58 protein-coding genes, 3 tRNA genes and 1 riboswitch (1 of these 62 running past the window's edge) are annotated in these 56,674 nt (G+C 44.5%); of the genes, 36 read left to right on the forward strand and 25 right to left on the reverse strand.

Translation table 11 applies throughout. The annotated features are described in order from the left end of the window. The 7 genes from cysS to AOC20_RS04215 form a co-directional block, all read left to right on the forward strand. Nucleotides 1-712, forward strand: partial view of a cysteine--tRNA ligase gene (gene cysS / locus AOC20_RS04185; RefSeq protein WP_215361761.1) — the 3' portion only. Its footprint begins 710 nt before the window's first position; only the last 712 of its 1,422 coding nucleotides appear in the window; its start codon lies beyond the left edge, outside the window; it ends in the stop codon at nucleotides 710-712. Further along, entirely contained in the window at nucleotides 712-1,407 is a 696-nt protein-coding gene (locus AOC20_RS04190; protein ID WP_215361763.1) for a DNA-3-methyladenine glycosylase family protein, read from the forward strand. Before cysS ends, AOC20_RS04190 begins: the two co-directional genes overlap by 1 nt. Before the next feature lie 9 nt (nucleotides 1,408-1,416). Next, nucleotides 1,417-2,388, forward strand: coding sequence for an acetyl-CoA carboxylase carboxyltransferase subunit alpha (locus AOC20_RS04195; protein ID WP_215361765.1), 972 nt, complete (start codon nucleotides 1,417-1,419; stop codon nucleotides 2,386-2,388). Beyond that, nucleotides 2,354-3,688, forward strand: coding sequence for a tRNA lysidine(34) synthetase TilS (gene tilS / locus AOC20_RS04200; RefSeq protein WP_215361767.1), 1,335 nt, complete (start codon nucleotides 2,354-2,356; stop codon nucleotides 3,686-3,688). Before AOC20_RS04195 ends, tilS begins: the two co-directional genes overlap by 35 nt. A gap of 61 nt (nucleotides 3,689-3,749) precedes the next feature. Continuing rightward, on the forward strand, nucleotides 3,750-5,000 hold the full coding sequence (locus tag AOC20_RS04205) for an aspartate kinase (protein ID WP_215361769.1): 1,251 nt from the start codon (nucleotides 3,750-3,752) through the stop codon (nucleotides 4,998-5,000). A 72-nt stretch (nucleotides 5,001-5,072) separates the two neighbouring features. Further along, a tRNA-Ser gene (locus AOC20_RS04210) sits at nucleotides 5,073-5,167 on the forward strand. 240 nt (nucleotides 5,168-5,407) lie between these two features. Then, nucleotides 5,408-6,175: a metallophosphoesterase gene (locus tag AOC20_RS04215; protein ID WP_215361771.1), complete on the forward strand. Its 768-nt coding sequence runs from the start codon at nucleotides 5,408-5,410 to the stop codon at nucleotides 6,173-6,175. A 29-nt stretch (nucleotides 6,176-6,204) separates the two neighbouring features. On the opposite strand, the gene AOC20_RS04220 is transcribed toward AOC20_RS04215, so the two are convergent. From AOC20_RS04220 to AOC20_RS04230, 3 genes are all read right to left on the reverse strand, one after another. Then, nucleotides 6,205-7,512, reverse strand: a complete 1,308-nt coding sequence (locus AOC20_RS04220; RefSeq protein WP_215361773.1) for a type II toxin-antitoxin system HipA family toxin — start codon at nucleotides 7,510-7,512, stop codon at nucleotides 6,205-6,207. Continuing rightward, nucleotides 7,512-7,868: a helix-turn-helix domain-containing protein gene (locus AOC20_RS04225; RefSeq protein ID WP_251373155.1), complete on the reverse strand. Its 357-nt coding sequence runs from the start codon at nucleotides 7,866-7,868 to the stop codon at nucleotides 7,512-7,514. The genes AOC20_RS04220 and AOC20_RS04225 overlap by 1 nt, the downstream gene beginning before the upstream one ends. Before the next feature lie 401 nt (nucleotides 7,869-8,269). After that, nucleotides 8,270-8,452, reverse strand: coding sequence for a hypothetical protein (locus AOC20_RS04230; RefSeq protein WP_215361775.1), 183 nt, complete (start codon nucleotides 8,450-8,452; stop codon nucleotides 8,270-8,272). 298 nt (nucleotides 8,453-8,750) lie between these two features. Between AOC20_RS04230 and AOC20_RS04235 the strand changes: the two genes are divergently transcribed. Further along, the gene (locus tag AOC20_RS04235) at nucleotides 8,751-8,993 is read left to right on the forward strand and encodes a hypothetical protein (protein ID WP_215361777.1); all 243 of its coding nucleotides are present in this window, start codon (nucleotides 8,751-8,753) and stop codon (nucleotides 8,991-8,993) included. Beyond that, a complete protein-coding gene (locus AOC20_RS04240; RefSeq protein ID WP_215361779.1) occupies nucleotides 8,990-9,598 on the forward strand; it encodes an SRPBCC family protein in 609 nt (202 codons plus the stop codon). Before AOC20_RS04235 ends, AOC20_RS04240 begins: the two co-directional genes overlap by 4 nt. Nucleotide 9,599: 1 nt before the next feature. Here the strand turns inward: AOC20_RS04240 and asd are convergent, their stop codons facing one another. Continuing rightward, on the reverse strand, nucleotides 9,600-10,484 hold the full coding sequence (gene asd / locus AOC20_RS04245; protein WP_251373156.1) for an archaetidylserine decarboxylase: 885 nt from the start codon (nucleotides 10,482-10,484) through the stop codon (nucleotides 9,600-9,602). Nucleotides 10,485-10,544: 60 nt separating this feature from the next. On the opposite strand from asd, the gene AOC20_RS04250 reads away from it, so the two are divergent. Further along, complete coding sequence (locus AOC20_RS04250; protein WP_251373157.1) at nucleotides 10,545-12,227, forward strand: aminotransferase class III-fold pyridoxal phosphate-dependent enzyme; 1,683 nt, start codon at nucleotides 10,545-10,547, stop codon at nucleotides 12,225-12,227. Here the strand turns inward: AOC20_RS04250 and AOC20_RS04255 are convergent. Beyond that, nucleotides 12,213-12,857 carry a hypothetical protein gene (locus tag AOC20_RS04255; protein ID WP_215361783.1) on the reverse strand — a complete coding sequence of 215 codons (645 nt, stop codon included), beginning with the start codon at nucleotides 12,855-12,857 and terminating at the stop codon, nucleotides 12,213-12,215. The two genes, AOC20_RS04250 and AOC20_RS04255, sit on opposite strands and share 15 nt — an antisense overlap. Before the next feature lie 146 nt (nucleotides 12,858-13,003). Here AOC20_RS04255 and AOC20_RS04260 point away from each other — a divergent pair, with 146 nt between their 5' ends. The 13 genes from AOC20_RS04260 (at nucleotide 13,004) to AOC20_RS04320 (ending at nucleotide 27,473) form a co-directional block, all read left to right on the forward strand. Continuing rightward, a complete protein-coding gene (locus AOC20_RS04260; protein WP_215361785.1) occupies nucleotides 13,004-14,245 on the forward strand; it encodes a glycosyltransferase family 4 protein in 1,242 nt (413 codons plus the stop codon). Continuing rightward, nucleotides 14,242-15,543, forward strand: coding sequence for a lysophospholipid transporter LplT (gene lplT / locus AOC20_RS04265; protein ID WP_215361787.1), 1,302 nt, complete (start codon nucleotides 14,242-14,244; stop codon nucleotides 15,541-15,543). Before AOC20_RS04260 ends, lplT begins: the two co-directional genes overlap by 4 nt. Before the next feature lie 274 nt (nucleotides 15,544-15,817). Further along, complete coding sequence (gene fabI, locus AOC20_RS04270) at nucleotides 15,818-16,576, forward strand: enoyl-ACP reductase FabI (protein ID WP_215361789.1); 759 nt, start codon at nucleotides 15,818-15,820, stop codon at nucleotides 16,574-16,576. Nucleotides 16,577-16,578: 2 nt separating this feature from the next. Then, nucleotides 16,579-16,893, forward strand: a complete 315-nt coding sequence (locus AOC20_RS04275) for a hypothetical protein (protein WP_215361791.1) — start codon at nucleotides 16,579-16,581, stop codon at nucleotides 16,891-16,893. Nucleotides 16,894-16,899: 6 nt separating this feature from the next. Further along, nucleotides 16,900-17,562 (forward strand): CoA transferase subunit A, encoded by a 663-nt coding sequence (locus tag AOC20_RS04280; protein WP_215361793.1) that lies wholly within the window; start codon nucleotides 16,900-16,902, stop codon nucleotides 17,560-17,562. An 11-nt stretch (nucleotides 17,563-17,573) separates the two neighbouring features. Next, a complete protein-coding gene (locus AOC20_RS04285; RefSeq protein WP_215361796.1) occupies nucleotides 17,574-18,245 on the forward strand; it encodes a 3-oxoacid CoA-transferase subunit B in 672 nt (223 codons plus the stop codon). A gap of 4 nt (nucleotides 18,246-18,249) precedes the next feature. Then, nucleotides 18,250-18,804 carry a GNAT family N-acetyltransferase gene (locus AOC20_RS04290; protein ID WP_215361799.1) on the forward strand — a complete coding sequence of 185 codons (555 nt, stop codon included), beginning with the start codon at nucleotides 18,250-18,252 and terminating at the stop codon, nucleotides 18,802-18,804. A gap of 103 nt (nucleotides 18,805-18,907) precedes the next feature. Next, nucleotides 18,908-21,289: a DUF3141 domain-containing protein gene (locus AOC20_RS04295; RefSeq protein ID WP_215361802.1), complete on the forward strand. Its 2,382-nt coding sequence runs from the start codon at nucleotides 18,908-18,910 to the stop codon at nucleotides 21,287-21,289. 2 nt (nucleotides 21,290-21,291) lie between these two features. Further along, on the forward strand, nucleotides 21,292-22,704 hold the full coding sequence (locus AOC20_RS04300) for a bifunctional enoyl-CoA hydratase/phosphate acetyltransferase (protein WP_215361805.1): 1,413 nt from the start codon (nucleotides 21,292-21,294) through the stop codon (nucleotides 22,702-22,704). A 27-nt stretch (nucleotides 22,705-22,731) separates the two neighbouring features. Further along, a complete protein-coding gene (locus AOC20_RS04305; protein WP_215361808.1) occupies nucleotides 22,732-23,946 on the forward strand; it encodes an acetate/propionate family kinase in 1,215 nt (404 codons plus the stop codon). A gap of 220 nt (nucleotides 23,947-24,166) precedes the next feature. Next, nucleotides 24,167-24,646, forward strand: a complete 480-nt coding sequence (locus AOC20_RS04310; protein ID WP_215361810.1) for a SixA phosphatase family protein — start codon at nucleotides 24,167-24,169, stop codon at nucleotides 24,644-24,646. A 9-nt stretch (nucleotides 24,647-24,655) separates the two neighbouring features. Beyond that, entirely contained in the window at nucleotides 24,656-26,188 is a 1,533-nt protein-coding gene (locus AOC20_RS04315) for a CYTH and CHAD domain-containing protein (RefSeq protein WP_215361813.1), read from the forward strand. 232 nt (nucleotides 26,189-26,420) lie between these two features. After that, nucleotides 26,421-27,473, forward strand: a complete 1,053-nt coding sequence (locus tag AOC20_RS04320; RefSeq protein WP_215361815.1) for an alpha/beta fold hydrolase — start codon at nucleotides 26,421-26,423, stop codon at nucleotides 27,471-27,473. On the opposite strand, the gene AOC20_RS04325 is transcribed toward AOC20_RS04320, so the two are convergent. After that, nucleotides 27,470-27,646 (reverse strand): hypothetical protein, encoded by a 177-nt coding sequence (locus AOC20_RS04325; protein WP_215361817.1) that lies wholly within the window; start codon nucleotides 27,644-27,646, stop codon nucleotides 27,470-27,472. The genes AOC20_RS04320 and AOC20_RS04325 overlap by 4 nt on opposite strands. A gap of 457 nt (nucleotides 27,647-28,103) precedes the next feature. Between AOC20_RS04325 and AOC20_RS04330 the strand changes: the two genes are divergently transcribed. Next, complete coding sequence (locus AOC20_RS04330) at nucleotides 28,104-28,688, forward strand: SHOCT domain-containing protein (RefSeq protein WP_215361819.1); 585 nt, start codon at nucleotides 28,104-28,106, stop codon at nucleotides 28,686-28,688. Nucleotides 28,689-28,770: 82 nt separating this feature from the next. On the opposite strand, the gene AOC20_RS04335 is transcribed toward AOC20_RS04330, so the two are convergent. Continuing rightward, nucleotides 28,771-29,319, reverse strand: coding sequence for a hypothetical protein (locus AOC20_RS04335; RefSeq protein WP_215361821.1), 549 nt, complete (start codon nucleotides 29,317-29,319; stop codon nucleotides 28,771-28,773). 469 nt (nucleotides 29,320-29,788) lie between these two features. Here AOC20_RS04335 and AOC20_RS04340 point away from each other — a divergent pair, with 469 nt between their 5' ends. From AOC20_RS04340 to AOC20_RS04360, 5 genes are read left to right on the forward strand one after another with little or no spacing between them, the layout of a single operon-like run. Beyond that, nucleotides 29,789-30,088, forward strand: coding sequence for a hypothetical protein (locus AOC20_RS04340; protein ID WP_215361823.1), 300 nt, complete (start codon nucleotides 29,789-29,791; stop codon nucleotides 30,086-30,088). Nucleotides 30,089-30,147: 59 nt separating this feature from the next. Next, nucleotides 30,148-30,573, forward strand: a complete 426-nt coding sequence (locus AOC20_RS04345; RefSeq protein WP_251373158.1) for a Smr/MutS family protein — start codon at nucleotides 30,148-30,150, stop codon at nucleotides 30,571-30,573. Nucleotides 30,574-30,628: 55 nt separating this feature from the next. Further along, the gene (locus AOC20_RS04350; protein WP_215361827.1) at nucleotides 30,629-30,970 is read left to right on the forward strand and encodes an ElaB/YgaM/YqjD family protein; all 342 of its coding nucleotides are present in this window, start codon (nucleotides 30,629-30,631) and stop codon (nucleotides 30,968-30,970) included. Nucleotides 30,971-30,976: 6 nt separating this feature from the next. Continuing rightward, the gene (locus AOC20_RS04355) at nucleotides 30,977-31,345 is read left to right on the forward strand and encodes a phage holin family protein (protein ID WP_215361829.1); all 369 of its coding nucleotides are present in this window, start codon (nucleotides 30,977-30,979) and stop codon (nucleotides 31,343-31,345) included. Beyond that, entirely contained in the window at nucleotides 31,342-31,623 is a 282-nt protein-coding gene (locus tag AOC20_RS04360; protein WP_215361831.1) for a YqjK family protein, read from the forward strand. Before AOC20_RS04355 ends, AOC20_RS04360 begins: the two co-directional genes overlap by 4 nt. Here the strand turns inward: AOC20_RS04360 and AOC20_RS04365 are convergent. Further along, entirely contained in the window at nucleotides 31,620-32,138 is a 519-nt protein-coding gene (locus AOC20_RS04365; protein WP_215361833.1) for an adenine phosphoribosyltransferase, read from the reverse strand. The genes AOC20_RS04360 and AOC20_RS04365 overlap by 4 nt on opposite strands. Before the next feature lie 11 nt (nucleotides 32,139-32,149). On the opposite strand from AOC20_RS04365, the gene AOC20_RS04370 reads away from it, so the two are divergent. Both AOC20_RS04370 and AOC20_RS04375 read left to right on the forward strand, forming a co-directional pair. Beyond that, a complete protein-coding gene (locus tag AOC20_RS04370; RefSeq protein ID WP_215361835.1) occupies nucleotides 32,150-32,707 on the forward strand; it encodes a phosphorylase family protein in 558 nt (185 codons plus the stop codon). A 16-nt stretch (nucleotides 32,708-32,723) separates the two neighbouring features. Then, the gene (locus AOC20_RS04375; RefSeq protein ID WP_433915464.1) at nucleotides 32,724-34,394 is read left to right on the forward strand and encodes an AMP-binding protein; all 1,671 of its coding nucleotides are present in this window, start codon (nucleotides 32,724-32,726) and stop codon (nucleotides 34,392-34,394) included. 5 nt (nucleotides 34,395-34,399) lie between these two features. On the opposite strand, the gene AOC20_RS04380 is transcribed toward AOC20_RS04375, so the two are convergent. The 4 genes from AOC20_RS04380 to AOC20_RS04395 form a co-directional block, all read right to left on the reverse strand. Then, a complete protein-coding gene (locus AOC20_RS04380; protein ID WP_215361837.1) occupies nucleotides 34,400-36,139 on the reverse strand; it encodes an IlvD/Edd family dehydratase in 1,740 nt (579 codons plus the stop codon). A gap of 83 nt (nucleotides 36,140-36,222) precedes the next feature. Then, nucleotides 36,223-37,065, reverse strand: coding sequence for a transporter (locus AOC20_RS04385; RefSeq protein ID WP_251373159.1), 843 nt, complete (start codon nucleotides 37,063-37,065; stop codon nucleotides 36,223-36,225). Between the two features lie 39 nt (nucleotides 37,066-37,104). Then, complete coding sequence (locus AOC20_RS04390; protein WP_215361841.1) at nucleotides 37,105-37,632, reverse strand: hypothetical protein; 528 nt, start codon at nucleotides 37,630-37,632, stop codon at nucleotides 37,105-37,107. A 28-nt stretch (nucleotides 37,633-37,660) separates the two neighbouring features. Then, the gene (locus AOC20_RS04395; protein ID WP_215361843.1) at nucleotides 37,661-38,974 is read right to left on the reverse strand and encodes a peptidase U32 family protein; all 1,314 of its coding nucleotides are present in this window, start codon (nucleotides 38,972-38,974) and stop codon (nucleotides 37,661-37,663) included. 225 nt (nucleotides 38,975-39,199) lie between these two features. Between AOC20_RS04395 and AOC20_RS04400 the strand changes: the two genes are divergently transcribed. Continuing rightward, nucleotides 39,200-39,784 carry a hypothetical protein gene (locus tag AOC20_RS04400; protein WP_215361845.1) on the forward strand — a complete coding sequence of 195 codons (585 nt, stop codon included), beginning with the start codon at nucleotides 39,200-39,202 and terminating at the stop codon, nucleotides 39,782-39,784. Nucleotides 39,785-39,849: 65 nt separating this feature from the next. Here AOC20_RS04400 and AOC20_RS04405 read toward each other — a convergent pair. Further along, nucleotides 39,850-39,925 (reverse strand) — tRNA-Asn (locus AOC20_RS04405). A 21-nt stretch (nucleotides 39,926-39,946) separates the two neighbouring features. Here AOC20_RS04405 and thiD point away from each other — a divergent pair. Then, entirely contained in the window at nucleotides 39,947-40,831 is an 885-nt protein-coding gene (gene thiD, locus AOC20_RS04410; RefSeq protein WP_215361847.1) for a bifunctional hydroxymethylpyrimidine kinase/phosphomethylpyrimidine kinase, read from the forward strand. A gap of 13 nt (nucleotides 40,832-40,844) precedes the next feature. Here thiD and thiE read toward each other — a convergent pair whose 3' ends face one another. The 10 genes from thiE to AOC20_RS04455 all read right to left on the reverse strand — a co-directional run bounded on the left by thiE (nucleotide 40,845) and on the right by AOC20_RS04455 (nucleotide 49,927). Then, complete coding sequence (gene thiE, locus AOC20_RS04415; RefSeq protein ID WP_215361850.1) at nucleotides 40,845-41,768, reverse strand: thiamine phosphate synthase; 924 nt, start codon at nucleotides 41,766-41,768, stop codon at nucleotides 40,845-40,847. 27 nt (nucleotides 41,769-41,795) lie between these two features. Then, the gene (locus AOC20_RS04420; RefSeq protein ID WP_215361852.1) at nucleotides 41,796-42,614 is read right to left on the reverse strand and encodes a thiazole synthase; all 819 of its coding nucleotides are present in this window, start codon (nucleotides 42,612-42,614) and stop codon (nucleotides 41,796-41,798) included. 22 nt (nucleotides 42,615-42,636) lie between these two features. Further along, on the reverse strand, nucleotides 42,637-42,834 hold the full coding sequence (gene thiS / locus AOC20_RS04425; protein ID WP_215361854.1) for a sulfur carrier protein ThiS: 198 nt from the start codon (nucleotides 42,832-42,834) through the stop codon (nucleotides 42,637-42,639). Further along, nucleotides 42,825-43,973: an FAD-dependent oxidoreductase gene (locus AOC20_RS04430; RefSeq protein WP_215361856.1), complete on the reverse strand. Its 1,149-nt coding sequence runs from the start codon at nucleotides 43,971-43,973 to the stop codon at nucleotides 42,825-42,827. The genes thiS and AOC20_RS04430 overlap by 10 nt, the downstream gene beginning before the upstream one ends. Nucleotides 43,974-43,998: 25 nt before the next feature. Beyond that, a complete protein-coding gene (gene thiC, locus AOC20_RS04435) occupies nucleotides 43,999-45,939 on the reverse strand; it encodes a phosphomethylpyrimidine synthase ThiC (protein ID WP_251373160.1) in 1,941 nt (646 codons plus the stop codon). 37 nt (nucleotides 45,940-45,976) lie between these two features. Then, nucleotides 45,977-46,085, reverse strand: a riboswitch (TPP riboswitch). Nucleotides 46,086-46,160: 75 nt separating this feature from the next. After that, the gene (locus AOC20_RS04440; protein ID WP_215361858.1) at nucleotides 46,161-46,994 is read right to left on the reverse strand and encodes an NUDIX hydrolase; all 834 of its coding nucleotides are present in this window, start codon (nucleotides 46,992-46,994) and stop codon (nucleotides 46,161-46,163) included. 224 nt (nucleotides 46,995-47,218) lie between these two features. Then, a tRNA-Arg gene (locus AOC20_RS04445) sits at nucleotides 47,219-47,293 on the reverse strand. Between the two features lie 42 nt (nucleotides 47,294-47,335). Next, entirely contained in the window at nucleotides 47,336-47,458 is a 123-nt protein-coding gene (locus AOC20_RS09775) for a hypothetical protein (protein WP_285896907.1), read from the reverse strand. 10 nt (nucleotides 47,459-47,468) lie between these two features. Then, entirely contained in the window at nucleotides 47,469-48,701 is a 1,233-nt protein-coding gene (locus AOC20_RS04450; RefSeq protein WP_215361860.1) for an MFS transporter, read from the reverse strand. Between the two features lie 5 nt (nucleotides 48,702-48,706). Beyond that, nucleotides 48,707-49,927: a CaiB/BaiF CoA transferase family protein gene (locus tag AOC20_RS04455; protein WP_215361863.1), complete on the reverse strand. Its 1,221-nt coding sequence runs from the start codon at nucleotides 49,925-49,927 to the stop codon at nucleotides 48,707-48,709. Nucleotides 49,928-50,006: 79 nt separating this feature from the next. On the opposite strand from AOC20_RS04455, the gene AOC20_RS04460 reads away from it, so the two are divergent. Continuing rightward, entirely contained in the window at nucleotides 50,007-51,995 is a 1,989-nt protein-coding gene (locus tag AOC20_RS04460) for a DNA topoisomerase IV subunit B (protein ID WP_215361865.1), read from the forward strand. Between the two features lie 71 nt (nucleotides 51,996-52,066). Continuing rightward, entirely contained in the window at nucleotides 52,067-54,442 is a 2,376-nt protein-coding gene (gene parC / locus AOC20_RS04465; RefSeq protein ID WP_251373180.1) for a DNA topoisomerase IV subunit A, read from the forward strand. 18 nt (nucleotides 54,443-54,460) lie between these two features. On the opposite strand, the gene AOC20_RS04470 is transcribed toward parC, so the two are convergent. Then, a complete protein-coding gene (locus AOC20_RS04470) occupies nucleotides 54,461-55,420 on the reverse strand; it encodes an XdhC family protein (protein ID WP_215361867.1) in 960 nt (319 codons plus the stop codon). A 63-nt stretch (nucleotides 55,421-55,483) separates the two neighbouring features. Between AOC20_RS04470 and AOC20_RS04475 the strand changes: the two genes are divergently transcribed. After that, a complete protein-coding gene (locus AOC20_RS04475) occupies nucleotides 55,484-56,134 on the forward strand; it encodes a nucleotidyltransferase family protein (protein WP_215361868.1) in 651 nt (216 codons plus the stop codon). Nucleotides 56,135-56,149: 15 nt separating this feature from the next. Here AOC20_RS04475 and AOC20_RS04480 read toward each other — a convergent pair whose 3' ends face one another. Continuing rightward, complete coding sequence (locus tag AOC20_RS04480) at nucleotides 56,150-56,608, reverse strand: RidA family protein (RefSeq protein ID WP_215361870.1); 459 nt, start codon at nucleotides 56,606-56,608, stop codon at nucleotides 56,150-56,152. Nucleotides 56,609-56,674: the final 66 nt, after the last annotated feature.

Raw genomic sequence — 56,674 nt, forward strand, 5'->3', positions numbered from 1 at the left:
TCATGAAAATGAGATTGCCCAAAGCGAAGGTGCTTTATATGGCAAAGACCGAAAAGATGACGATGCGCCCTTTGTGAATTACTGGATGCATAACGGTCACATTCGGGTGAATGAAGAGAAGATGTCCAAGTCATTGGGTAATTTTTTCTTAATCCGCGACGTGCTCAAAAGCTTTGACCCTGAAGTAGTGCGTTTCTTCATGCTGAAAGCGCATTACCGTAGTCCGATTAACTACAGCGATGCTCAGCTCGAGGAGGCTCGTTCTGGTTTGGCGCGTTTGTACACCGCCTTAGCACAAGGACCTAAAGCTCAAACGAGTGCGCTCGATCCGAATAATCCCTGGGCTAAACGCTTTGCGGATGCCATGAATGATGACTTTAATACGCCAGAGGCAATTGCAGTCTTATTTGACTTAGCAAGTGAAGTCAATCGTGCACAAGGTGATGAAAAGCATTTACTCGCAAACACCATGAAGTCTCTTGGCGCTTCCTTAAATTTCTTGCAACGTGATCCTACTGAGTTTTTGCAATCAGGCTCGAAAGATCAAGATGGCTTAAGTCCTGTGCAAATTGAAGAACAAATCGCAGCACGCGTTGCAGCTAAACAAGCAAAAGATTTTGCTCAGGCTGACCTCATCAGAAAAACATTATTAGAGCAAGGCATCGTTCTTGAAGATAAACCCGGCGGCTTAACAGAATGGCGTAGGGCTTAATGACAGCAGCAAAAGAAATCAATTCAGAAAAAGCAGCAAAAGCAGATGCAGCATCAGAAGCTCTTGTAAAAGTAATTGCCCCTGACTATTGGGAGCAGGCTTGCAAAGAGCTGATGAAGCAAGATCGTATTCTGAACAAAATCATTCCTAAAATTGGCGCAGGATTTTTAGTGACACGTGGCGACTCTTTTAATACTTTGGCCAGATCCATTGTTGGGCAACAGATTTCGGTAGCGGCAGCGCAATCAGTTTGGAATAAAGTGCTTGTTGCCAGTAAAAAGAAGGTCACCCCTAAAAATATCCTGGCACTTTCCGTAGAAGAATTGCGCGCCGCGGGTTTATCTGGACGCAAGGTTGAATACATCCGCGATTTAGCAGACCACTTCGATTCTGGGCGCTTGCATGCCAATCAGTGGAAAGATATGGATGACGAGAGTGTTATTAAGGAATTAAGCGCTATTCGGGGCATTGGCCGCTGGACAGCTGAAATGTTCCTCATTTTCAATATGGTTCGCCCCAATATCCTGCCCCTGGACGACGTTGGTCTGATTAAGGCCATGTCCCTTAATTACTTCAGCGGAGAGCCTGTGAGCCGCCATGAAGCCCGTGAGGTGGCTGCAAATTGGGCCCCGTGGCGAACGGTTGCCACTTGGTATATGTGGAGAAGTTTGGACCCAATCCCAGTTGAATATTAAAATCAGACTATGAAAACGACTTTCCTGGATTTTGAGCAGCAAATCGCCGAATTAGAGTCAAAGATTGAAGAGCTGCGTTTTGTACAAGATGAGTCATCGGTAGATATCTCCGATGAGATCAAAACGCTTGCCGAGAAAAGTCAGCAGCTCACCAAAGATGTATACGCCAATCTCACTCCTTGGCAAGTTTCTCAAGTGGCACGTCATCCACAGCGTCCTTACACCCTAGATTATGTTGGCGCCTTATTTACTGACTTCCACGAGTTGCATGGCGACCGCACATTTGCTGATGATCAATCCATCATTGGTGGCTTAGCCCGTTTTGAAAACCAACCTTGTATGGTTATTGGTCATCAAAAGGGTCGTGACACTAAAGAGCGTGCTCTGCGTAACTTTGGTATGAGTCGCCCTGAGGGGTATCGCAAAGCCATGCGCTTGATGCGTCTTGCAGAAAAGTTTGGTATTCCGGTGTTTACTTTCGTCGATACGCCAGGTGCATTCCCTGGTATTGATGCAGAAGAGCGCAATCAGTCTGAAGCGATTGGTCGTAACCTCTATGTACAAGCGGAACTCGAAGTACCTATCATCGCTACGATTATTGGCGAGGGTGGTTCTGGTGGCGCTTTAGCGATTGCCATGGGTGATGTGGTCTTGATGTTGCAAAACTCCACTTACTCTGTGATCTCTCCTGAAGGTTGTGCTTCCATCCTATGGAAGACTGCTGATAAGGCTCCAGAGGCTGCTGAGCAGTTAGGTCTTACAGCACAACGCCTTAAGGCTCTAGGTCTGATCGACAAGATTGTGGCTGAGCCGATTGGTGGCGCCCATCGTGATTACGACAATATGATGAGCAATATGCGCAAAGCACTTGCTGAGTCTTTAAAAACCTTTGATGGCATGAAAGTGGATGCATTGCTGGAGCGTCGTCATGAGCGTTTGATGAGTTATGGCAAGTTCAAGGAAATCACAGCAAAGTCCTAAGTCAGGAAAACGAATTGCGGTTGCCTTGAGTGGTGGCCTCGATTCGGTTGTGTTGCTCGACACGGTTTGCAAAGCGCAAGCTCGGAGCAAAAACAAAACTCAAACTCAAACTGAAACTGAAATCTATGCATTTCATATTCATCATGGTTTGCAAAAACCTGCAGATGATTGGTTGATCTTCTGCGAGAAGCTTGCCAAGCAATACAGGGTCCATTTTGATTTCAGACTGCTTCATCTCAACGCAGATGAAGCCCAGGGCAATATCGAAGCGAGGGCGAGAGCAGGGCGTTACGAAGCACTCACAGATCTTTGTGAAGAATATGGTATCGAAGATCTGCTTTTGGCCCATCATCAAAACGATCAAGCAGAGACAGTGCTTTTGCAACTCCTGCGCGGATCAGGGGTGGCGGGGTTATCAGGTATGCCAACCAGTAGAAAAATCAGCTCAGGGGTTCGGGGTAATCAAGGCATCACGCTTTGGCGACCATTCTTGGATCAAAGCCGACAAGAGCTTGAAGCTTATGCAAAAGAACATAAGCTCAAGTGGATTGAGGACCCCAGCAATCAAGATCGCAAATACAGACGTAATGCGATTCGTAAAGACATCATTCCAAAATTAGAAAAGATTCAACCAGAAGCTTTGGCTAATATGGCGCGTAGTGCGGAACTCTTAGGTGAGGCACAAACATTGTTGAATCGTTTGGCACAACTGGATGGGATAAACATCCTCATTCAAGAACAAGTAAAAGTAATGCCATTACTTGCTTTAGCTAAGAATGACTTGCCAGCAGCTAACAACGTTTTGAGATACTGGTTGCAAACGCAGCAATTGGCGATGCCATCTCAAGAGCGCTTACAAGCTTGGTGGCGTGAGCTTGCTAAAGTCAAAGCAGATGCCAAACTCGAGTGGCTGCATGACGAGAGCAAGATCTATCTATGGCGCGGTATGCTTCAAGTCGGGACCACAGAAGAAGGGCGCTGGGTTTTAAAAACCTTGCCAGTCAACTCCAAGAAACTAGGTCTTTCAGCTGATTGGGTTAAAGAGGCCCAAGAGAATCAACTAATCACCCTCAGAGAACGCCTAGGCTCCGAGAAGATCCAGATTAAGCCTAAGACCCCGCGTAAAACGCTCAAAAACCTCTATCAGGAGGCTGATGTGCCGCCCTGGGAGCGTCAGGTACCCTTGCTCTATATCAACGATGAATTGATCGCTGTAGCTGCGATTGGGCTGAGTTATCCGCACCTCACATCCACGGGAAGGCGAGTACTCCCGGAATGGGTGCAAAACCCTGTAAAATAAGCCCTTTTTAGACCCTCAAGGAATCATTTCCTTGTTACAGATAGTTAAATAGACGGTTTTTATGGCTCTTATCGTTCATAAATATGGCGGCACCTCAATGGGCTCAACTGAGCGCATTGCCAATGTCGCCAAACGCGTAGCTAAATGGATGCGCGCTGGCCACCAAGTGGTGGTCGTGCCTTCGGCTATGTCTGGCGAGACCAATCGCCTGCTTGGCCTTGCAAAAGAGATTAATCCTGATGCAAATCCACGTGAACTCGACCAAATCGCCTCCACTGGTGAGCAAGTCAGTTCTGGATTATTAGCTTTGGCATTAATGCGTGAAGGTATTGATGCAGTGAGTTACGCTGGCTGGCAGGTCACAGTACACACTGACTCCTCATTTACTAAAGCACGCATTAAGAGTATCGAGAGCGACAAGATTTTGAAAGATCTCAATGCAGGTCGCGCAGTTGTGGTTACTGGATTTCAGGGTGTTGATCCTATGGGCAACATTACGACATTAGGTCGCGGCGGTTCTGATACATCAGCAGTTGCAATGGCAGCAGCCTTAAAAGCCGATGAGTGTTTGATCTATACCGACGTTGATGGCGTTTACACCACTGACCCACGTGTCTGTGAAGATGCACGACGCTTAGACAAGATTACTTTTGAAGAGATGCTAGAAATGGCAAGTTTAGGTTCAAAGGTATTGCAGATTCGTTCAGTTGAGTTTGCTGGTAAGTACAAAGTTAAAACCCGGGTGCTGTCTTCATTGACAGACCCATTGATGCCTTTAGACCAAGAGATGAAGTCGGGCACCTTGATTACATTTGAAGAGGACAGCACTATGGAAGCCGCAGTTATTTCCGGCATCGCCTTTGCGCGTGATGAAGCGAAGATTACCGTTCTTGGAGTACCTGATCGTCCAGGTATCGCCTATCAAATTCTGGGTCCGATTGCGGATGCCAATATTGATGTAGACATCATTATTCAGAACCAATCCGTTGAAGGTAAGACTGACTTCACATTCACAGTGCCACGTGCTGATTATCAAAAAGCATTGGACATTCTGAAGAACACCGTTCAAGCGCATATTGAAGCAAAAGAAATCTCTGGCGATCCAAAGGTGTCTAAAGTTTCAGTAGTGGGCGTTGGCATGCGTTCACACGTAGGTATCGCTAGCAAGATGTTCCGCACCTTGTCAGAAGAGGGCATCAATATCTTGATGATCTCCACTAGCGAAATCAAGATCTCAGTGGTGATTGATGAGAAATACATGGAATTGGCTGTACGCGCCTTGCATAAGGCATTTGAGCTGGATCAGAAGTAAGTCAAAAGCGCAATAAACCCCTCAGAAGCGGTTATCCGTTAAACTGTGGGGCGTTGTAATAGTAAGAAGTACGGAGACGTGGCCGAGCTGGTCGAAGGCACTCCCCTGCTAAGGGAGCATCGGGGCTAAAACTCTGATCGGAGGTTCGAATCCTCTCGTCTCCGCCAGCACTTTTGGCATTTTTTCCTCTTTTTACTATATGCAACATAGACTTAGCCCCTTAACCGGGGCTTTTTCTTTATTGCTCCCGCTTACCAGTACGCTTACCACCCAAATAATATGTGGTTGTAGATATGTGGCCAATACCATTTAAGCCAATAATCGCTTGTTGCATCTTGGCAGCATGGTTAATTAATTGAATACACTAGATTTCAATATAAAAGCCAAAATCGTGTCTTATCCAATTTATGAAACTTCATGTACTGAGTGATTTGCATCTAGAGTTTGCTGACTTTACCCCTGCATCAAATACGGCAGATGTGATTGTTCTGGCGGGTGATATCGGCCTTCGCGCGGAAGGTGTAACTTGGGCCAGGAAATCTTTTCCGGATCAAGAAATTATTTATGTGGCTGGCAACCATGAGTTCTATGGTTCTCAGCGTTCTCATGTCATTGAGGACATCCAAAATACATGCGCAGAAAACGACATTCATTTCCTTGATGACTATGGGATTGAGTTACATGATTCGCAGTTAAATACTCCCGTCCGCTTTTTGGGAGCTACGTTATGGACGGACTTTTTATTATTTGGCGAAGATCTTCAATCTAAATGCTTATCGTATGGCGAGCTTTACTTAAATGACTTCAGAAGAATCCGTGACGGAGGTAGAAATTTTTCCCCAAAAAAGTCTATCCAATTGCATGAAAAGTCACTGGCTTGGTTGCAAAAAGAGTTAGAGAGTCCCTTTAAAGGCAAGACGGTAGTGGTTACTCATCATCTACCCTCAATGAGCTCAGTAGCAGAGCGATATAAACCGGATCTACTATCCGCCTGTTTTTCATCCGAGTTAGCCCATCTCTTTGGAAAGATGTCTCTATGGATTCATGGGCATACACATGATTCCTGTGATTATGAAATGAATGGCACTAGGGTGGTTTGTAATCCTCGCGGTTATGTGCGATCTAACCATGCTGAGAACCCAGCATTTAATCCATCTTTGATAATTGAAATCTAGTTACCCACCATACGCTTCATAATGAGAGCTTAGTTTTTGGCTAGGGTCTTGATTAATTCAGGGCTGCAAATATCATCGATACGTCTAAAGGCTAGAGAGATTTCTTCGATTTGAACTGCAGCAATTCCAAGGCTTTCAAAGTGTGTTTTCCATTGCCTAGTTACTCGCCATACACGATCGATAATGTCGCATGCTTGCTGTGCGGATAGGCCAAAGCGCTCTTTGGCACCATAGGCATTATCTAGTGTGGCCAATTTACCTTGTGGTCCAACGCCTAGATGTTGATAACGCTCACTTGCAATGACTGCATGAGGCATCACGTCATAGAGTGGACTCAAGCTCCAGCCTTTAAGCGCGTGGCTCCATAAGAATGCATGATTGCGTAGATGATCATCATCGTTACTAACAAAAATATTAAAGATCATGCGTGCATATAGTTCTTCAATATCAGCTTTGACTACTTGAACTACGCAATATCTGCGGATGGCATCCGCAATATCCATATAGCTTTTTGTATTGGATTCTGATTCGTGACAGGCAACTAAGGTGAGGGCGCTAACGACATGATTACGAACTTCTATTGGCCGAGCAAAAGCAGTCCAAGAGCGATCAAAGCGTTTGACCATCAACACTTTTTTCTTGCCAACTTGTTCTAATTGAGTTTGCGCTACATTAAGACCGGCTAACTGCGCAAGTTTGAGTGTGGCGTATTCAATGCTTGGTACATCTAAAGCGCCATCTTTATTACCTGGGAACTTAGCCATCCATAAAATGTTTTCATCATCGCGCACGCTTGCCTTAGGACGCATGCCCCCAAGACCGCTACCCACAATCAAAATTTTGGATAGTGCTTCTGATACCGGCAAGCCCGCCTCAATCTTCTGTGCACCCTCGAGTACGTATGACAGATTGTGAATACTTTCATGAGCAGGGCGCTCCTCTTGATCTAAAGAAGACCGAATGTCTAAAGCCCCAACACGATCACTGCCTGCTTCGAGTAGATAGGTTGATTCTGGCAGGCTATTGGCTGGAACCTTAAGCCTAGCTTCAATCACTCTTCTTCCCCAAGAATCAGGAGCAGCATCCCGAATTCCACCAAAAGCCTCTAAGCCGTTAGGTGGAATGAGGCGTTTACCTTTGATCTCACTTTTACTCCTAAGACTAAGGGCGACTGGATCCACTTCTTGTGCGTTGCTCCTATCTAAGTAACGCAAGCCATAAGCAAATGATGAGGTAATGAGTCTTGAGCCTTCTTCATCTACTTGCAGTTGACCTGCTGGTACAAATTGCCCATCAAGATTGGCAAAGACAAAAAGATCCTTAGTGGTATTGGCCATCAGAAATCAAGCGCTTTCATTTCCGCTGCACTTAAATCACGCACGCGTTGTGGACGTGAGCGACGCTCTAAAGCAATGATCGCAGGATCATCTCCGCTTAAGAGTTGCAACAAGTTCATGCCTGGAGCGATTGCATCTAAGTAACGCAGGAGCGCACCAACGGCTACACCAGGATCACCCTTTTCAATGCGCTGTGCAGTGGCGCGAGATAGGCCGGCACGGATTGCTGCTTCACCTTGGCGAACACGACGCGCAAGACGCAAAGAAACAAGGCATTGCGCTATTTCAGCGGATTGGCCAAGTTGCTTTGATGCTAGGGTCAGTTCTTGATCTACGCGCATAGTTGCCTCATGCATTTTGTTAAGTATGAGGCTTTAATATACCTGTTTATACGCCATAGGTCAATAAATATGACTCATAAATGAGTCTTTAAGTGATTTAATTACTTATTTATAAGTCATTTAATGGTTTATAGTAGAAAATGTAGGCTTGTAATTCCGTTAAAGGGACATCTCTCGTCTCCGCCATCACTTTTGGCATTTTTTCCGCTTTTTACTATATGCAACAGTGACTTAGCCCCCCCTAACCGGGGCTTTTTCTTTAATACTCCCGCTTACCGGTACGCTTACCACTCAAATAATATTTGATTCCAGACATGTGGCTAATGCAGTGGAAGCTATGAATCTCTTATTTCACTAAAAGATCAATAGAGCTTGCTTGCTGCGCAGATGGGTAATAAGCGAAATGAAGTGAAGACTTAATTTTCTAGGTCTTCACTACCTTCATCAATCTTGTAATGAAACTCTGGTTTTTTAGTAGCCGCTGCCACCGCTTTGCTTTTATCTACATGCGCTGCATCAGTTAAGTAGCACCACCCAAAAAATGGGATTGGTTCTTGTGCCGCTTTTTCTCTGTCTTCAGTGGTAAATGTGGTCATCATTGCCCCCAAAATTAAGGAATGGTTACTTATGGGCTGTTAGAGCAAGCTGAGGAGACCGGAAAGGAGCAGAATTGCTCTTCATCTCCCATAAGTAGGCTTTCAGTGTGAGCTGATTAATGTGACATTTCTATCTCAGATTGAAATATTTTTTTAATAAATTTTAAGAGGTGAAATTGTAATATTTGGGCTTGATATCAAGACCTCAAATATGACAATGACATTTAAAAATTCATATAGCTGTCATATAAAAAGAAGAGCATCACAGTCAAGTTCAATGGCAAATTGAAGGAGATAGAAAATGCAAGATCAAAACCTCAATGACAAGGTTATTCATTTAAGAAGAATGGCTGCAGAGCATTTTCAAAAAGCAGCATGGAATCAATTATTGGCTTTAGATAATTATCAACAGAATAATCTCTTAGCTGCCGAACGTTTTGCCCAACTCTCTTTTGATGATCAGATGAATGGGGTGGAGTGCGCAGAACTGGCCGATGCTGAGTCACTGGTATTGCTAGATCTCAATATTGAGGGGGGATATTGAATATTGCCAATTCATTATCCTGGCTCGCTAGCTCTATTGTGAAGAAAACATTTCTTTTATGTTTGCTAATAGGCGCTCAATCTTGTTTTGCAGTCACAGAGCTACCCCCTTATGATTTACAGGTATTTATAGAAAAAGCGGGAGCAGCTTTTAAGGTACAAGCAAGCTACTTAGCGCCAGTTAGCCAGTGCGAGGCATATACCTTTTTGACAGATTATGAGGACGTAAAAACGACCCCGGGAATTGTTGAATCTAAGATACGCAGAAGAAATGGTAATAAGGTTACTGTTGAAAGGCTCATTGAGGAGCGGGTTTTATTATTCCCGATTCAACTGCGTTATGAATTAGAGTTTACGGAGCTACCTCAGCAGGGTCTAAATTTCATACAGATTAAAGGCGATAACAAAGCCTTTTCTGGTACATGGAGACTGCATAGCAATGAGAGGGGCGTGCTGGTGCGATATTCCAGCATCATGGAGCCAGATTCTGTCATTCCAAATGGGGTCATAGAATATTTCATGAGAAATAATATTCGGAAGGGTTTTGAAATGATGGCTGAGGGAATGGAGCGCAGCCGCGACACTCTGAGTTTGGCCTGTAAATAGCCTATCTTTCTAGCGAATATTCAAATAAAGCTTCACCCATACGAATGTGGTCGCCCAAATTGAAGCTTGGTAGCAGGCGATAATTTTTTGGAGCAAAAACAATAATAGTTGAGCCATGCTGAAACCAGCCTAATTCCTCTCCGCGAGTGACAGCAACATCGCAGTCAATCTCATTGGGGCCTTTGTACTGTAGATGAAAGAGGAGATTAATACAGTGCATTCGTATGCTCGCAACAAGAATGGCAGCTACAGGCACTAGAGTCAGAGTTTTATTTTCAGCGCTGTTATCTGGGTGGTCTATTTCACATTCAATTACGGCTCTTTCATTCTTGCAAAAGAGTCGTTCAACTCGCTTAAGTGCAATCGGGTTTACATTCCAAGTATCACCAGAGATATAAGTGATTTTTCTGATCCGCATTGCCGTTGGAGCATGAAATCGGTGGTACATGCTTGAAGTAAGTCGTAAGGTTACATATTCACATCCCTCATAACTCTTGGCTAAGCTCTTGTTGGGAATTAGGTCTTCTAGGTCGTAAGGAAAGCCCTTGGCTTGAAAAATTTCACCATTGCTCACTTTTCCAAATGCTCCAATCAAAGCATCACATGGACTTACTAGACTATTAAAGTTCTGATTAATTGGTCTTGCATTGGGCTTCAGTTCACGCGTAAAGCAGGCATGCATACTTTTAAAGTGCTGACTCTTCGCTTCTGATAAATCAAGTGCAGAAAAGAATTTCCAAACCTGGATAGAGATATAGGCAATCACAGGGTTTTCAATTTGACTAAACCAGCCAATAAAGCGAGTAAGCGTATTGCGGGGGATGCGATTAGTCAGAAGGAAATTGAGGTCTTCCTGGGACAGAATGCTTTGGATAGTTTTTTTCATTGACATAATTTTGTCAAACAAATGAAGTAAAAGTGTCAAGAAAGATCAATTGGAGTATTTATGAATAGTTGGATCGCACTAAGTATATTCGGAGCAGGGATTGGAGTGTGGATTGCTCGTAAGGTCTATACAAGATTACAGCTATCTAAGGCCAAGCATCCCTCTCTGGCTGGACACTCTCGCATGGCAAAGAGGGTAGCCCGTTTAATCCCTTTTTACTCCTTTAATCGAGAGGCCTTTTTTAAAGTCGATGGTGCGCCAGACAATGTCGCCTCCTTAAGAGAATCTGGTTTTATGCGCTTAGCGCATATCTATCAAGAGCGTTTTGCAAAATCGGTTGCCTTGACAAATCAGGCAGCTAAAAACATATCAGATCTGCAATTCACGGGTAGGTATCGAGTGCCCTTTCAATTTAGCCCTTTTGTTAGCGAGCATTTGAAATCTGGCAGCTTTATGCAGTCGTCATCTGGAGTTACCTTGACTGATCTAGACGGCAATGTCTTTTATGACTTAACCGGGTCATATGGCGTCAATGTTCTCGGATATGACTTTTATAAAAAGTCCATTGAAGATGGGGCCAAACGTGTTTCTGAGCTGGGGCCTGTCTTAGGGTTTTACAACCCAATTGTTGCTGACAATGTAAAACGTTTGACGGCCATTTCGGGATTAGATGAAATATCCTTTCATATGTCTGGTACAGAGGCCGTAATGCAGGCGGTGCGCTTGGCTCGTTACCATACAAAGCGTAGCCATGTGGTGCGGTTTAATGGCGCCTATCACGGTTGGTGGGAAGATGTTCAGCCTGGCATAGGTAATCCACTTCCTCCCCGGGAAACCTACACACTCAAGGAGATGGATCAAGATACCTTGCGTGTGCTTCGCAACCGGAAAAATATTGCTTGTGTATTAGTGAATCCATTGCAGGCTATGCATCCGAATAAGGGGGCGCCCGGTGACTCATCTCTCTTAGATAGCTCGCGTACTGCGCATTATGATCGTGCCGCCTATACCAAATGGCTCCACGAATTAAGAGAGGTTTGCACAAATAATGGAATTGTTCTCATTTTTGATGAGGTATTCGTCGGATTTCGTTTGGCACAGGGAGGCGCTCAAGAGTACTTTGGCGTACGGGCTGACATGGTGACTTACGGTAAAACCTTGGGCGGTGGATTGCCGATTGGGGTAGTGTGCGGACGTAGTGATTTAATGAAGCGGTTCAGGGAAGAAAAGCCAGCTGACATCTGCTTTGCAAGGGGGACTTTTAACTCGCACCCCTATGTCATGGGTGCGATGCAAGTATTTTTAGAGCAGCTTGAAACTTCAGCTATCAAAAAAATGTATGAAGATTTAGATGAAGTTTGGAATCGTCGCGCTAATCTCTTTAATGAAAAATTAATTTCATTAAATTTGCCAGTCAGGGTCGCGAATATGTCTAGTATTTGGACCATCTATTTCACTGAGCCTAGCCGCTATAACTGGATGTTTCAGTACTACTTGAAGGAACAAGGCCTAGCACTAAGCTGGATTGGAACGGGAAGATTCATTTTCAGTCTGAACTATAGTGATGCAGACATGCTGGCCGTCCTAGAGCGCTTTATTGCTGCAGCCCAGTCTATGAAGCAGGATGCTTGGTGGTGGAATGGAAACGGGCTAAGCAATAAAGCGATTAAACGTCAAATTTTCAAAGAGATGCTATTCGGAAGAAGAAACAACCGATATGCATCTGCTTTAGGAGTTGATTGAGCCTAGGTTTTCCTCGCTGAGTTCAAGGTGGTTCATCGGGTCGATGAGTTGACCGCGCAATAAATACAGGGGTGCAGTCGCATAAATTTTTGCATCATGGAATGGGTCAGTGATAATTTTTGTCATCCATGCCAAGGCAGCTTCAACGTCATGAATGAAAAAGAGATGGAAAGTGCGAAAAAGCACGCCACCAACGCCAAGCCAGAGCCATAGGAGGCCGGTTTGTCGAATAAAGCCCTCTGTATTTGTGAAAGTATTTAAGGCAACAAATTTTTGCAAGAATACGGGATTGAAATACACCAGTACTGGGATTGCCGCCCAAATAGATAAAAGAACAATTTTTCTATTGAGGTTGTAGCCTACTTTAATTTTCTCTTTGTACTCATGGGTGGCTTTATTAACCTCGTCATAACCTTTTGGCTCAAAAAAGAAATGACCGCTTTGACGAGTTGTCATGGCAACAAGCCAAGCAAGCAATGAAGCTGCAATAGGATCTGTAAACAATAAAAAGTAGGCAGTTAAGAAACTCAGGGCGCTAACAAGGTGTAGCGATTGATTGATGCGGCTATGGTGATAATAGCGATGATCATCCCAGCGCTGTTTTTTTAGGGTTTCAAAAAATTGAATCAATTTTGGTTCCTCTGAATATTGAAGTACTTTATTACAAAAATATTAATCTCACCCATATTTACAATTTATTTGTGACAAATTTAAGACATGTAAATAAATTCACAATGTCATAAAACTGTTATTTTCTTCGAGAATACTCGACAGCAATGACTTCACATGCCATGGAAAAAAATAGCAATTCAATGCTGAATGCTTCAGTTAAGGTTGCTATTGTTACGGAAACATATCCTCCAGAGGTTAATGGGGTGGCAAGCACAATCGCTCGATTTATTAAGGGTTTGTCTGAGATGGGGCATGACATCACACTCATCCGGCCTCGTCAGGGATTAAAAGATAAACCCAAGAATGAATCTCTTTTCAAAGAAATACTGACATTGGGAGTGCCTATACCGGGTTATAGCTCGCTTAGGATGGGCCTCCCTCAAAAAAATATGCTGTTAAAGCAATGGGCATCTGATAGACCTAGTCTTGTCCATATTGTTACCGAAGGCCCTCTCGGATGGTCAGCGCTGGAGGCGGCTAAAAAATTAAACATTCCTATTTGTTCAGATTTCCGAACAAATTTCGATGCTTATTCAACCCACTATGGAATGAGCTTCCTAAAAAATCCGATTCAAAGGTATCTTCGATATTTTCATAACCATAGCAACTTCACAATGGTGCCGACTCAGGAGCTCAAAAATCAATTGCTTAGCAATGGTTTTGAAAGGCTTAGAGTACTGGCTAGAGGAGTGGATACTGAATTATTTAATCCATCAAAGCGTTGTCAAGAATTGAGAAATCATTGGGGGGTTAAAGACCATGAAAATGTGGTCTTATGTGTCGGTAGGCTTGCTTCAGAGAAAAATTTAAATGTCACTGTAGAGGCCTTTAAAGCAATGTTACAAGTGAATCCAAATTTGAAAATGGTATGGGTTGGCGATGGACCTGAAAAAGGAGCCTTAAAGTTAAGCTGCCCTTATAGCATCTTTACTGGAGTGAAGAGGGGTGAGGCTCTTGCAAGTCACTATGCTAGCGGAGATATTTTTTTATTCTCTAGCCTGAGTGAAACATTTGGTAATGTAACGATTGAAGCGATGGCTAGTGGCTTAGCCGTTTTAGCGTATGACTACGCAGCAGCTCGGCAATTTATAGATCATCGTGCCAATGGATTTTTAGCCAATCCAAATGAGGTCAACTCATTTGTTGCAGCAGGCCTTGAGCTAATAAAAGACGATGTTAGTTTGGAAAATTTGAGAGTCCAGGCTAGGCAAACAACCTTAGAAATTTCATGGGAACAAGTTACTAAAAAATTAGAAAATAACTATCACGATTTAATAATCAATTCCCATTCAAAAGATAAGCTAGCTTCGTCGCCTGTTTTAAGAGAAATCTTTATTAAGCAATGAATCGTATTTTCTATACGATAGCTTTCTCACAATTTCTATCATCATTAGCAGATAACGCATTACTCATAGTATCCATTGCTCTTTTAGTTGCAATGCAAGAGCCGGATTGGGTATCTCCCTTACTCAAGATTTCTTTTGTATTGCCTTATGTTCTTTTTGCCCCATTTGTAGGTGCTTTTGCAGACTCCAGACCTAAAGGTCAGGTGATGTTGATTTCTAATGTGCTAAAAGCCAGCGGTTGCGGCCTGATGCTTTTTGGGATGCATCCATTATTAGGGTATGGCATCGTTGGTATAGGTGCCGCCTTATACGCACCTGCAAAATATGGAATTTTGACTGAGTTATTGCCATCAGATAAGTTGGTGGCTGCAAATGGTTGGATGGAAGGCCTCATTATTGGTTCTATTATTTTTGGGACCTTGTTAGGAGGATTTCTAATTAGTGATTTTCTGCATGATTTTTTTCAGCTGGTTAATCTAGACTTCATAAGAGATGATATTTCAAGCTCAGCAGCAATAGCTATCTTATTAATTTCAGTCATTTATACATCGGCTGCTTTACTAAATTTACCTCTTTTAAAGGTGGGATTTAGCTATCAAAAGTTGAACCTACATTGCGGTAATTTGGTGCGGGATTTTTCCACCTGTTTTGTGAGCTTGTGGCGAGATCGGCTAGGTAAGCTTTCCTTAACTGTGACCACGTTATTTTGGGGCGCTGGAGCAACTCTTCAATTCCTGATGTTGAAATGGGCGGAGTATGCCTTACATATGAATCTTTCTGAGAGCGCCGCTTTACAAGCCGTTTCTGCAATAGGAGTTGCAGCAGGGGCTGTTTATGCGGCATGCAAAGTTTCTTTGCAGAATTCAGCTAACGTATTGCCCTACGGTGCACTGATGGGCTTAGTCGTCTGTATCATGGGAATGTATAGCGATGACCTCTTACCGCCAATCGTTCTTTTGCACCTGTATTCAATTCAATTAACCTTGAACGATTTGCCGGCCTATTTTTTATTATTGCTATTAGGCTGGTTATCGGGTTATTTTGTAGTTCCAATGAATGCCTTGTTACAACATCGGGGGCATTCACTAATGGCAACCGGGCAATCTATCGCCGTTCAAGGTTTTAGTGAGAATTTATCGGTGTTATTTATGCTCTTCATCTACTCTATTCTCCTGTGGATAAACATCAGCCTACCGCTCATCATTATTGGTTTTGGCGGTACCGTCTTTCTGGCTATGGTGTTGATCACGTATCAGTATTTTGGGTCAAAAAATAGCACTCTAAATGCGATTTCCTAAAAAGCTAAGCCCCCCGTACTTTTAGAGACCTTGCTTTTAACTAGCATGTCGGGTTTTGCGTAACATATTCAGTATGGGGTAGGGCCATATTGCCATGGGGACATTAATCCTAAAACTAAATGGATATCTATAAACATAAATTGTCATGAAATGTTCATAAGATTGACATATATCAATTCAAATTCGTTTAGTTGACATACCGCATCAATTTCCTCAGCCTTTAAATTGTCATATTTAAGATTGAACATTAAGTATCTGCAATTTTTTAGGTGCAATGATGCTAAAAGGCAAAAAAGGGATTGTTTTTGGCGTAGCCAATGATAAGAGTATTGCGTATGCCGTTGCTAAAAAGCTCCGTGAGGACGGGGCATTGGTTGTTGCAACTTGCCTTAACCAAAAAGCCTACGAGCTAGTTTCTCCCAGTTTATTAAGTCTAGATATTCCCGTTCAACCTTGCAATGTTGAGGATCATGAGCAGCTAAAAGAATTTGTTAGAGATGCTGCCGAGCGTTTTGGAGATTTTGATTTTATTGTGCATTCCATTGCATGGGCGCCATTAGAGGATTTGCATGGCAAAGTAATTGATAGCTCAAGTTCAGGATTCTCCAGGGCAATGGCAATCTCATGCCATTCATTTGCCGTAATTGCCCATCTTTGTGTGCCGCACATGAGCTATGGCGGCAGTATGGTGACGATGAGTTACATTGGCGCTGAAGAGGCCGTTCCGCATTATGGATTAATGGGCCCCGTTAAGGCTGCTCTAGAATCCTTGGTCAGATATATGGCGCTCGAATTGGGCCCACAAAATATTCGCGTTCATGCAGTATCTCCTGGCCCGATCATGACGCGCGCAGCTTCTGGTATTGAGGAGTTTGACACATTGATGAAGCGAGCAATTGAGAGGGCTCCATTAGCTCGCCTAGTTACTACAGATGAGGTTGCCAATTTAACGGCCTTCTTATGTGATGACGGTTCAAGCGGTATGACAGGTCAAACCATTTACGTAGATGGCGGTTGCCATGCGGTGGCATAAGCATGCTTCCCCAAACTTCTCTAGAGGATGCCAGGCTTGATGATGATATTCATCAGTTAAATGTAGAGATAGTGAGACTTGCATTCTTTTTGAATATTGATATTAAAAACGAAGCAGTAGTTGAAAGGCTTCTAGAAAATAATTTGCCAAATGATCATGAGCATTTTTACAAATTAGCCACTCTTAAGGGGTTAATCTTGCTTAGAGGGCATATTCACCGATTAAGACAAGAGCATGGCGTTCCAGATGGTAAGAGCCCTTTGGAAGAGGAGATCTTTCAGAGGCTCAATTTAGGTCATTATGAAAATGAGTGTTAATTTGCTATGAAAAAAGCAATCGCAGTTGAAACAGCCGTTGAAATGATTCCTCATGGAGCCTCATTAATGATTGGCGGATTCATGGGAATAGGATCTCCACATCGCATGATTGATGCCTTAGTCGCAGCGGGCACTTCCGATTTAACTATCATCGCCAACGATACTGGTAAGCCAAACTACGGTATTGGAAAGCTCATCTCTAGTGGGCAAGTTAAGCATGTGATCGCTAGTCATATTGGCTTAAATCCAGAAACCCAAGCCAAGATGTTTAGTAAAGAGCTCACAGTAGATCTTGTGCCTCAAGGCAATTTGGCAGAGCGGATACGAGCGGCAGGATATGGTCTTGGTGGTGTATTGGTTCAAACAGGTATCGGAACCTTGGTTGAGGAGGGTAAGCGAGTCATTGAAATCAATGGCGAAAATTGGCTTTTAGAGCTTCCCATTGCTGCTGATTTTGCGCTTATACACGCTCATCAAGCAGACTATCTTGGCAATCTGGCGTATCAGCTAACGGCAACTAATTTCAATCCAGTAATGGCAATGGCTGCAAAAGTGGTGATATGCGAAACCAATGAGATTGTTCCGGTTGGAATGATTTCCCCTAATGACGTTATTACTCCAGGGGCAATTGTGACTGAGCTCATTTCTATGCCACATAGGCATCACTAAGAGACCTATTCATGAAAAGTACTCTTACTCCGAATGAAGTTATTGCACGGCGTGTTGCGCAAGAATTTACTGAGGGCATGCTTGTCAATCTTGGCATTGGATTACCAACGCAAGTTGCAAACTACCTTCCTAAAAACATGACTGTCTTTTTGCAATCAGAAAACGGTCTCATTGGCCTTGGTGCTAGGCCGCCAGAAGGCATGGAGGATGATGACTTAACCGATGCAGGCGGCACGCCAGTAATGGCAATACCAGGAGCAGCCAGAATAGACTCCGTGTTTTCTTTTGGGCTGATTCGTGGAGGGCATCTAGACATCACGGTGCTTGGTGGATTGCAGGTTGACGCGCAAGGACGCCTAGCCAATTGGATGATTCCAGGCAAGATGGCTCCTGGAATGGGCGGAGCAATGGATCTGGTATCTGGTGCAAAAAAAGTGATTATCGCCATGCAGCACACAGCTAAAGGCGTTCATAAAATTGTTGAGAAATGCAGTTTGCCCTTAACCTCTACTCGTCCGGTCAGTTTAATTGTGACTGAATTGGCAGTGATTGAGCCGACACCGGCCGGGTTAATTCTTAAGGAGTTGGCGCCGGGCGTAACGATAGATGATGTCATTGCAGCAACTGGGGCGCAATTAATTACTTCCGATGATATCCATGAGATGAATTTTCCGGAGATCTAAATAAATGGAATTAACCTCAAATAACGAAGCTCTAAATTCACGGTTTATAAAAAAATGGGCGCTCGCTCATGGTGGCGAGTACGACATCAGGCCAATTTCCACACATGATCGCAAAGCAGTTCTCGATCTATTTGAGCATTTATCTGCTCAAAGCCGATTTTTTAGATATGCACATGCTATGTCGACCTTGCCCGAGCTATTGCTCGACCAAATCATTCATGCAAGTACCCCAAATGACTTCGCGTTGGGGGCCTATATTAAAAATCCAGACTGGCCAAAAGAGCGCTTGGTTGGAATTTCACGATATGTGCGCGATACAAATAGCACTAGAGCAGAATTTTCTCTGTCTGTAAGTGATGATTATCACCATGAGGGTATCGGCTCACACCTAATGCAGGGGATTTTAGATTGCGCGAGATTAAATGGTTTATCAGAGATTTATGGATACGTTCTAAAAGAAAATCACGATATGTTGGTATTAATGCGCCATCTAGGCTATGAATTACATACCGATGAAGATGACATGAAGATGTACATCGCCATAAATCAAACAATTTAAGCAGCACCCACAGACAGTGTCACAAAAGCTACATGAATCTGACACTATTTAAATCTAAAGTGAATAATTCAATTCGAATTTTTCGAGTCAATGAGAGGTAGTTATGTTTGATTTTAGCCAATACAATCCCATCAATTCTTATAGAAATATTCTGCAAAAGAATATGCGTGCCGCCGAATTATCACGTCAAGGTCAAAAACAATCGCTGCACAAAATTTCAGAGTTGACATCAATTCATAGTCAAAAACTGCAACAGGTTGCCCTCTCAGAATCTAAAAAGATTGAAAAGTTGCTTGAGGAGACAAAAGAAAAGGTAAATTCGTTAATGACTTCAGAGCCACGCGCTCTTTGGGGGATGTGGCAGGAGTATTTAACTGACTCTACACAACGTAGTGCTTTGGTTTTTGAGACTTTGCGCAAGCGTGGGAATGTATACCTTGATCACGTAGAGTCAGGTATGCCGCCAGTCTTGGATTTTGCTTATGAGGTCATTATTGATGGCAAGGAATTAAGTTCGCCGGTAAATTACTTATTACTCAAAATAACGCCTCCAGCAGGGGTCGTCATTGATGAGAAGCGTGCACCAGTCATGATTATTGATCCTAGAGCAGGTCATGGCGCAGGTATCGGAGGATTTAAACCAGATAGCCAAGTAGGCGAGGCTTTTGCCGATGGCCATCAAGTTTATTTCGTTGCATTCAGACCAATGCCTGAGCCAACTCAAACGATTGCAGATGTCCGTGATGCAGAAATTATCTTCTTAAAACATATTATTGAGCAGCATCCGCATTCACCTAAGCCTATTGTGATTGGCAACTGTCAAGGCGGTTGGGCGGCAATGTTGATAGCAGCGGCCGTTCCTGAGTTGATGGGCCCAATTGTTCTAAATGGTTCACCGATGTCCTATTGGGCGGGTAAGGTTGGTGATAATCCCATGCGCTATACAGGAGGAATGCGTGGCGGAGCAATGTCTGCGTTAATGTTGGCTGATATTGGGAATGGTTTATTTGATGGCGCTAATTTAGTAGCCAATTTTGAATCTTTAAATCCTGCAAACAGTTTCTTTGGTAAGTATTACAAGCTGTATTCGAATGTGGATTCAGAGGCTCAGCGCTTCCTGGACTTTGAAAAATGGTGGGGCGGCTACTGTTTTATGACTGAAGCTGAAATGCGTTGGATTTTAGATAATCTATTTATCGGGAATAAATTAGCAACCGGCGATGCAGTTCTAGGTATGGAGCGCGTAGATCTTAAGGCAATAAAATCACCTATTATTGTGTTCGCTTCCCATGGCGATAACATCACGCCTCCACAGCAGGCTCTCAATTGGATTCCTGATCTGTACGCAAGTGTTGAAGAAGTTAAGGCGCGTGGTCAAAGAATCGTCTATATGCTTCATGACTCCATTGGTCACTTGGGCATTTTTGTTTCTAGTCAAATAGCCGGACGAGAGCACGTAGCAATTACCGACACTGTTCGTGCCATTGAAGCTTTATCACCCGGACTTTATGAGATGAAGTTAGATGATGAAGAGGATCGAGTGCATATTCGGTTTGAGCCCCGCGGAATGGGGGATATCCTTGCTTTGGGTGATGGCCGAGATGATGAGCAGTTATTTACTGAAGTAGCTCAAATGTCAAATATCAATACTGAGCTATACGATCGTTTTGTGCGCCCAGCAATTCAGAATATGGCCACCCCAGAAACTGCGGAGCTCATTCGCGAGTCTCATCCCCTGAGAACGCAACGCGTTATTTTCTCTGATAAGAACCCAATCATGCCCATGCTTGATAAGGCGGCAGAGTCCATTGTTCGAGAGCGAAAGCCTGCAAGTATAGATAATCCATTCATCATGGCTGAAAAGGTGGCTAGTGAACTCATCGAAACTCAATTAAATCTGTATCGCAATATGCGTGACTCAATGACAGAAACAAGCTTCTTTTCTATTTATTCCTCGCCAATGATTAAGGCCTTTATTAGCCCTAAAGATACCGGCATACCAAAACGCACCTCTGTGGATGTCCGCCAGATGCCTGAAGTGCACCATGCATTGGAGAATGTGGATAAAGGCGGCTTGGCCGAGGGGGTGGTTCGTATATTGCACCTATTGAATGATGCCCGTGGATATGTACGTAGAACACGTTTAGAGCGCGAATTGATTGCTTTGGGCCACTCTAAATTATTCCCTGATATGGATCACGAAGGTATTGTCAAAATAGTCCACCAACAAGCTCTGATCGTAGATTTTGAGCCAAAGTTAGCAATGTATACGCTCCCAGTTTTGCTCAATACACAAACTGCACAAAAAAAGGCGCTGAAATTGGTAATGGATATTGCTGGGCCACGAGACACAATGCATCCATTTGCATTAAAGATGTACGGACAAATTGAAGAGTTGCTTCACCATAAGACTGTGCCTACTAAATCAACCGTTGTAAATGATGAAGAAGCGGACTTTGTACAAGTAGATGCCAGGGCTGAATAATCATGAATGCACCGGTGAATGGATTAAAAAATCGTACATGGGATGAGCTTAAAGTAGGGGATACTGCCTCAATTGAGAAGCGAGTGACATCGCGCGACTTATTTTTATTTGCTCATGCTTCAGGCAACCTTAATCCGTTGAATATTCCTCATCTTGATGTAGAAAATGAGGGGAGTACCTCAGTAGTTGCTCCATCAATGTGGCTTGGTTCACTGATTTCTAGTGTCTTAGGCAATATTCTTCCGGGGCCCGGCACCCTTTACCGCTCTCAGGATTTTGAGTTTATGGGAAGAGCCCACGTGGGTGATCTCTTAAAAATTACGGTAACTTTGCTGGAAAAGAGCGATAGTCCCAGTGTGATATTTGGCACCACTGTGATGGGGAAAAATGGTGATTGCATTGCATCAGGTAAGGCTATTGTTGACGCGCCATTACAAAATATCTATTTAAATCCTGGCGAATTACCAGGCTTGTTAATGGATCAACATGATCATTTCGATAAATTGATTTCAGAGGCTAAAAAATTAGAGCCTATGCTGACTGCGGTAGTTTGTCCAGACGATTCAACTTCTTTATTGGGTGCTGTATTGGCCATGAAAGAGGGGTTAATAATCCCTATTTTGATTGGCGCGCGTAATCAAATTCAAAATGCTGCCGATGAAGCTCAGTTGGATATTAGCAATATAGAACTGATTGATATTGCCGATAATAAGTTAGCGGCCGCCAAAGCTGTTGAGTTGGTACATCAGCAAAAAGCATCAGCCATTATGAAAGGCAATTTGCATTCAGATGAATTGTTGACGCAGGTGGTGAAGAAAGATGGGGGTTTGCGAACCCTCAGGCGGATATCACACGTTTTTGTTTTAAACGTAGCCAGTCTAGAGCAGCCATTATTCATCACTGATGCGGCCATCAATATTGCTCCTGACCTTCCAACTAAAGTAGACATCATTCAAAATGCCATTGATCTGGCAAGGGCCTGCGGCATTAAATTACCGTATGTTGCTGTTCTTTCTGCGGTGGAGACTGTCAGCTTTAATATTCCCTCATCCATGGATGCCGCAATCTTGGCCAAAATGGCTGATCGTGGGCAGATTACTGGTGGCTTAGTTGATGGACCTCTGGCTATGGATAACGCCATAGATGTGGGTGCAGCGAAGACCAAGCATTTAATTTCGCCGGTAGCTGGGAAGGCGCAAATATTGGTCGTGCCTAACTTGGAGGCGGGCAATATGCTAGCTAAGCAACTGACATTTGTCTCTCATGCGCAGCCTGCTGGATTGGTGCTTGGTGCACAAGTACCCATTATGTTAACAAGTCGTGCTGACAATGAGCGTGCAAGACTAGCCTCTTGCGCTTTAGCTCAGCTGTACCATGCATTTCTTAAAAATGGATATTCGACTTTTACTCTTTAGCATTGCTAACCGATTAGTTTCTAAATTATGGACAATGAAAAGAATTTACGTGGTCAAGCAATACTTACTATCAATGCAGGTTCCTCATCTATTAAATTTTCGCTATTCTTACTACCCCAGCTAAACCAGATTTTGGTAGGCCAGATAGACGACATTGGTGGAGATGCTCGCTTTACAGTCAGGTGGCATTCAGACAATAATCAAGTTAGCCTCAATTGGTCTAAAGCTACCCCACCAAAAAATCATCGCGAGGCTTTATCCGAGTTGATTAATTGGTTACATCGCACTGCCAATGAAATTGAAATTATTGCAGTAGGCCATCGTGTTGTTCATGGAGGTCAAAAATATAGCGCTCCAGTTATTATTACTGAAAAAGTCATGAAGGACTTAGAGGCGCTGATGATTCTTGCTCCACTTCATGAGCCCCATAATCTTGCTGGAATTAAAGCTGCGCAAGAAAGTTTTGGAGCCATACCTCAAATTGCTTGTTTTGATACAGCGTTTCATCGTACACATTCATTTGTGGAGGATTGCTATGCTATCCCGCGATATTTTTATGACCAAGGCGTTTGTCGTTATGGCTTTCATGGTCTATCTTATGAATATATAGCGGAGCAATTAATGACGAAGTTTCCCAGTGAGTCCCGTGGTAAGGTAATAATTGCTCATTTAGGGAACGGTGCCTCGATGACTGCATTAAAAGGTGGTGTTTCTATTGCTTCTACAATGGGGTTTTCCTCATTAGATGGATTGCCTATGGGCACACGCTGTGGAGAAATTGATCCAGGCGTATTGCTGTATATGATGCAACGTGAAGGTTTAAGTGCTAATGAGATATCGGAAATCCTTTATAAAGAATCTGGGCTAAAGGGATTATCAGGAGGTCTTTCTAATGATATGCGTACACTCGAGGCATCCACTCTTACCGAGGCAAAAGAAGCAATTGATTATTATGTTAGGGAGGTAAAGCGTGAAATTGGCGCACTAACAGCACTAATGGCAGGCTTGGATGTCATCGTCTTTACCGGTGGAATTGGCTCAAACTCGGTAATGATTCGAGAAAGGGTCCTAAGTGAAATGTCTTGGATTGGCATTGATTTGGATAGGGAGTCTAACCGCAATGGAGGGACAATTGTTTCTTCAAAGGCGTCTAGGGTTCTTTGCTTGAGAATCAATACCGACGAAGAGCGCGTTATAGCAAGACATGCATTTGAATTAACTAAGCAGATGTGTGATGTTTAGTTATTTAAAAAAATACAATTTACACAGTGAATGGTTGCTTTATGAGTTTATATAACGACATCTTGAAAAAGTTAAGAAAAACCGGAGTCTTAGATCTTATGGAATATAGAAAACTTTCCAGAAAAGAGATTGATGAGCTGGGTGACTATATCCGATATTGGTGTACCTACGGAGACGGGAAGTTAGGAAAATTAGGTAAAGAGAAAAAGGCAAAATAGGTATGTCTAAATCATTGTTCCTCCTGCGACATGCAAAAGCTGTCACGGGTGGTTTAATGATTCAGGACATCGATAGGCCTTTGTCGGATAAGGGCGTTAGAGATGCGAATAAGTTAGCCAATAAGTTAGTCAAAAAAAACATATCGTTTGATTTAATACTTCTAAGCCCAGCAGTTCGTACTATCACTACAGCACAGATTATTTCAAATGCCTTGCGCTCGTCGCGTTCCCATTTGGTAACAAATGATGACTTATATGGCGCCGAAACCATGATGCTTCTGAAAATTATTTCATCTGTCTCAAAGAAAATAGATTCGTTACTGATTGTTGGGCACAACCCAGGGCTTATGAATCTGGCATCATTTATGTCTGGTGAACCAATTGCCATGTCAACTTGCTCGCTAGTTAAATTTACATTCGACTTTAAAGACTGGCATGAAATTTTTACTCAAAGAGCAGCCAAATTAAGTTTACTAAATTAGTGACTAACTATGACGGTTGAAAATACCAATGAATTTGAAATCAAACTCCTTTTCCCCGGAGATCAACTAGAGGCCATTGAAAAGCTGATTATTTCCAATGGCGGCATCCGTCGACAGCATTTGCAAGCTGCCTATATTGACACTTCAGATTTCGCATTAACTCGAGCAGGCTTTGCATTTCGTCTGCGAAAAGAAGGCCGTCAATGGATTCAAGCACTAAAAGCTTCCACTCCAAACCCGCTAGAGCGCCTTGAGCACAATGTGACACTGTCGGCCGTGGGCAAAGAGATGCCAGAGTGGAATCTAGATCTTCATCAAAATCACGAAGCTGGCCAACTTTTGCGCAAAAAATGCCCAAATTTGAAGCCAGATGATTTACGAGTGAGTTATCAAACAGATATTTGGCGTAGAAAAGCACTTATAAAAACTCAGCTTGGGTCTCTGGAGTACGCATTAGACAGTGGCTTTATTTATTCTCAATTAAATGATCGTGTGTCCAGTATTAAAGTGCTGGAATTAGAAATTGAGCTCAAAGCGGGTGAGCCTCTCGATGTTCTTTCCCATGCAAAAAATCTGATCAAGAATCATGGCGCTTATATAGATACCCGAAGCAAATCCGAGCGTGGATTTTTGTTGGCCAATGGTTTACAGGCTAGTCCTGCAATGAGGGCCAAAGTAATATCCCTAAATAAGGCGAAGAATGCACAAGAAATTATTGTCTGCTTAATTGATTCGTGTCTGCAGCAAGTGTTGGCAAACCAGAGCGCACTGAATGCTGGGTTAGATCAGTATTCAGAATATCTACATCAACTGAGGGTTGGGTTGCGCAGACTGAAGGTGCTCTTCAAGTATTTAGCCAGGCATGACATTCATTTAGGGGATGAGGGGCTTGAGGCATTCAAGAGGGCTTTCGATCAGCTGGGAAGCTATAGAGACGGCGATTATGTGACAGGCACGTTAAATCCAATTCTTTTATCCCTCGGAGGCCCTGAAATTAAGCTTGCCAGCATCAAGGAATTACCAAACCCTTGTTTTATTACAAAAAATAGTGAGTTTCAATTGCTGTTGGTAGATGTAATGTCGATTAGCTATTTTGGCGCTTCCATAAGTACTGACCCAAAAGATAGAAGGGGCGATAAAGAGGAAGTAAGGCTAGTCAGAAAAACGATCAATAAACTATTGGATGGTGGATTTTCTTTTGTGGCAGATAGGGCATCGCGATTTTCTAAATTGCAAGACGATCAAATTCATTCTGTCAGAAAAAAGATGAAATTTATACGCTACTCCCTAGAATTTTTTAGGGACTATTGCAATAAGAGCAAGTACGCAAAGTTTAATAAATCAATAGCGGATGCGCTAGAATATTTCGGATTATTTAATGATATGTGCGTAGCAATTTCGCGCATTGAGGCTCTTACGCAAGATGATCCTAATATGCTATTTGCGCTCGGTTGGCTAAAGGCTGAGCGTCAACGAGTTAGATCACTATGTGGAAAAAGTCTTAAGAAGCTTGTACGTATGGGTCCAGCTTGGGGGGCTTAAGACGCTGAACGCCTAAATATGGCGATAACGAGTAGTCACAGTTGTAGATAACTTAATTACAAACGCTTCTGAATTAAAACAATGTCATAAGTGTAGAAGCAGCCATTTCCAATTAAACCAAAGACAGCTTATGCAGGCGCAAGCTTTATATCACCTCATTAATGGTGGTTTAACTATTTAATTTCACAATTTGGTGCAGTTTATAGTAATTCTGTCATGAACACTCTATACAGTGAAAGCATTGAAGTCTATTGGTCAGAGAAATATTGATGGTTGTGATTTTATGAAGAAGAATATTTTGGATGTTTTGAAGGAAATTAAAGCGGGGGTAATTAAATCTATTCAATTGAATAGCCAAAAACCTGTTACCACTATTGCTCAAGACGTTCATGATGTTGAGATATGCGTTCACGAACCTGCTATTGAGTTTGTGCCCATTGAGGATAATTCTGTAATAAGCTGTCAGCCATTAAGAATGGCGGTTAGCACTCCGCCGGAGACTAGATTTTTTAAGATTGAGGATCCGGAATATCCTCGAAAAATTGCCTACACCGTATCGGGTGATATGGATGGAGATAATATTTTAATTTGTCTCCCTGGATTACTCGAGACCAAAGAATCATTCATGGTCATTCATGCTTATTTTCTTAAATTTGAAAATTGTAAAGTCATTAGTGTCGATTTTTCGGGCAGAGGTGAGTCTGACTACATTAAGGAGTATGGCGATTACAAAATGTCACTATATCTATCCGATATAAGTAAGTTAATTCAAGGCGCTATTTTGAATGAGGGTAGGTCGAAAAAAAAGATTACTGTCCTTGGAACCAGCATGGGCGGGGTCTTAGCTATGTACCTTACCAAAATATTGAGCAAAAAAATTGATGGAATCATCTTGAATGATATTGCGCTGACAGTTAATTGGACTTCCCTATACGCTCTGTATAAATCGATGAAAAATGATCTGGGCTTCAAGGAGGTGCGGGAACTGGCGAAAGATTTAAGCGTTGATTTAAAAGCCATTTCTGATGTTCAGCTTCCTGGGCATTTTGATCTTTCATACAAAGCAGATGTTTGGGGTATGAACTTTCATGAGGCCCTAGAGGGCTTTAAAGGAAAAGTGGGCTTGATTTATGGTGCAGAGTCCAAGATTTGTACTAAGCAGCGCGTAGAAGGTGCCAAGAGCTTTATCCCACAGATAGAAACCCTTGAAGTTCCGAATGCAGGGCATCCAGCGCCATTTAATCTTTTAGTCTGCGACTTTATCCAATCTCAGATAGGCGTTTAATCCTCCGGCATCCTATCTAATTTATAAACACCATTTTTTAATTCAGAAATGGTTTTACCCATTTCTGAGAGCATCATTCTCTGCCTTTTTTCAATTAGTAGTTTTTTGACTTTGAATTCTTCGCTGCATTCAAAGTCAGGGTCGTTTAGTTCTTTTTCCTTGGGTGGTTTCATGCAAATAGTCCTTAAAAAACTCAGCCGAAGCTAAGATAAGTCGTCATGACAAGGCGCATTTCTTATGGGCGGTAATTCCATCATCCGTCTTAAATATTGCGAATTGATGAAATGCTTATGAATTTTTTGAGTGTTTACCCTCAAATACAAATCCCCAGGATCCGAGTTTGCATGCGATTAGGGTTGGTTAATAACAAGAGTTTCTCTGGCACTAAATCTGGTGAGTTTTAGCTCCTTTGCCATTCCTCCGCCATTTTTTTCTTTAATGACTCAATAATTAAGCAATCCAAATCATGCTGAGAATTCCGTATCAAGCGAAATCCATTATTGGCGGTGAATGCATCAATGCATCAAATAAGTATAATTATGACGAAATTGATATAAGTAATAAATCTCCATAATGTCCCGCAATGGTTACTGGAAACTCTTTGCGCAATCAACGTAATGAAAGTAGAAAATGATTAAAAAGACTGCGCTGAGTTTGGTGTCTGCCTCGCTCATTTCAATGGGTTGCACAACTACCGTTCCCAATGCCGTTCCAGTTGCTCAAGCTGGAGATAGCACTTTAAGCTGCGATGCCATTACAAATGAGATGCAGCAAATGATTGCTGCCCAACTGCAAGCAAATGGCGATAAAAATAGACAAACGGGAACCAATGCCGCACTGGGGGTTGCTGGAATATTTACTCTTGGGATTCCCTGGTTCTTTATGAATATCGGTGATACACCCACCATAGAAGAGCGTGCTGCTAGGGCGCGATATGAGCGCCTGCAACAAATGGGGATAGATCGTAATTGTCCTCCAGCCCCTTATCAGCCGGCCAATACTAGTCAAGCTAGCGATCAGGCAACTCCAGCTCCTGCAGTTGCCCCTGTTGCACCTATAGCTTCTAGCGCTCCAACGAGCGTATCTTCAGGGTCGAATGTCAATAATTCAAGTGCGTTAAAAACACTAGAGGAGTTAAACGTAATGCTTCAAAAAGGCTTAATTACGACTCAAGAGTACAACAAGAAGAAAGCAGAAATCTTAAAAAATATGTAATGAAGATATCGCTGTCTCAGTCAATAAAAAACCACCTGATGGTGGTTTTTTTCTTCACAAATATTTGCTCACTACTAAATCACTAGTTAGGCCCATTCACTGCCTGCATATAGCCCTGGATGTATTGCGGCGGCACAAACAGTTCTGTCTTAATTCCGGACTTGGAAGAAACAGTCATGATGAAGCCTTTCTTCATGCGATCTTTTAGGAAGGCTTCAGTTAATTGCACTGAGAGTACTTCTCTAAAGATGCAACCCCTGTCACCACATGCACCAGCTTCTCTGCCAACAACCTTGAATGTAGAGGCAGGGACACCTTCTTGTGATGCTGAATCGTAGTAACGCCATTGGGAGAAATAAGTCAGCTGTGCAACGAGTTCGTAAGACTTAGCGCCTTGCTTTGGCTGCTCAGCCCTGAGGCTAAACATTTGATAAGTATTGTTTTCATCCATCGAATTGATGGGAGGGCCTTGATAGGTTTTTCCACCAGTTACTGAGTTCGGCGTAATGATGGTTGAGTGATAGACGTCATTGATTTCCCAGCCGCTAATTTTTTTGTCATTCTGATTGCAGGCGATTAGACCAATACTGATTGCCAGCAATAAAACAACCCGATAGATGATGCGATGCATATAAAGCTCCTTAGTATCACCAAATCATACTATCCCTTGGGTTTGGAACTCAAATTCAGGGGCTTAGACGTATTTCCCGGTCAACCCACCATTCACTACCAGGCAGCCTCCTAACTACCCAGGAAGCCCCTTTATCTCTGGCAGCTCGTTCCTTATCGAGGCCATTTTCAGAGAACTTAATAGTCATCTAGCCGAATTCTTTATTAGGGAATGTCACTAGTAAATTACTATACTTCACAACTTCACAAGTTCACAACTTGTGATATAGTCTTAGAACTGGGAGATGAAATGAAGAGACAGATACCAAAAACACATCAAGCCTTGGAATGGGTAGGGAAGGGCCTGACTGCTGCTCAAGCAGCCAGAAAGATGCAAATTTCAGAATCCAGCGTGTATGCCGCTCTCAGAAAAACGAAGGCGAAAGAAGTGGGCTGTTGCCCAACATGTGGTTACAAAATAAGGAACTAAGATGAAAAAGACTCTATTAGCAGCCGTATCAATCTCTGTAGCTGCATTTGCCTATGCAAATACCAAGCCGTCAGATTCTTCTGAGTTAATCAATCAGCAGTGCAGGATCTCTGCTGAAGCCGTTTCCACGTTGAAGGGCTTGCGCTATGGCAACACTTCAATTCGCAAGGATGTATCTACCTTAATTAACGCCAGCTTAAAGACTCCAGAGAACCGGGATTTAGCGCAAAAGACCTTAAACCTGATGGTGGACGATAAAACTACGGATGTTAGAGGTCTGGAAGGAAAGTACTGCTCTTAAGGGGTTCAGTGAGATTGAATTAGTTGACTAATCACGCGCAATGTCCTGACTGTGGGAATATGCGGGCATTGTTTAATCAGTGTCCGCATTGTGGTTCTGACAATTTGCCAGTATTAAGCTCAGATACGATTGAGCTCAATATTAAGCAAGACGGACCTTACGTTGATGAGGCCTTAGATCGGCTAACGGAATATTTACGCAAATCCCTTGATCTTGGTATTAAAGCGATTGTATTGATTCATGGCTATGGATCAAGCGGTGAGGGTGGTCGCATCAAATGGGCCATTCACGATGCCCTGGAAAATAATCGTTATTCCGATAGGGTGGATGAATACTATTTTGGTGAGAGTGTTGCTTTTGGTAGCCAGGCTTATCACGCCTTACTGAAGCGTCGTCCAGGCCTAAAACCATACCTTAAGCGCTTTAAGGAAGGTAACGCTGGCATGACTGTTCTATTGCTAGGATCTCAGTCTAGAAGTGCTTAGAATAGGGTTATCGGTAACAACGACTTAATTTATTTAATACTTAGGAAATATCGCAATGACCGCTAAAAAGCTAGAGCAATCTCTGATGCATGAAGTTAAGTCAACAGGCGCTGAGCAGTTGATTGGCGAATTCAAATCCTTGATGGCTGATGCAGAAGCTTTAATTCAGGCAACTGAAGATCATCCAGGTGAGACGATTAGTTCTATTCGTAATAAGGCGCTAGAAACATTAGCTGGTGCCAAAGAGAGTCTCTCTAGTGTTGAGGGTCAGTTACTGGATAAAGCAAAAGTAGCCGCTGAAGGTGCGGATGATTTTGTACATCGCAATCCTTGGGAGGCTGTAGGTGTAGCAGCTGGCTTAGGTTTGCTGATTGGTTTATTTATTGGACGTCGCTAGATCGCTATGTCTCAAGAAAACTTACTATCCTCCATTAAAGGCCTTGCATCTACGGGAGCATCCATTGCTCAAACCCGATTAGAGCTTTTGTCATTGGACGTGCAAATAGCTAGAAGTAAATTCATTAGCTTGCTAGTCATGATTATTAGTGCCTTGTTCTTTTTATTCTTCGGCTTAGTGATGTTGGCACTATTGATTGTGATCTACAGCTGGGAGACGGACCGAATACTAGCCTTAGGTTTGCTGACTGGAGCCTTTTTATCAGTTGGTGTGATTCTGGCAATTCTAATTACTCAGTCCCTACGCAAGATGCCTAAATTATTTGAGGCTTCCATCACCGAATTAGCAAAAGACCGCGAAGCGCTATCCAAATGAGTGCCCAGTTAAAAGCCTTGGAGTCACGCCAGCATCAGTTAAAACTGCAGGCAGATCGAGAGCGTAAAGCATTTGCTGAGCATTTTGAAGCTTGGGAAAAGCCACTCTCCTGGGCTGACAAAGGGGTTGATGCCGTTCACTTTCTCAAAAACAACCCAGTGCTTTGGACGAGCGCATTTGCTGCCTTAGCGCATTACAAACCCAAGTTAGCAAGTAAAGTGCTAGCCGTAGGTTGGGGTGCTATGAAAATAGTCAAGAGCGCAAAAAAACTGCTCTAGCTTTTCAATACTGATTGATGGCTGATGCCATGTTGATTTAAGAGCTCGCTACCATTTAAGAAAGTAATTTCTAGCAAGGTAATTGCTCCCACAACTTCAAAGCCGGCACTACGAATTAATTTATCCGCCGCAATAATCGTGCCCCCGGTAGCCAGCACATCATCCATTAGCAAGACTCTGGCATCGCTAGGTAGCGTGGATTGCTGGATCTCCAAAGAATCCTTACCGTATTCCAGACCATAGGCCTCTCGGTGGCTAGCCAAAGGAAGCTTATTGGGCTTTCTCGCTAATGCCAGGCCTTTATGGCTATGGTGGGCTAGGGCAGAGCCAAAGATAAACCCCCGTGACTCAATCCCCAAGATATGGGTATAGTCAAACTGCTTGGCCAGATCATCTAACTGACGTATAGCCTCTTTAAAAGCACTTGGATCAGCAAGCAGAGGGGAGATGTCTCTAAATAGAACCCCGGGTTTTGGAAAATCAGGAACTCCGGGTAGATAATCTAATAAATTCATTGCCGACCAATATGAAAACAGAACTCCTTATTATTACCGCATTAGAGTCTGAGCTCAAGCGCGCAGCATTACCAAGCAGCGTCGAGATCGTCTACTCAGGTATTGGCAAAATCAATGCAGCTATTACTTCTTTAAATGCGATTCAGCAATTCTCACCAAAGAGAATCATCAACTTTGGCACTGTGGGAAAAATTAATCCTGATTTGCATGGTTTGCTAGAGATCGGGAAAGTGATTCAGCGCGATATGGATGCAGAGCCATTGGCGCCTCGTGGTAGTACGCCATTTTGCCCAAGACCCCAAGAATATCTTTCTACCGGACAGTTTTTATGCGGTTCAGGCGATAGCTTTGTCACCGGACGTGATCCCTGGTTGCTAAGTCAAGGTGTGGATGTGGTGGATATGGAGCTATATGCCATTGCAGCGATTGCCTATGATCACCACATACCTTGGCAGTCCTTTAAATACATTACTGACGATGCCAATGAAAACTCTGGCGATGATTGGCAGTCTAAGGTCCACCATGGCCAAGAGTTATTCTTGGAAAAGTTAATGCAAATGATTGATTGAGTTACGGGATATTTCTGTGAATGCATCAAAACCCTGGTTAAAACATTATCCTGAAGGCGTTCCTCATGAGTTGGGACCCTTAAGTCATTCATCCTTGAGTGAATTTATCGATGAGTGTTTCGATCGATTCCCTAATCGTCAGCTAATAGAGTCGATGGGAACCTTTTTTACTTATCGCCAAATTAATCAACTATCAACAGAATTTGCAACTTATCTACAAAGTTTGCAATTAGAAAAGGGTGCTCGCGTTGCACTCATGTACCCCAATGTGGTTGAGTATGTCATTGCGATGATCGGCACCCTGAAGGCAGGCTTTGTTGTGGTGAATATTAACCCGCTGTATACAGCCCGCGAACTAGAGGCTCAGTTACAAGATAGTGGCGCCTCTGTTTTAGTGTTGATGGAAAATTTCGCATCCACCTATCAACAAATAAAAGCACCATTCGCTCTTAAGACGGTCATCGTCAGCAGCCCCGGAGAATTACTAGGTCTCAAGGGCCATGTGATTAACTGGGTAGCTCGGCATATCAAAAAAATGATCCCACATTGGGAGTTTCCGCATACTCAATTTAAGGAAGCCCTAAAAATTGGCGGTGGAAAGACTTTTGTCCGGCCCCAAATTGGGCTGGATGACATTGCCTTTTTGCAATACACCGGCGGTACAACGGGTGTCTCTAAGGGCGCCGTATTGCTTCATCGCAATATTCTTTCGAATGTGATGCAAATTGAGGCTTGGCTTAAGCCAGCCCTCAAAAGTCGACCTGATCAACAGCTGGTTTTTTTATGTGCTTTACCGTTAACGCATATCTTTGCACTGACTGCTTGTGCGATGCTAGGTCTTGCCAAAGGCGGATTACTAGTGATGGTGGCAAACCCACGAGATATAAAAGGCTTTATTAAAATGCTGGCCAAGCATCCCAATATCCATATTTTTCCAGGTGTAAATACTTTATTTCATGCGCTGATTCACCGACCTGAATTTAAAAAGGTGAAGTTACCCAATTTATTGGTGACCATTGGTGGTGGTATGGCAGTGCAAAAGAAGACTGCAGACCATTGGCAGGCGATTACTGGAGTACCCATTGCCCAAGGCTATGGCCTCTCAGAAACATCCCCAGTGGTGTGTGTGAATAGCCCGCTAGAGCAGCATTTCACAGGTCATATTGGACCGCCGATTACGGGTACGGATGTGGCGATTTTAGGTGAAGACGGCGTGATGCTTCCTCATGGTACTCCTGGAGAGATATGCATTCGGGGGCCACAGGTCATGGCGGGATATTGGAATAACCCAGAAGAAACCAGTCTTTGTATGACTGCTGATGGCTATTTTAAATCTGGTGATATCGGTCTCATTACCCCGGAAGGATTTGTTCAGATTGTTGACCGCAAAAAAGACATGATCGTAGTGGCTGGTTACAAAGTGTTCCCAAATGATGTCGAAGATATTTTGTCGCAAATGCCGGGCATTAAAGAATCTGCAGTAATTGGCGTGCCTCATCGCAAGCTTGGTGAGATTGTGAAAGCTTTTGTAGTGAGATCGAATCATCACATTACAGAAGCGGATGTATTGCAATACTCCAAAGAACAACTGACCAGTTACAAGCGACCTAGGAAAATTGTATTTGTGAACGAGCTTCCTAAATCGAATGTTGGCAAAATACTACGCCGTGAGCTAAGAGATCTCTAGGCGTATTACTTTCTTGGTGTCTTGCCCACCATCTTTGCAGCTCTCAAGAAATCAAAGTCCACACCTTGATCTGCTTGAGTGACGGTATCAAGGAATAGCTTCTTGTAGCCACGCTCAGCAGTTGGCGAAGTAATGGGGTTGTCTTTCATGCGCTGAGCAAGCTCTTCATCAGAGATTAAAAGACTAATCTCCCGATTCTGAACGCTCAGACGAATGCGATCACCATTACGCACTTGTGCCAATGGGCCGCCGATAGCAGACTCCGGTGTGACGTGCAAAACGATCGTGCCAAAGGCTGTACCGCTCATACGGCCATCAGAGATGCGGACTATATCTTTAACGCCAGCACGTGCTAATTTCATGGGAATTGGAATATAGCCCGCTTCTGGCATGCCAGGCGCACCTTTAGGTCCAATATTCTTGAGTACCAAAATATCATCAGCCGTGACATCTAAGTCAGGGCTATCAATGCGATTGGCAAGGTCAGCAGCATCCACAAACACTACTGCACGTCCTTCATGCTCCATGAGTTTTTCATTGGCAGCAGATTGTTTGATAATCGCGCCACCAGGAGCTATGTTCCCGTGTAGCACGGCAATGCTGCCACGGGGATAAATCGGTTTATCAAATGGACGGACGACATCTTGTTTGAAGCTTGGTGGAGCAGCATCGATTTCCTCTCCAAGTGTTCTGCCGGAGACCGTCATTGCATCTAACTTTAATAATGGCTTGAGTTCACGCAGCAGGGTGGTCATACCGCCAGCATCATGGAAATTTTCCATATAGTGATCACCAGATGGCTTTAGATCTACCAATACTGGGGTCTCATCGCCCATCTTATCAAGGGCATCCAAATCAATTTCCAGACCCATGCGCCCCGCAATTGCGGCTAAGTGAACAATGCCATTGGTAGATCCGCCAATGGCCAGCAAAACACGCATGGCATTTTCAAAAGCATCTGCAGTTAACACTTTGTCGATGGTTAATCCTTCTTTCGCCATGTTGACTGCGCAAGTACCCGTTTCTTCAGCGATACGAATACGGTCAGCAGTGACTGCTGGTGGTGTTGCACCACCCGGGACGGTCATGCCGAGTGCTTCCGAGATACAAGCCATCGTGCTGGCAGTGCCCATGACAGAACAGGTGCCAACACTAGCCACCAACTGATCATTGACTTCATCTTTTTCAACTTCATCAATCTCGCCAGCGCGGAACTTGCCCCAGTAACGGCGGCAGTCAGTACAGGCGCCAACACGCTCACTACGATGTGAGCCCGTTAACATCGAACCGGTAATTAGCTGAATGGCTGGTAATCCCGCTGAAGCAGCACCCATCATTTGTGCGGGAACTGTTTTATCGCAGCCGCCAATCATGACCACCGCATCCATAGGCTGTGCACGGAGCATTTCTTCAGTGTCCATGGACATCAGGTTACGTAAGTACATGCTCGTAGGCGCAGCAAAACTTTCATGAATGGAGATGGTCGGAAACTCCATGGGCAGTCCACCTGCTAGCATCACACCGCGTTTAACCGCTTCTAATAGTTGGGGCATGTTGCCGTGACAAGGGTTGTATGCGCTACCAGTATTGATGATGCCAATGACAGGGCGGTCTAATGCGCTATTGGTATAGCCAGCACCCTTAATAAATGCTTTACGTAAAAATAATGAGAAGCCCTTATCTCCATAGCTAGTCAGGCCTTTGCGTAAACCGCTTTCAGTCGGATCTTTTGGCTTATTGCTCATCAATGTCTCACATCTTATTAATTGGTTTTATAGGGTGCTGCGCAATCTTAAAACCCATTGTAGCGATGGAATGGCGTGTTTACCTACAGGCCACCACCCCAACGATACTGCCAGGAAACGCCCAGGGCATCATAGCTTGTATTGCTACTGGAATAGACCCCTTTGCTGCCGGTTAAACGTATTGAGTTTTGCTTATTGATGGGGTAGGACAAAGTGCTGCCAAAACGCCAATTTTCTTGCGAACCATTAATTGCCGTACCGTTTACATACTTCTGTCCACCCATAAAATAAGTGGCATCAGCGGATATGTAAGCCGTGTTGGGAAAGTAATAAATAAAGTGACCTTCAGTTGAATAAATCGGATTTTGTGAGAGCGTATTCCCACCTAAAAAATTGGTATTACTGGTGTAGATGGTTGCCATTCCGGCAAGTTCCAAACGCCAGGGTCCAATAGCTTGAGATGCTCCGATTGCGGGCTGAAAAAGAGAGCGATTAGCGCCGACGTTGAGCATTTGCTCGCTGTTGTACTTACCCCATGGGATGGATGCAGCAAGGCTGGTACCGATAATTAAATCCTGTTGGTAATGTCTAAATTCTTCCAGAGAAAGTGCTGGCGCGCCATAAAGATTTGTGGAGATCTTGACAACCGGATCAGACAAGCCTTCTGCTGAGGCATTCATATTTTGGTTATTTGCACTACCAGATCCCGAAAGTTGGGCATAGGGCAATAAGAGGCTAATCCTGCCGGACTGACCAAAGACATCGATGATGCGTGTCAGACTTGCCGCTTCGGTAACGAGTGTATAAGATCCGCTCCTAGCTTGAGCGATACCGCCAGAGATAAAGTTAATCCCAATGGGCGCATTGGAGTAGGCGCGAGCCTCGATTTCCTGGGCTTGAGATTGCTGGCAAAAAAACCCCAACAAGCAAAACCAAAAAATTCTCACGCGATACAAGTAAAGCAATTACTTTTTGGAGCCAAATAAAACTGCAAGAGTTTCAGTATTGCCTACGACCTTATTGAAGCCAATAAAAATTAAGTAAGGCCAAACAATTAGCCAATACACAATCGACATGGCAAACACTCTTAATGGATCACCGCTTCCAAAGGCTCCCATGGAGGAGATAAATTCTTTACCATGTATTAAGCCATCTACTCCGGCTTCAATATAGTTCAGGGCAATAATGACAATGATGTAAACGAGAGACTCAATCAATAGAGAGCCAACGATACCATTTTGTTTATTGACCTTAATTGGATATGCGGCCTGAGCGATCAACATAAACTTTGCTGATAAACCCGCTTTGATTAATGCAAAACCAAACATTGATAAGGGGATGGGGCGCTCTTCGAGGGCGGTTGCAGCCATAAAGGCAATAGCGCAGAACCAAACACCAAAATAAAGAGACAAGGAAAAAGCTTTTTTCGCCTCTTCCTCAAGCTTTATTTTTAAGCCAGGCTTATTTGGTTGGTTGGTGGCACTATTAGTCATTAAAAACTTTATTCAAAAGGGTGGGGCATCAATCGCCGCAAGTAGAGCAAGAACCAGAGCTTGCTACTTCAACTGGTGCAGGCTCTTGGGTATAGCGTGCAATAAAAGCATGTTTGCTAGACATCGGAGCATTAATCCAGACAAAATGACCAGAGCCAGGGGCAACAGTAATCGGTTCGCCAGCCATATTCCACATTTCGGTCAGCACAACATCTGTATTACCGTTGGGCTCAATAATTTCCAATTTATCGCCTACAGAAAAACGATTCTTTACATCTACCTTGACACGGCCTGATGCTGAATCAATTTCTAATGTCTCGCCAACGTATAGGCTGCGACCAGATAAGGAGTGGCCACGCATATAGAGTTGATATTCTTTATCGTGATGACGTTCGTAAAAGCCATCGGTGTAGCCACGATTTGCTAAACCTTCTAGTTGACCCAATAAGGCAGTATTAAATGGCTTGCCTTGAACCGCATCATTGATTGCTGTGCGATACGATTGAACAGTCCGTGAAACGTAGTAGGGCGACTTGGTGCGACCCTCAATCTTGAAAGAATCTACGCCCATCTTGGTGAGACGCTCAATATGCTCAACTGCTCTCAAGTCTTTGGAGTTCATGATGTAAGTGCCATGCTCATCCTCTTCCATCGGCATAAAGTCATCTGGACGGCGGGCCTCTTGAAGCAGTACCACGTCACCACTGGTATTTTGTTGCCCAGGCTTTACTTTGTAATCCCAGCGACAGGCGTTCGTGCAGGCACCTTGGTTGGAATCGCGGTGCGACATATAGCCAGAAAGCAAGCAGCGACCGGAGTAAGCAATACACAGAGCTCCGTGAACAAATACCTCAAGTTCCATTTCGGGGCAATCTTGACGAACTTCTTCAATTTCATCAAAAGAGAGTTCGCGAGAGAGAATCACGCGACTAATGCCAACTGAGCGCCAGAACTTTGCTGAAGCGCCATTGACAGTATTGGCTTGTACAGATAAATGGATTGGCATATCTGGCCATGCTTCGCGAGCCATCATGATAAGACCTGGATCAGACATGATTAAAGCATCCGGCTTTAATGCAATGACTGGATCCATATCTTTAATATAAGTGCGAGTTTTGCCACCATGCGGTAATAAGTTAGAGACTAGATAAAACTTTTTGCCCAACTCATGTGCGGTATCGATGCCTTGCTTTAGCACTTCAATCTTGCCAAAGTCGTTATTGCGCACGCGCAACGAGTAACGTGGTTGCCCGGCGTAAATCGCATCTGCTCCGAAATCAAAAGCAGTTTCGAGCATTTGTAGGCTGCCGGCGGGGGCAAGAAGTTCGGGAATCTTAGTCATCTGGCTATTTTAGTGAATACGGCTAATCTTGCTCAATTTGTCTCATTGGCATGCCTTAGGGCTTGCTAAAGCTAGGTTTACACCACCCTAATAAGTAAACCGCTAAGCAATGAAGAGTATTCTTGTGGATCTGTGGAGAGCATTGTAAAAAATGAATGGGCAGCCGACCCTTCAACTTTTCACCCTAAATTGAAGACATTCCTTGAAGAATGCAGAAAGAATGTAATGACAAAATTGACATCCAAGCCCATCCTGAAAAAAGCCAGCGGCATTTTGGCTCAAGAGTTTGCGATACCTAAAGATATTGCCTGGGCATGGGTTACTTTATTGCTTTCGCAAGAAGAACAGAAGCGCGATAGCGAAGAAAAACGATATGCCCGTATCGCTGAATACGAAGCATGGATTTTGGAGCTGCGACTACCAACGGACCCGAGAAATCCTGATAGTAGTTCTGTGAGTCCGCAGGCTGTTAAAAATTCCGCAAGAAATGTTTATGAATGGCCTCATGAATACATTTATGAGGAACCGGCAGCACCAAAGCATCCTGACTCTAAAGTCACTTATAGCGATCCGATCACCGAATCAATTTTGAATGCAATCAAAGATGCAGGCGGTTCCGATGATCGGGCGGCACTGATTGCCATCTTAGAGGCATACGCAAAAGAGGGCAAAGAGCCATTCGCCAATGTCACGTCAGAAGGTATTGAATGGAAAGGCAGTGCGTGGAAGGAGGGCGATAAATACAATCTGCTGACTATAAAGACTCTGAATAATCGTCTGGCTAATCTACGTAAGAAGGGTCTGATCTAAGTCGACTCTTTGACTAGAGTTATCAAAGAAAAAGCCCCTAGATTGCTCTAGGGGCTTTACTTATTTGGCTCCTCGACCTGGGCTCGAACCAGGGACCTACGGATTAACAGTCCGGCGCTCTACCGACTGAGCTATCGAGGAATAAGCCGATATTATAGCAAGATGAAATCACTTCTCTCTAGTTCTGTGCAGATCCCCAAAGTACTGACGATTGCTGGGTCCGATAGTGGCGGCGGGGCGGGGCTTCAGGCCGACCTTAAGGTCATTACAGCCTTAGGTGGCTACGGGATGTCCGTTATCACCGCCATTACTGCGCAAAACACCTTGGGAGTTACGCGCATCCAGGACGTCGATTTGGATGTGGTTGAGGCTCAGATTGATGCTGTTTTAATGGATATTGGGGCTGATATCGTCAAAATTGGGATGCTTGCCAGCCCAGAAATAGTCCGAACAGTCGCTAAATCTTTGCGCAAGCATGGCGTTAAACGAATCGTCCTTGATCCAGTGTTGCGAGCCACATCTGGCGCAAGTTTGGGTGGTGATGACACGGCTCAGGCCATGATTACTGAATTGTTTCCATTAGCATCACTTGTGACACCTAACTTGGATGAAGCTTCATTGCTGCTTGGACGTGAAATTAGCGGTCCGAATGATTTCAAATTGGCTGCAGAAGAATTAATGGAGATGGGGCCACAAGCAGTGCTCATTAAAGGCGGTCATCTCGATAGTACACATACGCAAATTACGGATTACTTAATGTGGCGCACGATTGAAGATGGCCTTGAAGTCATTCAGTCTAAAGAGTTCAAACACTATCGTGTGAACACTGCAAATACCCACGGCACTGGATGTTCGTTGGCTTCTGCTATTGCTACATACCTTGCAGGCGGTCATGACTTAGCCCACGCGGTTGCTAAAGCGATTGCTTATGTGGAAGCGGGCTTAGAAGCAGGGTGCTTCTTAAGTATTGGTGAAGGTCCAGGACCTTTGTGGCATATGCACGATTTTTACCCAACTGCTTTGCTAGATGAAAAAGAAAAGTATTAATTCACCATCTTTTTTAGAGCATTAATTCCTGTAAATGCTTGACTGCAGCTTTGGGGTCTTTGGCTTGCGTAATCGCTCTGACCACCGCAACTGAGCCAACACCACTCTTCGCTACCGCACGAATACTTTCTTGATCTATGCCGCCAATGGCGACCAGTGGGTATTGACTCATTAACTGGGTATATTTGTACAGACGCCCTAATCCTTGTGGTGCAGTGGGCATCTTCTTCAAATTCGTGGGAAAGACTGCGCCCATCGCAATATAACTTGGGCAAAAGCGATCCGCAAAGACGAGCTCTGCATAACCATGCGTACTGAGTCCAAGCCTCAAGCCGGCAGATCGAATCTCATCTAAATTGGCATCTACTAAATCCTCTTGACCTAGATGCACGCCATAAGCGCCCGCATCAATAGCTTCTTGCCAGTAGTCATTAATGAAAAGTAGCGTCTTGCTATCTTTTACTGCAGCAACAGATTCTTTAATTTGCTTTCTGATCTTCGATTTTTCTTCAGACTTAAAGCGGAGTTGCACTGTTGGCAGCTCTGCATCAACCATGCGCTTAACCCAATCAGCATCAGGCATTACGCCATACAAACCCAAACGCTTCGGACATTCTTTAAAGGCGTTGGAATTCATATTGCGAGTCCAAGGCAATAAATCAAAATGCTCTGGCCTGCTGGGCCATTTAAGCGGATTAAAGCCACCATCTTGCAAAGTCATACGTGACCAAGCTTTGCCGAGCACTTTGGCGTCAGACTCAATAAAGCCCATCTCAATACTAGCTAATGCACCAGCTAATTCGTAATGATCAGCAGCAGCCTCGTTATCAATCAGTGGTGGTGGAGTATTGAGAGTAAAGGCCGGAATCGGAATGCAGAGATCCTCATTGCGATGTGCTGCAACGATTTGGTCGGCAAGGTCACGAATCAAGCTCATATGATCAGTGTACTCAACTCGAAGTAACTACGACTGATGCCAAAAAGGAGTGCCCACCAGCGGCGTACTAGCTTGAGCAGACTCTTGAGGCTTCATGGCGCCGGATAAATAGGCTGCACGCCCAGACTCAACTGCCATCGCAAAGGCTTTAGCCATCACAATAGGATCGTCTGCCAAGGCTACAGCTGTATTAAGCAGTACACCATCAAAACCCCACTCCATTATCGTGCAAGCATGCGAAGGAAGGCCAAGACCGGCATCGACTAAGAGTGGCACCTTTAGGCGATCACGTAGTAGTTTCATGGCATAAGGATTTAATGGACCTTGACCCGTTCCGATGGGTGCAGCCCAAGGCATCACTGCTTGGCAACCAACATCAACAAGACGTTGGCACAAAATCAAATCTTCTGTGCAATATGGCAACACCTTAAACCCATCTTTAATGAGAGTCTCAGCAGTCTGTGCTAAGCGCAAGACATCGGGCTGCAAGGTGTAGTCGTCACCGATCAACTCTAGCTTAATCCAGTCGGTTTCAAATACTTCACGCGCCATTTGCGCGGTAGTAATGACTTCTTGGGGACTATGACAGCCAGCAGTGTTTGGTAATACAGGAACAGCCATTTTTTTCAGTAAATCCCAAAAGCCACTATGGGCTTCGGCGGTCGCGCTACCTTGGCGACGCAAGCTCACAGTGATCATGCCTGGATTAGATGCTTGTACTGCATTCTCCAAGACTTGAGGAGATGGATAGCGTGAAGTGCCCAAGAGCAAGCGGCTGGCAAAGCTCTCGCCATAAAGTACAAGCGTATCGGCTCTATTGAGATTACTTGGTAAGGGTGCGTTCATTTCAGCTCTAAATTTTTTTACTTTAGCCGCCAGTCACTGGGGCGATTACTTCAATTTGGTCATTTTCATTTAAGGCAAATTCAGCATGCTGAGTCTTAGGAACAAAATTTAGGTTTACGGCAACGGCATAGGGAGGCTTCGCATTAATTAAAGCCAGCGCGTCGCTCACCATGCTCTGACTGGGCAGCTCATAAGCTACTTGATTAACGATTATGCGCATACCGCCTCAATACAATGGCTGCTGTGAGCAATGCTTAAACCCAATTCCAAAGCCGTCTTGCTGGATCCTTGCTCTAAAACTTGCAACGCACAATCAAGTACTGCAGGTGCAATCATAAAACCATGACGATAAAGACCATTGATCATGATCAAATCCGTCAGTCCTTTATCTTTACTAGTGTGAATTTCTGGAAGATTATTTTTTAAAGTAGGACGACACTGCGTAGCCATTTCCAAAATGCGCGCTTCTGCGAAACCACTATGGACGGTGTATACAGCACTCAGTAGCTCCATAGCTGAGCGCACACTCATTTCCGATAGATCGTCTGATTCAATTTCAGTGGCGCCGACAACATAAATATCATTTTCTTTTGGAGCGATATAGATTGGGTAGCGGGGATGTATTAAGCGTGTAGGGCGGCGCAGCTTAACTTCAGGAGCATGCAAGCGAATTACTTCTCCGCGAACGCCACGTAAGCTATTTGAAGTCTCGCTAGAGGCCCAAGATTCTTTTGCGCCGGTACCACGACAATCAATGACTGCTCTATAGGAAGTCTCTTTGCGCAATATCGCTGGATCAATTTCAGTATGCCAATGGCAATTCACTTTCAGTAGCTTTAGCTCCACGGCAAGAGCGTCTAGTAACTGGCGATTATCTAATTGACCCTCATTAGGTAAATATAAGCCTTGAGTAAAGCGATCGGCGACGCCAGGCTCAAGCTCACGCAACGCTTCATTATTCAACTTCTGTGGAGCGCTTAAGTCAGGGTTGGATAAACAATTCTTTGCAAGATGTGCGGCAAAACGTTCGGCCTCACTCGCATCTTGTCGATGCCACAAAATCAATGTGCCATCTTGCTGAAAGTAGACTGACTCAGCTAAACCCTGAGTCAATTCTTTCCAACGCGGCAGGCTATATAAACCCATGCGGACTACAGAATCTTCAGTAATCGCCGATTCTGCTAAGGGCGCCAACATTGCCGCAGCTATGCGCGCAGCAGCATGAGCAGCTTCAGGCCCGCCTTTATCAAAAAGATCAACCTGCGCTCCGTCCTTAGCAAGAGCCAGCGCAAGTAGACGGCCCATGAGGCCGCCACCAACAATGGCGTACTTGCCATTAGAGAAACTCGCGCTAGTCATCAATGATCCACTTACTAGTGATTCTTTACTGATAAATCTCGCTACCGCGTTTACGGAACTCCGCAGACATTTCTTCCATGCCTTTGGAGGCATCTGCTACTTCAGTAATCGGAATTACTTTAGCCTTCGGATTACCGTCCGCATCCAATGTTGCCGCGTAATCACGTACTTCTTGCGTGATCTTCATCGAGCAGAACTTCGGACCACACATCGAACAGAAGTGAGCAATCTTCGCGCCTTCAGCTGGCAGAGTCGCATCGTGATATTCACGAGCACGCTCAGGGTCTAGACCCAAATTGAACTGGTCTTCCCAGCGGAATTCAAAACGTGCTTTTGACAGGGCGTTATCACGTACTTGTGCGCCAGGTAAGCCTTTAGCCAGGTCAGCGCCATGCGCTGCAATCTTGTAAGTGATGATGCCTTCGCGGACATCTTCTTTGTCTGGCAAACCTAAATGCTCTTTTGGTGTGACATAGCAGAGCATTGCTGTGCCGTACCAACCAATTTGCGCAGCACCAATTCCGCTGGTGATGTGGTCGTAGCCAGGAGCGATATCGGTAATCAATGGTCCAAGGGTGTAGAACGGAGCTTCCAAGCAATGCTTGAGCTCTTCCGTCATATTTTCTTCAATACGCTGCATTGGTACATGACCAGGACCTTCGATCATGACCTGGACATCATGTTTCCATGCCTTAGCAGTCAATTCACCGAGGGTATGAAGTTCGCCAAACTGGGCAGCATCATTAGAGTCAGCAATACAACCAGGACGCAAGCCATCACCTAAGCTAAATGACACGTCATAGGCTTTCATGATTTCACAAATTTCGTCAAACTTCGTATAGAGGAAGTTTTCTTTATGGTGAGCCAGGCACCATTTCGCCATGATCGAACCACCGCGAGAAACAATGCCGGTAATGCGATCAGCGGTCAGTGGTACATAACGCAGCAATACACCCGCATGGATGGTGAAGTAATCCACGCCTTGCTCAGCTTGTTCAATTAAGGTATCGCGGAACATTTCCCAGGTGAGATCTTCTGCAATGCCACCGGTTTTATCCAATGCTTGATAGATTGGAACGGTACCAATCGGTACAGGTGAGTTACGAATAATCCACTCACGTGTCTCATGAATATGTTTACCAGTAGAAAGATCCATGATGGTATCTGCACCCCAACGAATGGACCACACCATTTTTTCAACTTCTTCATTAATGGATGAAGTAACAGCAGAGTTACCCAAGTTGCCATTAATCTTCACGCGGAAGTTACGACCAATAATCATTGGCTCTAATTCTGGATGGTTAATGTTCGCAGGAATAATGGCGCGACCAGCAGCAATTTCTGAGCGTACAAACTCACCAGTAACGATGTCAGGCAGATTAGCGCCATAGCCTTTGCCAGGATGCTGCTTCAATAGCTGCTTGTAGGCAGGGTCTTTGCGAAGCTGCTCAAGGCCCATGGATTCACGTAGAGCGATATATTCCATTTCTGGCGTAATAATTCCTTGGCGAGCGTAGTGCATCTGACTGACGTTTTGGCCAGGCTTTGCTACACGCGGCGCGCTGATATGTGAAAAGCGTAAATTTTGTGTCGCTGCATCTTGTGAGCGTGCAACACCATACTCAGAACTAGGGCCTGATAATTGAATCGTGTCATTGCGCTCCGCAATCCAGGCATCACGCAATCTTGGTAAGCCTTTTTCTAAATTGATCACAACATCTGGATCGCTGTATGGGCCCGAGGTGTCATAGACGGGTACAGGCGGATTGGCGAGCATTTCTTCACCAACGCGAGTAGGTAGTTGCTCAATCATGCGGATCGGCGCTTTGACATCCGGCCTTGAACCTTGGAGGTAAGTTTTAGTTGAAGCTGGATAGGCAAACTTTTGCCCAAAGTCGCGCTCTAAACTTTTTAAACTTGGAATCTCGTGTTTAGCGTTTTTAGTTGAAGTCTTGCCTGTACTCATGTCCATCTCCTAGCTGTTTTAGATGGACGAAACCGGGTGTCGGTCTGATGTAACTCCCCACGCCAGCATTACCTGGATCGGGTTCTAGGGTCTTTCTCAGCGCCTTCATGCAATAACCGCAATAAAGGGCACCCCTGTTTCATCCTTAAGAGTGATTTAACCACGAAATGGGAGAAACGCCGCATGACAGGAGTCAAGCTGGGTTAAATAGATCCAATAGGCTACTTATTGCGGCGCAATATAAAGTCAGCCGTTACAAATGCAGCATCAGAGGTGAATTCATCAGCCAAGATTCTGGCAGCCGCCTCCGCTAGCGATATTTCAATAAAGCCGCTAACTTCACCATCATGATTGGTGGGGACAAAGTTATCAGCAAGCTCTAAGTCGTAGACGTACAGCTGCTCATCATGAAACCCACGACCATAAATTGGGCGGCGCATATGAATGCGTCCCACCGGCTCAATTTGCTCGGCAATTTGCTCGGGTACGCCAGCTTCTTCCCAGAGTTCGCGGCGAGCGCTGACCCAAGGTGTTTCATCGGCAGTAATACCACCTGCAGCTAAGTTATCTAGCTTGCCTGGATCAGTTGGTTTAGCCTCACTGCGTCTGCCCAACCAAATACTATTGCCTTGCGTATAGCCGTTGATATGCGTTGCCATACTGCGAAAGCCAAAGGTACGAAAAGCTGCACGTTCCATACGAAAGTATTTGTGACCATTTTGATCTATCCAAGCAAAGTCTTCATTTCGCCAGCCAGGAATAAATCCACCAGCTCGCATGCGATTTGCGAGAAGGTAAAGGCTATTGGATAAATCTCTAGGCTTACTCAATTGAATCGAGAGCTTGTCATGACTGATGGCTACCAGTGGAATAGATTCTTTTTGTAAGGATTCTTGCAAATAAGAAACAAACTCTGGATTGAGATGGCCAATGATTTGTTCGCCTAATGTGCCACGTGATAGATAAATTGGTAGGTAATCGGCTGGAGCGGAGCGCGCCGTGTTCTGGAGCATCTCCTCAAGGGCGGCAAGCGTGCTAGTTGAAAGGCTGGTCATGGCCTAAGTGTAAGGGAACTTGGGGGCTAATGCTGTGCTTGCTAGATTTGCCTAGCACATAAATATCCCACCACTAGTCAAAATATTGATCAGTAAATACCCAAAATCGGGAAATACTTTCTGCACACTAATTAGGCAAGTTAGGTCAGCCTATACAAATCTGTGACTTACGAAAACTTTTGCCGATTTATCCACAAGACCTGTGGATAAGTATGAGCAATATTTGGTCCCGCCGACAGGAATCGAACCTGTATCCCACGCTTAGGAGGCATGTGCACTATCCATTGTGCTACGGCGAGTCTGATGCAAATCTAAAAGTATGTTAGAGAAATTTTAATGAATTACCAACCACATAGCGCCCATACTTGGTTAGTAACAGCCACCATCATATCTGGCGCAAAGTACATTGAAAAAATAACTAGCAAAAGCAAGGAAACAAATCCATAGGCAATGACTTTTGTCATTAAGGACTTCTTAAGCATTAGCAACTCTGTAAATAGCGTGTTCTTTTACAGGAAGATTGACGAGGGCAGCAAACACACCTAATCCAATAGCAATTTCCCAAACAATTAAATAAGAACCCGTCTGATCAAACAAATAACCGCCAAGGAAGGCTCCACAGAAACTTCCTAGTTGATGTGAGAAAAACACTAAACCAGAAAGCATTGTTAGATACTTCACACCAAATATTTGCGCCACGATACCATTGGTCAGCGGAATAGTGGACAGCCATAAGAAACCCATCACCGCCGCAAAAATATAAGTACTCATAGGTGTGGGTGGTAATAATAAGAACGCAGTGATGGCAATGGAGCGTCCAATGTAGATTGCGGATAGTAAGTAACGCTTTGGAAAACGTTGACCTAAGAAGCCCGAGCTATAGGTGCCAAAGATATTGAAGAGGCCAATTAAGGCAAGGGCGGTAGTAGCAACCACTGGAGCGCCAACCGCCGAGTAATTTGTAGAAACATCTTTAAGGTAGGGCGCTAGATGCACTGCAATAAAGACTACCTGAAAGCCACACACAAAATAACCTAAGGTGAGATAGCGAAAGCTAGGGTTATTGATAGCCTCTTTTAATGCCTGCTTAATAGTTTGATCACCAAGATTGTGCGAATGAGAAAAATTCTTCTCACGCAACATGAATGCAGTAGGAATCATGAGGCTTGCCATCAACGCCAACATGAGTAACGCATCTTGCACACCAAACGCGCTGAGTAATCCTTGCTCAGCCGGAATCATCAGGAACTGACCGAACGAACCTGCTGCCGCAGCAATGCCCATTGCCCAAACACGTTTTTCAGCTGGTACATTACGACCTAAGATGCCGTAGACCACGCTATAAGTTGTTGCGGTCTGGGCTAAGCCAATCAGTAAGCCACCAGCCAAAGTGAAGTTCATCACATCAGTAGAGATGGCCATACCTGCTAAACCCAACGCGTACAAAATACCGCCAGCAACCATGATCTTGAATGCGCCGTAACGATCAGCTAATGCGCCAGTAATCGGCTGAACTGCGCCCCAAATCAGATTCTGAAGTGCAATAGTTAGGGCAAAAGTTTCACGACCCCAGCCATTGGCTGAGGTAATTGGTAGATTGAAGAGACCAAAGCCATGACGAATACCCATAGATAAGGTCACCATGAGACCGCCATAAATAAGAACCTCCTTCATGGAGAGTCCCGCTTTGGAGGCGTGCGCAGTCATGAGGCTTAAATAATTCCCTTGGTACGCAATTCTGCTATTGCTTGTTCATCCAGTTTGAGGCGTTCATGCAAGATCTCTTGGGTATGTTGACCAAGCGTTGGTGGCGCCATACGTACTTCGGTGGGTGTCTTCGAGAGGTGCATCGGACTAGCAACTAATTTCATATTGCCAGCGGTGGGATGGGGTACGTCGATCTGCACGCCACGATGAATCACTTGCTCGTTTTCAAAGACTTCTTTGAAGTTGTTGATTGGACCGCAAGGAACATTGGCTTTCTCTAGCAATGCAATCCATTCGCCCTTAGTCATTTTGCGCGTCATTTGTTCTAGCAGTGGGATGAGTTTCTTGCGATGCTCAACACGCAATGGATTAGAAATAAATAGCGGGTTATCTGCTAAGTGGGCTTCACCACCTGCTGTCACAAAATGCCGAAACTGACCATCATTGCCGGCTCCTACAATCATCCAGCCATCAGAGGTGGGAAAGGTTTGGTAGGGAACAATAATGGGTGAGGCATTGCCCCAGCGTTTTGGAACTTCGCCTGAGGTGAGATAAGCACTGGATACATTGGCCATGACAGCAATTTGGGTATCTAGCAGGGACATATCAATATATTGACCCTCGCCTGTGCGGTCACGATGAACGATGGCTGCGAGGATTGCTGTGCTGGCATACATGCCTGTAAAGATATCGGCGATCGCAACACCGGATTTTTGGGGGCTAGCACCTTCGAAGTCATGGGCTTCACCGGTCACACTCATAAAACCACCCATGCCTTGAATAATGAAGTCATAGCCAGGACGATGTGCGTAAGGACCGGTTTGACCAAAGCCAGTGATAGAGCAATAGACTAAATCTGCTTTGACCTTTTTAAGACTGTCGTAATCAAGACCGTATTTGGCTAAGTCACCCACTTTGTAGTTTTCGATGACTACATCGGATTCAGCGGCTAGCTTGCGGATAAGCTCTTGACCTTCAGGTTTAGCAATATCGACCGTAATCGATCGTTTATTTCTGTTGATGCAAATAAAATAGGCAGATTCATCAGTTTCCTTGCCATTGGCATCTTTGGCGAAAGGAGGACCCCAGTGGCGGGTATCGTCACCAACCCCCGGTCTTTCCACTTTAATGACGTCTGCACCCAAATCCGCTAGATTTTGAGCGCACCAAGGACCAGCCAAGACTCGGCTGAGGTCTAAAACGCGAATATGACTTAAGGCTCCCATCCCCTGATTTTGGCATGGATGGCAGGGGAATTCTCGAAAAATTCGGTCTAGACCTCAGACATGACTACAATTTGCGCGCATGGCTACCCGTAAAACTTCCGAATACAGCGAATCGTCGATTCAGGTCCTTAAAGGACTAGAACCAGTCCGTCAGCGGCCTGGAATGTACACCCGCACCGACAATCCACTTCACATCATTCAAGAAGTGCTTGATAACGCATCTGATGAGGCATTGGGCGGTTTTGGTAAGCAAATCATTGTCACCATGCATACCGATGGCAGCGTGAGCGTCGAAGATGATGGCCGTGGTATTCCGGTAGGGATGCATCCAACCGAGAAATTGCCCGTAGTAGAAATTGTGTTTACCCAACTTCATGCTGGCGGTAAGTTTGAAAAAGGTACTGGTGGTGCCTATGCCTTCTCCGGCGGCTTACACGGCGTGGGTGTTTCGGTAACAAATGCTTTATCTAAAAGATTAGAAGTAACTGTTTGGCGTGATGGCCAAATGTCGACCTTGACCTTTGCTGATGGCAAAGTGATTGAGAAGCTCAAATCGATCCCATCATCCAAAGACGATAAATCTCATGGCACACGTGTACGCGCTTGGCCAGATGGTAAGTATTTTGATAGCTCAGTGATTCCAATGCCTGAGCTCATTCGCTTATTGCGCTCTAAGGCGGTGTTATTGCCTGGTGTGAAAGTGACACTGATTCAAGAAAAATCCGGTGATACCCAGACTTGGCAATACGCACAAGGCTTGCGTGGCTATTTAAATGAAGCTATTGCACAAGCTGGTCATGGCGCAGAAGTCATTCCACCATTTGAAGGTGAGCAATACGCAACTGGCAATAGTGACGATGATTCATTTGCCGAGGGCGAAGGTGCAGCATGGGTAGTTTGCTGGACTGAAGATGGCGCACCAGTACGTGAGAGTTATGTGAACTTGATTCCGACTCCTGCAGGTGGTACTCATGAGAGTGGTCTGCGCGAAGGTCTTTTTAATGCCGTTAAAGGCTTTATTGAAATGCACGCATTGCAACCGAAGGGCGTGAAGTTAATGCCTGAGGACGTCTTTGCGCGCGCCTCCTTTATTTTGTCCGCCAAAGTATTGGATCCGCAATTCCAAGGGCAAATTAAAGAGCGCCTCAATTCACGTGATGCAGTACGTCTCGTTTCTGGTTATGTGAAGTCAGCTCTAGAGCTCTGGCTCAATCAGCACGTCGACTATGGTCGCAAGTTAGCCGATTTGGTCATTAAGCAGGCCCAGGCCAGAACTCGTGCAGGCCAAAAGGTCGAGAAGAAGAAATCTTCTGGCGTAGCTGTGCTGCCTGGCAAGTTGACTGATTGTGAGAGTCAAGACATCGGTATGAATGAGATCTTCCTCGTGGAGGGTGACTCTGCAGGCGGTTCAGCCAAGATGGGCCGTAATAAAGAATATCAAGCCATCCTGCCATTGCGCGGTAAGGTTTTAAATACTTGGGAAGCGGAGCGTGATCGCTTATTTGCAAACAATGAGGTACACGACATCGCTGTGGCGATTGGTGTTGACCCCCATGGAGCAAATGACAATCCCGATCTATCGAATTTGCGCTATGGCAAGGTCTGCATCTTGTCTGATGCGGACGTCGATGGCGCGCATATTCAGGTATTGCTCTTAACCTTGTTTTATAAGCATTTCCCGAAACTCATTGAGTTGGGTCATGTGCATATTTCACGTCCACCGCTATTCAGGGTAGATGCTCCAGCACGTGGCAAGAAGCCAGCACAAAAGATTTATGCCTTGGATGCTAGTGAACTCCAGGCAATTGAAGATAAGTTGCGTAAAGATGGCGTTAAAGAATCCGCCTGGCAGATCTCTCGCTTCAAAGGTTTGGGCGAGATGAGTGCAGAGCAACTATGGGATACCACTTTAAATCCAGATACCCGCCGCTTACTACCCGTAACGCTTGGCACCTGGACTGAAGACGAAACATTTAAAACAATGGATATGTTGATGGGTAAATCTGAGTCTGGTGCACGTCGCGATTGGCTTGAAGAGCGCGGCAATGAGGTGGAGGCAGACATTTAATGACAACTAAAAAGACTCCTGGAAAAAATGATCCAGCCGATCAGGCGGACTTATTCTCCAATCCAGTTGAGATGGATATCGTTGAGGTAGATGAAGCCCCAGCAGTGACCATATCTTCTGGTGGTGGATCAAATAACCATGATCCCAAAACCGTTGACTTGAATGAAGATGGTAAAGATAGCCTAACACTAGCGGTTTATGCAGAGCGCGCCTATTTGGATTACGCCATTAGCGTAGTGAAAGGCCGTGCATTGCCTGATGTATCTGACGGTCAGAAACCTGTTCAACGTCGTATTTTGTTCTCCATGAGCGAAATGGGCTTACGTGCAGATGCTAAGCCGGTGAAGAGTGCTCGCGTGGTTGGTGACGTATTAGGTAAGTTCCATCCGCACGGCGACCAATCCGCTTACGATGCTTTAGTGCGCTTGGCACAAAGCTTCTCACTGCGTTATCCATTAATTGATGGTCAGGGCAACTTCGGCTCACGTGATGGTGATGGCGCAGCAGCGATGCGTTATACCGAAGCTCGTTTAACCAAAATTGCTAGCTTGCTATTAAGTGAGATCGACGAAGGTACGGTTGACTTTGCACCGAACTACGACGGATCATTCCAAGAGCCTAAATTGTTACCAGCACGTTTGCCGTTTGTACTTCTGAATGGAGCATCCGGCATTGCGGTGGGCATGGCAACAGAAATACCTTCACACAATTTACGTGAAGTAGCTACTGCGGCAGTCGCCCTGATGAAGTCTCCGAAGATGAGCACTTCAGAATTATTAGAAATCATGCCTGGGCCTGACTATCCAGGCGGCGGCCAAATTATTTCATCTGCGGCAGAGATTGCCCAGATCTACGAAGCAGGGCGCGGCAGTATTAAAGTGCGTGCACGCTGGTCTGTAGAGGAATTGGCTCGCGGTCAATGGCAGATTGTTGTAAATGAACTACCACCAGCCACTTCTTCGCAACGCGTATTGCAAGAGATCGAAGAAATTACCAATCCCAAGGTGAAGGTTGGTAAAAAGACCCTTACTCCTGAGCAAAATAATCTGAAGTCGACGATTCTGAATGTCCTTGATGGTGTTCGTGATGAATCGAGTAAAGATGCTGCAGTACGTTTGGTATTCGAACCCAAGAGCAAAAATATTGATGTCAATGAGTTCGTTAATTTACTGTTGGCACATACTTCATTAGAGTCCAATGCACCAATGAACTTGGTGATGATTGGTAATGATGGTCGTCCTCGCCAAAAAGGCTTAAAAGAAATTCTCTCTGAGTGGATTGCATTTAGGGTTGCCACTGTTACTCGCAGAACGCAGCACCGCTTAGGTAAGGTCAAAGACCGCATGCATATTTTAGAAGGGCGCTTAATCGTTCTTCTCAATATTGATAAAGTCATTAAGATCATTCGTAATAGCGATGAACCTAAGGCTGATTTGATTAAGGAGTTCAAGCTCAGTGATCGCCAGGCTGAAGATATTTTGGATATTCGCTTACGTCAGTTGGCACGTTTAGAAGGTATCAAGATTGAGCAAGAACTCAAAGAGCTCAAGTCTGAACGTGATGACTTGGAAGGCTTGCTGCAAAGCGATTCGGTCTTACGTAAGCGCATCATTAAAGAAATCGAATCTGATATGAAGGATTTTGGTGATGATCGTCGTACGCTCATTCGAGAAGACAAGCGTGCTGTAGCTGAGGCAAAGGTAATTGATGAGCCGGTGACAGTCATTGTTTCTCAAAAAGGTTGGGTACGCGTGCGTCAAGGACATGAGCACGATGCCACTCAGTTCGCCTTTAAGGCGGGCGATGCTTTATATGCCACCTTTGAAGTAAGAACAGTGGATGTCATACAAGGCTTTGGTAGTGATGGCCGTGTCTATACGGTTCCTGTGAGTGAGTTGCCTGGTGCCCGTGGTGATGGCTCGCCTTTAACGAGCTTTGTGAACTTGGCTGCAGGATCGCAAATGGTTGCTTACTACGCTGGTCAATCTGATGACTTGGTATTGCTCTCCACTAAAGCAGGTTTTGGTTTCTTGGCCAATGTTGCGGATATGACAACTCGCAACAAAGCCGGTAAATCCTTCTTAAGCATGGATGCTAAAGTTCCTGGTGATGCACCTCTGGGTGCGGCCAAGGTGAAGCCCGGCATGAAGCAAGTAGCCTGCTTATCGGAAGCCTCGAAATTATTGGTCTTCCCATTGGATGAGCTCAAGCGTCTGCCAACAGGCGGCAAAGGGGTAATCTTGATGGGTCTGGATGACAAAGAGCATCTCGCTTCAGCTATCGCAGTTGGTCCAGATGGCGCCACTTACTCTGGTGCAGGACGTGCTGGCAAGCCTACTGAACTGAGCTTAGATGCAAAAACCTTAAAGTCATTTGCTGGTAATCGTGCACGCAAAGGTCACTTTGTTGAGCCACGCTTAAAAGACGGCAAGTTAACAGCGAACTAACTGATTAACCTAAGGTAGTTAAGTTTTCTTTGGAACACTCAGGCCATATTTAACGGCTATCACTTCTGCCAGAATCGATACTGCGATTTCTGGTGGAGTGAGAGCGCCAATATAAAGACCTACCGGACCATGTAATTTTTCTACCTGCTCTTGAGTGACATCAAACTCTAGCAAGCGTTCTTTGCGCTTTTGAGTATTTTTACGACTACCTAATGCCCCGACATAAAAGGCCGGCGACTTAAGTGCCTCCATGAGGGCCATGTCATCAAGTTTAGGGTCATGCGTCAGGGCAACTACCGCCGTATGAGAGTCAACGCCAATCTCCAACAAAACATCGTCAGGCATACCCTTTGCAAAAATAATATCGGAGCGATTAAGACCTTCGGCATACTCTTCGCGAGGATCGATGACGATCACCTCAAAGTCAGAAGCTAACGCAAAATCTGCGGTGTAGAGGGAAAGTTGTCCCGCACCAATAATCACCATGCGCCAACGTGGGCCATAAGTAGTTTGCATTTCTTGTTCGGTGCAGATAAATTCATCGCTACGATCTCCACTGGTCAGAATCGATTTACCAGTAGATAAATTCACCGTGCGTCGTGTAATTTGGTAAGAGGTGATGTTTTCCAGAAGTTTTTCTAAAACCGCTAGCTCAGGTCTAGGCTCTACTAGCAAGCGTAATGTACCGCCGCAAGGTAGACCAAAACGCGCTGCTTCTTGTTGCGTAACCCCATATACAACCGTCTCAGGCGTATTGCGGGTAAGGATTTCAGTTTGCACTCTGCGGATAAGGTCATCCTCGACACAGCCCCCAGAAACTGAGCCAGCAACTTGCCCATCGTCTCGAATAGCGAGCCAAGAGCCTACTGGACGAGGGGCGGAGCCCCATGTCTGCACCACGGTAGCAATAGCAACAGGCTGGCCTGATTGGAGCCATTCAACTGCGGATTTGAGGACGCTTAAATCGGTGCTGTTCATGCGTTTTCTTCTTTTACGCTCTTTTGCAAATACTTTTATTAATAACTATTTATTATCACCCTAATGACTGTTTCTAGTGAGCCTCTCAAAAGCCCAAAATTACGGCTTGCCATCTTGTTGTTGGCTGCCGGGGAGGGAAGTCGTCTTGGCGGGCATCCTAAAGCCTTGTTGAAGAAAGAGGGAAATAGCTTATTAAAGCGCTTTATTCATTCCATAGAGAAACTTCATTCAATAGAGACTTTGATTGTTACTGGTTTTTATTGCCAAGAGGTTGAATCAGAAATTATCTCTCTGCAGAAAGAGGCTCAAGGCCCTTTAGCTTGGATCAGAAATCCAAACCCTGAGGCAGGTCAATCTTCGTCTGTGCGTCTCGGTCTCGAATCTCTCAAAAGTAACTACGATGCTCTCTTAGTTGCTTTATGTGACCAGCCCAATCTAGGCGCACCAGAGATAGAAGCTTTGCTAGAGCAATTTAATCAAAGATCTGCAAACCAAGAAATAATTTTGCCGATGATCAATGGACAGCGTGGTAACCCAGTCTTATTTTCAAAAGAGGTAATTGAAACAGTTCTGGCGATTCCAGGTATGGTCTGCAGACCCTTTTTGGATCAACATCCAGAATTGGTGAAAACGTTTACTTCTAATAATCAAGCCTATCTTCAGGATGTCGATACACAGAGCGACATCCAAAAGCTGGGCTTAGATTGTATTTAACGCCACTGAATTGAATTAGATCTCTGCGATTAATTCGATTTCAACACAAGCTCCAAGCGGAATTTGCGCAACACCAAATGCGCTACGAGCATGTTTGCCAGCCTCACCAAACACTTCAAATAATAATTCTGAGCAGCCATTCACAACGAGATGTTGTTCTGTGTAGCTATCGGTAGAGTTCACCAAGCCCATGACCTTCACAATGCGCTTCACTTTGTCTAAGGAGCCTAGATGATTTTGTAGTGTCGCAATCAAGTCAATTGCGATAGAGCGAGCAGCAGCTTTACCTGTCTCAGTATCCATATCCTTGCCAAGCTTGCCAACCCAAGGTTTGCCATCTTGTTTGGCGATGTGGCCTGAGAGAAAAACAGTATTGCCGGTGGTGGCTGCCATGACATAGGCTGCAGCAGGCGGTCCTGCTGGGGGTAAATCAATACCAAGAGTCTTAAGGCGTTCGCTAATGTTTGTGCTCATATTGGGTTTCTGTAATTAGTAAAAAATAATGAAGTGAACAGGGTAGGTAAGTTAGAGTTACTAAAT

It is taken from the genome of Polynucleobacter ibericus (assembly GCF_018687955.1).
In the GTDB taxonomy this organism is placed as follows: Bacteria; Pseudomonadota; Gammaproteobacteria; order Burkholderiales; family Burkholderiaceae; genus Polynucleobacter; species Polynucleobacter ibericus.

Excerpts from the sequence above, each read along its gene's own strand:
- AOC20_RS04190 (WP_215361763.1), top strand. The coding sequence starts at position 712 with ATGACAGCAGCAAAAGAAATCAATTCAGAAAAAGCAGCAAAAGCAGAT.
- AOC20_RS04195 (WP_215361765.1), top strand. The coding sequence starts at position 1,417 with ATGAAAACGACTTTCCTGGATTTTGAGCAGCAAATCGCCGAATTAGAG.
- tilS (WP_215361767.1), top strand. The coding sequence starts at position 2,354 with ATGGCAAGTTCAAGGAAATCACAGCAAAGTCCTAAGTCAGGAAAACGA.
- AOC20_RS04205 (WP_215361769.1), top strand. The coding sequence starts at position 3,750 with ATGGCTCTTATCGTTCATAAATATGGCGGCACCTCAATGGGCTCAACT.
- AOC20_RS04215 (WP_215361771.1), top strand. The coding sequence starts at position 5,408 with ATGAAACTTCATGTACTGAGTGATTTGCATCTAGAGTTTGCTGACTTT.
- AOC20_RS04220 (WP_215361773.1), bottom strand. The coding sequence starts at position 7,512 with ATGGCCAATACCACTAAGGATCTTTTTGTCTTTGCCAATCTTGATGGG.
- AOC20_RS04225 (WP_251373155.1), bottom strand. The coding sequence starts at position 7,868 with ATGCATGAGGCAACTATGCGCGTAGATCAAGAACTGACCCTAGCATCA.
- AOC20_RS04230 (WP_215361775.1), bottom strand. The coding sequence starts at position 8,452 with ATGATGACCACATTTACCACTGAAGACAGAGAAAAAGCGGCACAAGAA.
- AOC20_RS04235 (WP_215361777.1), top strand. The coding sequence starts at position 8,751 with ATGCAAGATCAAAACCTCAATGACAAGGTTATTCATTTAAGAAGAATG.
- asd (WP_251373156.1), bottom strand. The coding sequence starts at position 10,484 with ATGAAAAAAACTATCCAAAGCATTCTGTCCCAGGAAGACCTCAATTTC.
- AOC20_RS04250 (WP_251373157.1), top strand. The coding sequence starts at position 10,545 with ATGAATAGTTGGATCGCACTAAGTATATTCGGAGCAGGGATTGGAGTG.
- AOC20_RS04260 (WP_215361785.1), top strand. The coding sequence starts at position 13,004 with ATGACTTCACATGCCATGGAAAAAAATAGCAATTCAATGCTGAATGCT.
- lplT (WP_215361787.1), top strand. The coding sequence starts at position 14,242 with ATGAATCGTATTTTCTATACGATAGCTTTCTCACAATTTCTATCATCA.
- fabI (WP_215361789.1), top strand. The coding sequence starts at position 15,818 with ATGATGCTAAAAGGCAAAAAAGGGATTGTTTTTGGCGTAGCCAATGAT.
- AOC20_RS04275 (WP_215361791.1), top strand. The coding sequence starts at position 16,579 with ATGCTTCCCCAAACTTCTCTAGAGGATGCCAGGCTTGATGATGATATT.
- AOC20_RS04280 (WP_215361793.1), top strand. The coding sequence starts at position 16,900 with ATGAAAAAAGCAATCGCAGTTGAAACAGCCGTTGAAATGATTCCTCAT.
- AOC20_RS04285 (WP_215361796.1), top strand. The coding sequence starts at position 17,574 with ATGAAAAGTACTCTTACTCCGAATGAAGTTATTGCACGGCGTGTTGCG.
- AOC20_RS04290 (WP_215361799.1), top strand. The coding sequence starts at position 18,250 with ATGGAATTAACCTCAAATAACGAAGCTCTAAATTCACGGTTTATAAAA.
- AOC20_RS04295 (WP_215361802.1), top strand. The coding sequence starts at position 18,908 with ATGTTTGATTTTAGCCAATACAATCCCATCAATTCTTATAGAAATATT.
- AOC20_RS04300 (WP_215361805.1), top strand. The coding sequence starts at position 21,292 with ATGAATGCACCGGTGAATGGATTAAAAAATCGTACATGGGATGAGCTT.
- AOC20_RS04305 (WP_215361808.1), top strand. The coding sequence starts at position 22,732 with ATGGACAATGAAAAGAATTTACGTGGTCAAGCAATACTTACTATCAAT.
- AOC20_RS04310 (WP_215361810.1), top strand. The coding sequence starts at position 24,167 with ATGTCTAAATCATTGTTCCTCCTGCGACATGCAAAAGCTGTCACGGGT.
- AOC20_RS04315 (WP_215361813.1), top strand. The coding sequence starts at position 24,656 with ATGACGGTTGAAAATACCAATGAATTTGAAATCAAACTCCTTTTCCCC.
- AOC20_RS04325 (WP_215361817.1), bottom strand. The coding sequence starts at position 27,646 with ATGAAACCACCCAAGGAAAAAGAACTAAACGACCCTGACTTTGAATGC.
- AOC20_RS04330 (WP_215361819.1), top strand. The coding sequence starts at position 28,104 with ATGATTAAAAAGACTGCGCTGAGTTTGGTGTCTGCCTCGCTCATTTCA.
- AOC20_RS04335 (WP_215361821.1), bottom strand. The coding sequence starts at position 29,319 with ATGCATCGCATCATCTATCGGGTTGTTTTATTGCTGGCAATCAGTATT.
- AOC20_RS04340 (WP_215361823.1), top strand. The coding sequence starts at position 29,789 with ATGAAAAAGACTCTATTAGCAGCCGTATCAATCTCTGTAGCTGCATTT.
- AOC20_RS04345 (WP_251373158.1), top strand. The coding sequence starts at position 30,148 with ATGCGGGCATTGTTTAATCAGTGTCCGCATTGTGGTTCTGACAATTTG.
- AOC20_RS04350 (WP_215361827.1), top strand. The coding sequence starts at position 30,629 with ATGACCGCTAAAAAGCTAGAGCAATCTCTGATGCATGAAGTTAAGTCA.
- AOC20_RS04355 (WP_215361829.1), top strand. The coding sequence starts at position 30,977 with ATGTCTCAAGAAAACTTACTATCCTCCATTAAAGGCCTTGCATCTACG.
- AOC20_RS04360 (WP_215361831.1), top strand. The coding sequence starts at position 31,342 with ATGAGTGCCCAGTTAAAAGCCTTGGAGTCACGCCAGCATCAGTTAAAA.
- AOC20_RS04365 (WP_215361833.1), bottom strand. The coding sequence starts at position 32,138 with ATGAATTTATTAGATTATCTACCCGGAGTTCCTGATTTTCCAAAACCC.
- AOC20_RS04370 (WP_215361835.1), top strand. The coding sequence starts at position 32,150 with ATGAAAACAGAACTCCTTATTATTACCGCATTAGAGTCTGAGCTCAAG.
- AOC20_RS04380 (WP_215361837.1), bottom strand. The coding sequence starts at position 36,139 with ATGAGCAATAAGCCAAAAGATCCGACTGAAAGCGGTTTACGCAAAGGC.
- AOC20_RS04390 (WP_215361841.1), bottom strand. The coding sequence starts at position 37,632 with ATGACTAATAGTGCCACCAACCAACCAAATAAGCCTGGCTTAAAAATA.
- AOC20_RS04395 (WP_215361843.1), bottom strand. The coding sequence starts at position 38,974 with ATGACTAAGATTCCCGAACTTCTTGCCCCCGCCGGCAGCCTACAAATG.
- AOC20_RS04400 (WP_215361845.1), top strand. The coding sequence starts at position 39,200 with ATGACAAAATTGACATCCAAGCCCATCCTGAAAAAAGCCAGCGGCATT.
- thiD (WP_215361847.1), top strand. The coding sequence starts at position 39,947 with ATGAAATCACTTCTCTCTAGTTCTGTGCAGATCCCCAAAGTACTGACG.
- thiE (WP_215361850.1), bottom strand. The coding sequence starts at position 41,768 with ATGAGCTTGATTCGTGACCTTGCCGACCAAATCGTTGCAGCACATCGC.
- AOC20_RS04420 (WP_215361852.1), bottom strand. The coding sequence starts at position 42,614 with ATGAACGCACCCTTACCAAGTAATCTCAATAGAGCCGATACGCTTGTA.
- thiS (WP_215361854.1), bottom strand. The coding sequence starts at position 42,834 with ATGCGCATAATCGTTAATCAAGTAGCTTATGAGCTGCCCAGTCAGAGC.
- AOC20_RS04430 (WP_215361856.1), bottom strand. The coding sequence starts at position 43,973 with ATGACTAGCGCGAGTTTCTCTAATGGCAAGTACGCCATTGTTGGTGGC.
- thiC (WP_251373160.1), bottom strand. The coding sequence starts at position 45,939 with ATGAGTACAGGCAAGACTTCAACTAAAAACGCTAAACACGAGATTCCA.
- AOC20_RS04440 (WP_215361858.1), bottom strand. The coding sequence starts at position 46,994 with ATGACCAGCCTTTCAACTAGCACGCTTGCCGCCCTTGAGGAGATGCTC.
- AOC20_RS09775 (WP_285896907.1), bottom strand. The coding sequence starts at position 47,458 with ATGACAAAAGTCATTGCCTATGGATTTGTTTCCTTGCTTTTGCTAGTT.
- AOC20_RS04450 (WP_215361860.1), bottom strand. The coding sequence starts at position 48,701 with ATGACTGCGCACGCCTCCAAAGCGGGACTCTCCATGAAGGAGGTTCTT.
- AOC20_RS04455 (WP_215361863.1), bottom strand. The coding sequence starts at position 49,927 with ATGGGAGCCTTAAGTCATATTCGCGTTTTAGACCTCAGCCGAGTCTTG.
- AOC20_RS04460 (WP_215361865.1), top strand. The coding sequence starts at position 50,007 with ATGGCTACCCGTAAAACTTCCGAATACAGCGAATCGTCGATTCAGGTC.
- parC (WP_251373180.1), top strand. The coding sequence starts at position 52,067 with ATGGATATCGTTGAGGTAGATGAAGCCCCAGCAGTGACCATATCTTCT.
- AOC20_RS04470 (WP_215361867.1), bottom strand. The coding sequence starts at position 55,420 with ATGAACAGCACCGATTTAAGCGTCCTCAAATCCGCAGTTGAATGGCTC.
- AOC20_RS04475 (WP_215361868.1), top strand. The coding sequence starts at position 55,484 with ATGACTGTTTCTAGTGAGCCTCTCAAAAGCCCAAAATTACGGCTTGCC.
- AOC20_RS04480 (WP_215361870.1), bottom strand. The coding sequence starts at position 56,608 with ATGAGCACAAACATTAGCGAACGCCTTAAGACTCTTGGTATTGATTTA.